The organism is Nostoc sp. UCD121 (assembly GCF_014222285.1).
Lineage (GTDB): Bacteria > Cyanobacteriota > Cyanobacteriia > Cyanobacteriales > Nostocaceae > Nostoc.
In genome coordinates, this window is record NZ_JACKZS010000018.1 from 1 (window position 1) to 57,671 (window position 57,671).

Consider the following 57,671-nt stretch of genomic DNA (forward strand, 5'->3'; position numbering starts at 1 on the left):
CTGCTCCCCTGCTCCCCTGCTCCCCTGTTCCTCTGTCCCCTCGACTGGAAAACACAACTTGACGCGGCCTCTGCGGATTTCGTACTCCTTCGCGCCATCGTTTTTCCCACCAGTAGGCACGTGTTAGATCGTATTCACCGTTGGGCATTTTCTGAAAATACTTGACGGTGAGGGGGTAAGCAGAGGCTAAAGCGGCAAAAATCGATTCTTGGGATAAATCAATCGCTGGTGGTTCTGGATAATGATGTGGAAAACGGCTTCTGATTTCTTTGGTTAGGCGTTGCAGAATTTGTCTTTCACTGGGAAAGGGTTGTTCTGCCCAACGAAACACTTTCAGATAGGTAGTTCGTTGCACCGACCAAACAAATACCGAAAGTTCTACAGGCAAGTTTTCGGAAAGACCCGCCCTACCAGGTGTCTTAGCACTGGGTATTTTGAGGCGAAAGCCTTCCGAAGTAAGCACTTTTTCTCCATTTCCAGGTTCAAAATCTGTTTGTAGCCAGCTACGCACAGTTTCTATATCTGGAGTTGGAACTTCTAAATAAAGGATTTCTCTCATCGTTTCCTGACATCTCCGATCAATCTACTCACTAAGACAGATTTTATGAAGGCACAAAGTAAAGTACACTCCGCGCAACTAGTTTCGTAAAGATTTAGTAAAGAAATTTTAAGAATTTGTTGAATTTATTGTTCATTTTGTATTTCTGTAAACCCACGCCATGAATTATCCCATTCCAGACAGTCCCCAAGAAATTGTTGCCCTGCGACAACAGCCAATTGATGAAGAACTCGTTGCAGCTGCGATCGCTGGAGTCATTAAAATTGTCCGCGCTCAGGGTCAATCCTTGGAAGAATTAACCGCTCAGTTGCTAGCAGATGATCCAATGCTGGATCAGCAACAACGTCGCTGGTTGAGCCAATTAGTTGCCCAATCCTGGGAAAAGTTCTCCTAAAACCTTGCATAATATAAAGAAAATTTTTGATCCAGCATTAGATATTTAGGTTTGCAACTAAATATTGAGAATATTGGCGTTGACTTTGCCCGCCGTAGGCATCGCATTTTCGGTATAGGAGTAACAATAATTGTCAGTATGGAATTGGCAATTGACTTGCTATTTTGGCATTGATGGCGCAGAAGCCACTAAATTAACCATATCAGCGTTTTACGTTGCTAATGAATTTTACAACGTTCTGAAAGCGAAAGACCTCTGCTTTACAGCCTAGGTCTCTTTTTGGGTTCATCCTTATGCTTTTGATCGCCGCCTCGACACCTTAGCGGAATAAATCTTTTTGGCACATAACTTAGTTAGCGATCGCTAACTAAGTAAGTGGAAATAAATACAACTATATTACAAAAGCTAAATATATTTGAAACCCTTAGCAAGGAAGAATGAAAAAGGAAAAACGACGACCTTAAATAGTTAACTTTATTGGTGCAGCCTATCTACTCATTGTTCTGAAAATGACTATTTATGAACATTCTTTATTTAACACGACACTCATTAGTACAAAGATATACTTGGAGTATTACGATATCTCCTACCAGTGATTTTTCTCTCTTCAAAACTATTTATTAGAGAACAAAGTCTAACAAACGCTTAGTAAATATCCGCATTGTGAACCTTATATAGAGAGAGCTAGCGGTTTTTATCTCATGTAATTACTGGGAGATAGACCGTATTTCATTAAACTTAATATTCAATAAATATTCTTTAACAACTATCGCAAAAATCATTTTTCTTGAAATCATCTATAAAGGTATAATCACAAAATAAAATTGGAAATAAAATATGACAAAAGCACAGGATCAAACTCTAGATGCACGTAACCGCATCGTTGAATCAGCTAATCGCTTAGGAGTTCAACTCAATGAGCAAGAATTGGAACGTTGGATGAATTCCATCACCGAGGCCACAGGCGACAGCGATATTGTCGTAGACAAAGACACAGGTGCTTTTGGGCACAAAGTCACTATGTTGGATTTTGATCCGCAAGAGTTGGCACGGTTTCGCGCCATTGGCAAAATCGTCGAATTTGAGGACATTCCTGGTGTTGTAGAAACCGCGTTGGCGATCTCTGGTTCTGCGGCTCAATCTAAGATTCAGACTTATCCTGGTGACTGTGACTACTTCGAGCGGGTGAATATCATTGCGCCTACCCGTAGCGAAGCCTCCGAGATTCTTGGCAAACTGGTTCGGGACAAGGCACTTAACACCATGTCCGGCCCCAATTATCAGTTAATTGATGTGAACTTTGGTGCCTATCCCCAACAAGTGGTTCGGGGAGAAAACACCAGACGTGCTGGTTCGCCAATTAACTGGCAACCCGATGAGGTGATTGCCGGTCAGATTGAGGTAAGCGACCTAGAGGGCAATCCTCTGGTGCTGACCTGGGATGCCGTAGCCCAAGACCCTAACTGGTCTTGGTGTAAGCTGGAATGGGTTGTTGCTGACACAATACGTAGTCAATTGTCCAACGCCAGCAACGTGGTAGATGTTACCTGGGAAGCACCAGATGGAACTATCACAGCACTAGACGGCTATCTGGACGGCTATTTTCAAGAAGTTTACCTGGACGCTGAATCTGCTCCCATCTTTTCCAAACTGGTGAAGCAAGCCTCCGCCGATGTTATGGATGATTATGTGGCGGTATTGGAAAAGGAAGTTAAAAAATATGTCAAACAAGGTAAGCACCTCAACTACGGCAAAGCAGCCAAGCGGATGTACAACATCTTTCGGCTAAACGGGCGTTACGAGGAAGCAGCGTTTCTACGTGAGTTGTTTGATGAACCTACAGCACTGCTTTACCAAGTCCACGCATTAATGGGAACTGTGCAACAAGCCAGGGACAATAGTGCTGTGTTTGATCTCGATAGTGTTCTCAATCAGGCAGATGAACTAATTGTGGCAGCCGTTAAGGTTTTGGAGGGGGAAGAGGAGTTAGAAATCGTGCGTCATTTGCTGCGCTTATATCGTAGTTTGTGCCGCCAAGAATCTGGCACTCCCCTTGGTTCCGAAGTAGAAGTAGCCCAGGCGGAAGTGATGAAAATAGTCAACAATTTCTTCTATGAGAAGATGACGGCGTTACCCACCATTAAGGCTTATATCGAAGGTACTCAGGTATAGGGCAAGATCCTCGGTTTCTCAAAGCAGTAAGGGATTTCCGATAACAATGAATCAGGCTTCGTCGTTATCGGAAATCTGTTACAAAATCTTATAAATGCGATCGCATAGCTATCTTACTTAGGTGATTTCCGACAAAGAAAATACCTGTGTTGGCGAGTTTCGACTTACCTCGGCTCCGCTCGGCACAAGTCGCTCAACTCTCGATCTATCAGTTGGTTGAGCGAAGTCGAAATTAACGGCATCGGTATATTTATTCTTGTAAATCACCTTAACGCTGTAGATTCGCTTGCAAAAGATTACAGAATAACTTCCCTTGCTGAATGGCATCATCCAAAGCAATGTGAGCCAATGGAAGATTTTCTAACCATGCAGCAGGTAGATTATCCTTGCCAGATTCGTTGTAGCTTTGTTTCAAGAATGCCATCGCATAGGATCGGATATCCAATGCCGAGAATTTAAAGGGGCTATCGCCCACAAAGTTTATCAAGTACCAGTAGACAAACATAAAGTCATAGGCTGCTGGATAGCCAACAAAGATCGGTTTACCTGGTAAAGCCACAAGCCAGGCGTGGTAAGACTCCATGACCTTTAGAGGGGGCTGGGGGTCGGCTCGACTAGCTGCCCAGGCATCTGGCTGTTCTGCCCACCATTTCATAGTTTTGGGGTGTCCTTGGGCCCCTGGCAAAGTTTCTAAATTAGCTGTAAAAGTTGCAACTAATTGTTTGTCTGCGGTATACGCAGCTGAGGCAAGACTAAGCATAGAGTGAGGCCCAGGGATAGGGCCATCCGCTTCTATATCAGTGCTGACGTAGATTTCGATTGTCACCTTTTATCCTGCCTGTCTTTTATCAGTATGTTTCATGCTAATACCAGTGTGAATGTCTTAAAAAATCTCACAGATGCGATCGCCCCTAAGTCCAGCAATTCTGATGAAAAAATCAGCGTAACTCTTACTCTGCTTACCTTTGCATTAAAAAAATTACATCCTCTCCAACACCTGAATTCCCAACAAAGATAATCCCAACTTCAAAGTTCTAGCAGTCAAATCACACAGAACCAACCGAGATGTTCGCTGCGGTTCCTCCGCTTGTAGTATGGGACAGCGATCGTAGAATTGGTTAAACTTCTGACTCAGTTCAAACAAATACTCACATAAACGATTAGGCAGCAAGTCTTGCTCTACACTACTAATAACTTCATCTAGTTGAAGTAAATATTTTGCCAGTGCTAATTCTGTTTCATGCTGCAACAAAACAGCATTATTTCCCAACTCTTTAAAGTTAATATCACCCTTGCGGCTAATCCCATGAATCCGCGCATAAACATACAGCATATAGGGCGCAGTATTACCTTTAAGATCCAGCATTTTGTCGTAGCTGAAGATGTAGTTACTGGTGCGATTTTGGCTTAAGTCTGCATACTTAACTGCACTAATTCCAACTACCCTAGCAACTTCACTAATAAATTCTTCAGTTTCTTGACGTTCTTCTTTTTGTAATCTAGTTTTTAGGTCAGCATGGGCATGAGAAACAGCTTCATCTAATAAATCCCGTAACCGCACAGTATCCCCAGAACGAGTTTTGAATTTCTTCCCATCTTCTCCTAATACCAACCCAAAGGGAACATGGACTAATTCCACATCATCGGGAATCCAGCCGGCTTTGCGTGCTACTTGGAAGAATTGGGCAAAGTGGTTTCCTTGTCCAGAATCAGTTACATAAATTATCCGCTTTGCTTCATCCTGCTGAATCCGGTAGCGGAGGGATGCTAAATCAGTTGTGGCGTAGTTATAACCACCATCTGATTTCTGCACAATCAAGGGTAAAGGTTCACCTTCTCTATTTGTAAATCCATCTAGAAAAACGCATTTTGCGCCCTGATTTTCTACCAGTAATCCAGATTTTTCTAAATCTTTTACAACTTCTGGTAGTAAAGGGTTGTAGAAAGATTCGCCCCGTTCAGTTAACTTGATATCCAGTAATTTATAAATGACTTGAAACTCTCGCCGTGATTGTTCGCACAACAATTTCCAAGCATGAAGTGTATCTTCTGCGCCTGCTTGTAATCTGACAACTTCTTGGCGTGCTGTTTCTTGAAAAGCTGTATCTGTATCAAAGCGTTGTTTAGCTTTGCGGTAAAAAGAAACTAAATCACCAATATCTAAAGCATTAGCGGTGGTAAGCGCATCTGGGTAAACTTCCCGCAGATAGGCGATTAACATTCCAAACTGCGTACCCCAATCACCGACATGATTTAACCGCAGCACATCGTGTCCTTGAAATTCTAAAATCCGGGCGATGGAATCACCAATAATGGTAGAACGCAGGTGTCCGACGTGCATTTCTTTGGCAATATTCGGACTGGAAAAATCCACAATTTCCCGCTTCGGCGTTTTTGCTGATGGAACTCCAAGTCTGGGATCAGCTTGAATCGCGTTTAGTTGTGCTTCCAGGTATGGCGTTTTCAGTTTCAGATTGATAAATCCTGGCCCAGCAATTTCCGGTGATTCGCAGATTTCGGATACATCTAGTTTCTCAACGATCGCACCTGCGATCGCTCTTGGTTGCTTTCCTAACTTCTTACTTAGGGATAAAGCCACATTTGCCTGATAATCACCAAATTTAGGATTGCTAGCAGAAACCAAAATTGGATCTACTCCCGCGAAGTCAGCGCCAAAAGCTGCGACTAAAGCCTGTTCAAGCTGAACTTTTAGTTTTTCTTGTGTAGCGTTCATATATAAATTTTATCTGTGACAGATGGAATGTAGCTCTGGAAAAGCTTGATTATTAACTTTAGCATTTCATTTTGAGCCACTCGATTCATAAGAAATATTTTTGTCCATCTACTTACCAATGCCAAAACCCATGACAAAATGACGGACAGAATTGCGACATAATTGTGTTTACTTTGCTTTCTCAATAAGGCACTCTATCTGTAATATAAATTTCACCTATACAGATAAGCGTTAGCACGAAAGTACGCGAAGTTATCAAACGACTAGAAGCTGATGGTTGGTATCTTGCTAGAACTAAAGGTAGTCATCGACAGTTCAAACATCCAGATAAACCTAGTACGGTAAAAGTGTCTGGTAAACCAAATGTGGATGTGCCAATTGGTACTCTTAAAAATATCTGGAGACAAGCTCAATTGGAGGAATACTAATGCGTTATACAGTTGTGATTGAAAAGGGAGAAACTAGCTATGGCGCTTATATCCCTGATTTACCAGGTTGTGTAGCTGTGGGTGAAACTTTAGAAGAAGTCAAGCAGATGATTGCAGAAGCTATTGAATTTCATATAGAAGGAATGCTAGAAGATGGTTTACCTATTCCTAAACTTACAAGTATTGCTCATGAGGTTGAAGTTGCAAACTACAGCAAAACATAATTATAGAAAACCACTAAATTAGCTCTAAACAATCCTTCTAGAATATTTTAAACTCTGTGATCATGCGATCGCACCGCACTTTTAAATTACATAATAAATTCACTGTGTAACTGCAAGCCACACAGTGAATGAATTATAGGGAAGATGAAAGAATCGAGTTGTATTGAAGCCTTGCTCCTCCCGCCCAAGCAAGGCACAACTGACGGAAATCATCGCCCCGCACCTCAAAATTGGGGTATTGGTCGAAACTCGCGCAAGCTGGAGATAGTAACACCACAGGCGCTTCATACTCCTTGGCTAATTCTGCCGCTCTGGGAATTGCCCTTTCCATAGTTTCGACAATGTGGTAAGAATAATACCCCACTTCTTGAAGGCGTTGGGCAAATGCGGGTGCAGCAGAGCCAATCAATAACACAGCAGCAGCTTTGGTTTGGATTTGTGCTAGCCAGCCAGTATCATCACCTGCTTTGGCTTCTCCACCAGCAATTAAAATCGCTGGACTTTTGACTGATGCTAAACCAACTTCGGCAGCATCGTAGTTGGTAGCTTTGCTATCGTTGATGAAATCAATACCTTCCCAAGTGCAGATATGCTCCAAACGATGAGGAACGCCGGGGAATTCCTGAATCGCACGTGCGATCGCATCACGATTAATTCCTGCTAATCGTGCCGTTGCTACTGCCATCAATAGATTTTGCTGATTATGTTCTCCCACCATCCGCAAAGTTGATACTTTCACAATCGGTTCTGGTGCAGAGGTTGCAGTCAATTTTTCCACAACCCAGCCGTCCTCGATGTAAAAGCCTTTTTCACTAATCAGGAAATCTTTTCCTCTCACACTTGTCCAATAAGCATTAGGCCAAGCACTTAAACCTTGTTGGCTCAAGTAGGCATCATCGCCATTGAACACTTGCAACTCTGACTGACGCAACAGCTTTGCTTTGATGTTGTAATAGTTCTCTAAAGTCTTATGGCGACTCAGATGATCCGGTGTGAAAGTCGTCCAAACACCGATACGGGGTGCAAGAGAACTGGAAGATTCTATTTGATAGCTGCTAACTTCCGCAATCACCCAATCAATATGATTTTGGATTTTAGGTCGCACCTTTGGTGCGCTTCCAGCGCAATTTGGATTTTGGATTGGAGTTACCTCACCTCTTTCCCTATCCCTCTGTCCCCTATCCCCTGTCCCCTGTCCCCTCTGAGATAGGGCAACTTCACAAGCGGCGTGGCCAATGTTACCGCAGGCGGGCGCGTCTAATTCTGCTGCTTGAAAAATGGCAGCAATTAAAGCTGTGGTAGTAGTTTTACCGTTAGTACCTGTAATTCCTACCCAAGGTAGCAATCGCAAATTTCGCCAAGCGAGTTCCATTTCCCCAATGGTTTCAATACCTAATTGGCGTGCCTTGATTAATACGGGAATATCCCAAGGCACGCCAGGACTAACAACTATTAATTGGGGTAAATTATCACCATTTAATTCTAGGGATTGGCCTAGTTTAACGGTTATTTGCTCGGCAGCGAGTTCTTGTTGTTGTTGTAGGAGGGTTTTGGAGGTGTTGCCATCACTCAGCTCTACCTCCCAACCTTCCCGTTTCAACAATCTCGCCGCAGCAACACCGGACTTTCCCAATCCAATTACATGAGCTTTGGACATAGATTGCAGCAGAGTGTCCCTGGTTAAGCACTCCCTATACTAGCGTCTATTGGCAAAAATTACACAACTTTTTGTTGACCTACGCTACAGATTTTTGACGATCGCACCAAAGTCAGCTAAAACACGAGCATGATTCCGAACCAATCCCAGTAAGTGTAATCGATTACGCTTAATTTCTGGATCGGAGTCCATAACTAAAACGCTATCTGGCCCATCAAAGAAGTTACTAACTGTTGGAGCAATTTTTGCTAATGCTGCTACTAACAGTTGATAATTTCGTGTCTGCTGTGCTGTTTGAGTTTGTGGTACTGATTCGATTAAAGCATTATACAAAGCTTCCTCAGAGGGCTTTTGGAATAATTCTGGACGAACTACGGTTGTTGGTTCTAACTGTTTTGTATCCAAATCACCTTGGGCGGCTAATCGTGTGGAACGGTTAACAGTTTCGTAGATGTTATCTAGAATACTGTCGTTACGGATTTTTTGTAAGTACAAGGCGCGATCGCGGACATCCAATAAATCCTTTAACGTCCGTTCTGTGTACTCTGGGTCATTTTCTCCCAAAACTGCATTTACCAAGTCGTAATCAATCTGTTTTTCTTCTTGTAATAAGGTGCGGATGCGTTGTAAGAAAAACTCTTGTAATGCTGTGGTTAATAATGCCCGATCTTTTTGATATTTCGCAGCAAAATCTGTTGATATTTGCGCCAATAAATCATCTAAATTTATCGGCAAATTGTAAAACCAAGTAATTTTAACTACAGCATTTGCAGCCCGACGCAAAGCGAAGGGATCGGAGGAACCAGAAGGAATTAAACCTAAACCAAAGATACTTACCAAGGTATCTAATCTATCTGCCAAACCGACAATTTTACCTGTGAGTGTTTCGGGTAAAATGTCACCGGCTCCTGTTGGCAAATAATGTTGAAAAATTGCCTTTGCTACTTCGGCATCTTCACCACTTGCTAAAGCATACTTTTCTCCCATAATGCCTTGCAATTCGGGAAATTCATACACCATTTGAGTTACCAAATCTGCTTTACACAATAAAGCAGCACGTTGGATTTTTTGGCTTTGATTTTCAGCTAATTTTAATTGACTGCTAATTTGTTCAGCAATTTTAACTACTCTATCTATCTTGGTACGCACCGAACCCAATTCTTCTTGGAAGGTGACTTTTTCTAACTGGGGTAAAAAGCTTTCTAAAGGTTTAGTTAAATCAGCTTCGTAGAAAAATCTGCCATCAGCTAATCTGGCACGAATTACCCTTTCATTGCCGACGGCAACAATATCTGATTTTTTGGGATCGCCGTTAGAAATGGTGATGAAATTGGGCAATAATTCTTGCTCAGAACTACCTGGTTTGAATACAGGAAAATAACGTTGATGAGTTACCATAACTTCCGTAATTACTTCAGTTGGTAATTCCAAAAATTCTGGTTCAAATTTACCAACAACTGTAGAAGGATATTCTACGAGATTGGTTACTTCTGCTAACAAATCGGGGTAAATGACTGTATACCCGCTTAAACTTTCTGCTACTGCCTTTACTTGCTCTTTAATCAGATTTTCCCGTTCTTCGGGGTCAACGGTGACATAAGCAGATTTGAGGGCGGTAACATAATCAGTCGCTTGGGCGATTGTCACAGGTTCAGGATGTAAAACGCGATGACCTTGGGAAATGCGATCGCTCTGAATCGTTTTAGAACCATTCACCAATTCCAACGGTAGCACCGTCTCATCTAACAAAGCTACCAGCCAGCGAATTGGTCGAGAAAATCTCCCATCCCCATCTCCCCAACGCATTAACCGCTTACCTTCTAAACCCCAAATCCACTCTTGAACAAGTTCTGTCAAAATTTCCGCCACAGGACGGCCAGGAATTCTTTTTTGTACAAAAACAAATTCCCCTTTGTCAGTGGGGCGAAGGAAGAGTGCATCTAGTTCCACACCTTGCTTTTTAGCAAAGCCTAATGCTGCTGCTGTTGGCTGACCATCTTTAAAGGCAGCTTGGGCGGGAGGCCCTTTAATTTCTTCTTCTCGGTCTGCTTGCTGGGATGGTAGACCTTTAATCAATACCGCTAAACGCCGGGGAGTACCGTACACTTGGACACTTTCACCCTGAAGGCTGTTTGCTTCCAAACTTTGGGGAATGCGTTCTCGCCACTGTATTAAGGCATCACTGAGAAAGCTTGCAGGTAATTCTTCTGTACCAACTTCTAATAGAAACGCAGGCATAGGTCACTGTTTTCAACTTTGCGTAGCTCAACTTTATCAGTTATTCTCAGGAGATCGCTCGTGATTTTTAAGTAATAACCCTTGCTACATACATCAAAATAGATAAATTTGAGCTTGGGTTTGTTAAATAGACTTAATATCTTCTCGAAAACTTTAAAAAATAAGTGTTTGTCTTCATCTAGATGTTATATTTTCTTCAGTCTCCCATGTAGTATTTACTTATATTTATTTCTATCGTAAAGTTAGTATTGTTTGATGTACTGATATTTGCATCATGCAAATAAATCTTGGAGATATAACAGTGAGAAACATTTTTGCCAAAATCGCTGCTACTACAGCAACTAGTGCTGTACTTAGTGTTGCGATCGCTGCTGGTGCTAACAACCCTGCTCAAGCTATTGATTTCAACTTTAACTGGCTAGGAGATGCTGGTTATTCCGCAGTCGGTTCATTCAGCTACGACGAGACTACAGCACCGACAATTATTTCAGAAAGTGGTAGTGGAGCCACCAACTTTTTACAATCCTTGAATGTCTCTTTCTTAGACCCATCTAATAATCCTCTGGGAACTTATAACACCGTTACTTCTGGGGTATCACAATCTGATTTCTTCAGTTTCAATTTTGATAGTGCCACTCAGAAATTGTTTGGCCCTCTGAATATAGGAGGAGGAACAGGTGTCATTGGAGAATACTTCTTTACTGGAACCGTTGGCGACTCTTTGCGATTACGTCAAGATGTCGATCAACAAGGTACATCAATAACACTAGATGAAAATTCTGGTTCTATTCAGGTATCCAAAGTTCCTGAACCTGCTTCTCTGCTGGGTTTCCTGGCATTTGGGGCCTTGGGTTTAGGCTCAACTCTGAAGAAAAAGCAAGCCTCTTTCTAGAAAGTAAGGCTTTCTAGTTAGAGGTTGCCAAGTTTAGTTTAATGAATCTCTATTTTAGCTCCAATAGTTCAGTGAACTGGTGAGTTTATCATCCAGCCTTATCGGTTAGCGATCGCTCGAATACTTATTTTCATAAGTATTCGAGCGATTATAATCAGAAATATTTTCGCTAAAATCGCCCTGAGCATAGCAATCAATGCAACTTTCTAGTATTGCATCAGTGTAGCCCGCCACAAGTATCGCTAGTGTTGCTAACAACCCAAATAAAGCTGTTGATGTCAATTGCAATACTTGGAGTTTTTTCCAGTTACAGCTTTAAATACGAAGCTACCAAACACACTAATGTTAAAAAGTTACTGCCTTTGAGCCACTAAAAAAACTGGACGCTCACCCAATTAATGCAATATTCTTTACTTGGTTAAAAGTACTTCATGTGCCAGTTTACAAGGCGGAATGCAGGTTATATGCATGATATTAAATCTCATGCTACAATCCCCTCAGTGTAAATTTAACAACTCTATTCACTTTTAAATCAGTAAGCAATTAACGTTTATTAGTTAACATACGTAAATTTTAAATATAGGATTGGGAAACTTTATCCAACCAGAAAAACTGATAATTGTTCGCTAATAACTGTTAAAATCCACCTAGAAAATTTTTCAGCAGTGCTTATCGCAATTGTGATTTAAAAAAATCATAATCTCATCACAAACTAAATTAAATAATAAAAGTTGCAGCCTCTATTGAAGTTAGCAATAAATCCGATTATCTCCGGCTGTATTTACCCAATTTATAAATAGCTCATGCACATTCTGATATATTCCTACAACTATCATCCAGAGCCGATTGGCATTGCTCCCCTAATGACTGAATTGGCAGAAGGACTAGTAAAACGAGGTCATGAAGTGCGGGTGATTACCGGAATGCCCAACTATCCTGAGCGCGAAATTTACGATGGATATCGGGGTCAATGGTACGTTACTGAACAGAAAAATGGTGTCAAAATTCAGCGAAGCTACATCAGAATTAAGTCTAAACCTAACCTTTTAGATCGTTTGTTGCTGGAGTTAAGCTTTATTTTCACAAGTTTGCCTCAAGCCTTTAGAGGTGAACGTCCAGATGTGATAATTTTAACAGTACCGCCTTTGCTAGGTATCTTACCAGCAACAATATTTGGTTGGCTATACAACTGCCCAATAGTTCTAAATGTGCAAGATATATTACCAGAAGCTGCTGTGCGTATCGGGCTTCTGAAAAACAAGTGGATGATCCGAACTCTTGCAGCTTTAGAGAAATTTGCCTATCGGACTGCACACACTATTAGTGTTATCGCCGATGGATTTCGTGAGAATTTAGTGAATAAGGGAGTACCTGTTAGTAAAATCGTTTGTATTCCTAATTGGGTGAATGTAAATTTCATCCATCCTTTACCGCAACAGAACAACTCTTGGATATCTAGTCATCAACTGGATGGGAAATTTATAGTTCTTTATTCGGGCAACATTGCTCTAACCCAAGGTTTAGAAACAGTAATAGAAGCAGCAGTTTGCTTACGTCATATTAGAGAAATTGTCTTTGTCATCGTCGGCGAATCAACAGCATTGCAAAGGTTGCAAGAATATTGTCTATTACATGGAGCAGATAATGTTTTGCTGCTACCATTGCAGCCGAGAGAAAAATTACCTGAAATGCTAGCAGCAGCTGATGTCGGGCTGATTGTGCAAAAGCACAATGTAATTTCGTTTAATATGCCTTCAAAAATACCACTACTCTTGGCAAGTGGTCGCCCGATTGTGGGTTCAGTTCCTGCAACTGGAACTGCTGCTAGAGCGATAAAACTCAGTGGTGGTGGGGTAATTGTTGAGCCAGAATCGCCCGATGCAATGGCCGCTGCGGTGCATGATTTATATGCTAATCCTACTCTCTGTACGAAGCTAGGTAACGCGGGAAGACAGTTTGCCGAAGAAAATTATTCGTTGGAGCAAGCACTTGATCGGTATGAGTGGCTCCTTTATCATATTCTTGCTAACCGAAAATCAACTGTGGGTATCTTGCCGAAATTGGATTCTAAAGAATCAGTTGTAGATGCTTGAAGGGCATTGAGTATGACTCGCTCACATATATAGAACCCTGATTAGGATAAATTAAATCACCCGAATGGGTGAGTTAAGAATCATCCGATTGGATGACCTAAGTGTAGGAAGATAAGACCGCTCAAAAATAGGACTCTAGAGAACACTGTATTGATTGCACTTTGTTCTTGGTGAGGATAACTCAATGAAACTTGCAACCTTGATGAATAGAATAGCCCACCGTTGTCATACTCCTACTCAGAAGCAAGCTACGCGCAGCGTATCACAGACAAGCCTATCGTAGGGAAGGCATCACTCCATACATTGCACTGTACATTTTTCTTCCCTAAGATCAGTATTCAATACGACTCAAGAGGGATAAACTCATCTTTAAACTTATACAAACCTAGTTTCCTGTGTGGTTATAATGCAAGCAAGCGCTTGCAAACTCTTATGGAAAACTTTACCAAGCCGCTTGTCTGATTTTATACAAATCTAACAAATCGTTAATCGCTGCGCGAACAGCTAGGTGGTTATGTACTTGGAAAAAAGTCAAGATAAGGGTGCAGTATCTTCAGATATAGATTTAAAAGTATCTGTAGATATTTCCACGGGTGTGTTGTTTCACGGTATTCTGCGTTTTTAGCGATATCCTTACCACACAAGATTACAGTATGAATACTACATCAAAACTTGTTTAAGTTTATTTGTACACGGTATCACGCAGTTTGCCATTGCAGGAGACAGAAGATTGTATTGATTCCCTTGCAACAACATAAACCGTGTTTTCTCTATGACGGAAAGTGATGGTTTTATACTGACCAAAAAAGTTTTATAAATTACACTTTAAAAAAATGATGGGAGTTAGGCAATGTACAAAATAACCATAATGTGATGAAGCATATTTGTTTGTTTTAGGTACTAGACATCGTGAGCGATCGCCCAAATACCCAAATACATATTTGTTATCAACATCAAAAACAAAGGGCTAGAAATCTATTGAAATAATGCTTTTTTAGTCAAGAGTAGATTGCCCAAGTCTAAATCCACAAGACGAGAAACCGAAGATGTCCCATTCTGAGTTCCCTGATTCTCCGCTTCCAGTTGAAATAGAACAACCTGTTGTTACTGATTCTAGTCAAGAGCCACAACCACTGCCAGAGCGATCGCCTAAACCACCACAAAAGCGTCGTTGGCCTCTAATTTTGGGAATTATCCTTTTAATTGGAGGCATTGGTTTTGGTTGGCGCTGGTGGCAAACTAGTAGTGCTAGTAATCCACCAGCAGGTGGGGCAGCTGCTGGTCAACCGATGGCAATTCCAGTCAAGCTAGCGACTGTGCAACCTGAAACTGTGCAAGAAAGTTCGGAGTTTATTGGCTCCTTAGAGGCTCCACGTTCGGTAATTATCAAGCCACAGGTTGAAGGACGAATTACCAATATTTTCATCCAAGAAGGCAACCGTGTTCAGCAGGGGCAAGTTATTATTAGCCTAGAAAGTGATAGTGTCCAAGCGCAATTATCACAAGCAAAAGCTGCACTAGCACAAGCTCAAGCACGTCTTGCTGAACTTGTTGCAGGTACGCGACAAGAAGAAGTTGCCCAAGCTAGAGCGCAGTTAGCCCAAGCCCAAGCTCGCTTTAGAGATGCTCAATCGGGATCGCAACCAGAAGAAATAGCTCAGGCTGAGGCTCAAATTCAGTCAGCTAAATCTGATGTGGAACTAGCACAGTCACGAGCCAAGCGATATGCACAATTGAGAAAAGAGGGTGCAGTTTCCCAAGATACCTTAGAAGGATATGTCAAAGAACAGCAAAGTGCTGAAGCTGCCCTTGTCGTAGCTCAGAAACGCCTAGACCAAGTTCGCAAAAGCAGAAATTCTAGTATCAATGAGCTAGCTGGTGCCTTGGAACAACAGAGACAAAACTTAAGGCAACTAGAAAATGGTTCCCGTCCAGAAGAAATTGCCCAAGCGCGATCGCAAGTAACGCAAGCAGCTGCCCAAGTCCAAGCTGCCCAAGTCCAACTGAAATACACAAAAGTTCTGGCACCTTTTACTGGCATTGTTGGTGATATTCCCACAAAGGTGGGAGATTTTGTGGAAAGAGCAGACCAACTCACTACACTTACTAGAAACGACTCTTTAGAACTGAATATTTCCGTTCCCCTAGAAGAAGCTAAAAAATTGCGCTTAGGATTACCAGTACAAATGCTAAACGCTCAAGGCGAACCCGCAGCAAGGGGTAAGATAAGCTTCATTTCTCCAGATGCTAGTTCAGATTCGCAGACAATTTTGGTGAAAGCCAACTTTGGTAATTCTAGAAGTCAACTGGTAAATCGCCAGTCAGTGCAAACCAAAGTGATCTGGAACCAACGTCCAGGAATTTTAATTCCAGTTACAGCAGTATCTCGCCTAGGTGGGGAGACTTTTGTATTTGTAGCTGAAGCGCCAACAGAAAAGAAAGCTGAAGCACCAGCAGAAAAAAAAGCTGAAGCACCAGCAGAAAAGAACGCTGGAGCGCCCTCTTTAGTTGCTCAACAAAAACCTGTGAAATTGGGAGCTATTGAGGGGAATAATTATCAAGTTATCGAAGGACTAAAAGCTGGAGACAAAATTGTTGTTTCCGGTATTCTCAACCTAACTAATGGCGCTCCCATCACTCCCGCACCGCAAGAAGTGGGTAGTCGGAAGCCTTAGCTGAAGGGAAGAGGCAGGGGGCAGGGGAGACAAGGGGACAAGGGGACAAGGTGATTTGAGTGAGAACCTTTCAACAAGTCTTTCGCAATTCCCAATTCCCAATGCCCAATGCCCAATGCCCAATTCCCAATGCCCAATGCCCAATTTCCAATTTTTAAACTATGTTTGTTGACTTCTTTATTAAGCGACCAATCTTTGCGTCGGTATGTGCGATCATCATCCTTTTAATAGGGTTAATTAGTATTCCCTCACTACCGATCGCTAGGTTCCCAGAAATTAGTCCCACGCAAATCAGTGTAACTTCCAACTATAGCGGAGCTAGTGCAGAAGTCGTAGAAAGCGGAGTGACAAATATCTTAGAAAGGCAAATCAACGGGATTGAGGGATTAAGATATCTGACTTCCAGCAGCAGTAACGATGGTACTAGTACCATTACAGCCACCTTTGATTCATCACGGGATAAAGATATTGCGGCTGTGGATGTGCAAAATCGTGTTTCTGTTGCCCAACCACAACTACCAGATTCTGTGCAGCGCACGGGAGTGCGAGTATCTAAAGAATCTAGCAACATTCTCTTAGCAATTGGTTTATTCGCTGAAAATAAAGAGTACGACAATATATTCTTAAGCAACTATGCCGACCTTTACATAGCAGATGCTTTAAAAAGAGTCAAAGGCGTGAGCAACGTTCAAATTTTTGGTGAACGCCGCTATGCAATGCGTTTGTGGTTAGATCCTAGTCGCCTTGCCAGTCGGGGACTAACGACTCAGGATGTAGCGAATGCTTTATCCGAACAAAACTTGCAAGTTGGTGCAGGAAGAATTGGGCAAGAACCGGCTCCTGAAGGACAAAGATATCAACTTGACGTGCGTGCTGCTAGCCGATTAGCAGAACCATCAGAATTTGAAGAAATTGTCCTCAAAACTGAAGAGGATGGCACATTAGTCAAGCTCAAAGATGTCGGTAAAGCCGAACTGGGTGCAGAAAATTACAACACATTTTTGCGGTTCCGGGGCAATGATGCTGTAGGTTTAGGGATTTATCAGGTTCCTGGCAGTAATGCCTTGGATGTAGCGAAAGGAGTCAAAGATGAAATGGCGCGATTGGCTCCGAGTTTTCCACCAGGCATGAAATATCAGGTAGCTTTTGACACAACATCGTTTGTAGAAGAGTCGATGTCAGAAGTCATCAAGACTCTGATTGAAGCGGTAGTGCTGGTTGTGATTGTAATTTTTGTGTTCTTGCAGGATTGGCGAACCACTTTAATTCCAGCACTGACTATTCCTCTAGCACTAATTGGAACGTTTGCCTTTGTCAAAATTTTTAACTTTTCTATCAATAGTTTGACTTTATTTGGTCTGACTTTAGCATCGGGGATGGTGGTAGACGATGCGATCGTTGTGGTGGAGCAAATTAGCCGTTTTATTCAGGATAAAGGCGTAAGTCCTCGTCGAGCCGCAAGTGAATCAATGAGGGAACTGTTTGGCGCGGTTATTGCCACTTCACTAGTATTGATGGCGGTGTTTGTGCCAGTGGCGTTTTTTCCGGGAACTACAGGCGCACTTTATCGGCAATTTGCGCTGACGATCGCCTTTTCTATTGCGATTTCGACATTTCTAGCTTTGACTCTAACACCTTCTTTGTGTGGGGTGCTGCTACGTCAAGAACAACAAGTACCAAGGTGGATTGGCTGGTTTTTTGACCTGATTAATCGGTTCCTGGAATGGGTAAGGTCAAGTTATGAGCGATCGCTTACCTGGATGGTACGATTCAAAAGCATCGTCATTGGACTGTTTATCGTTTCTTTGGGAATGACTGCTTGGCTGTACACCACAGTACCGACAGCCTTTCTACCCGATGAAGACGAAGGCTATTTCATCACCATCATCCAAGGGCCTCAAGGTGTTTCGCTGCAATATACCAGCGATGTCATGGCACAAGTAGAAAAAGAAATTCTGCCACTTCCAGAAGTGCTAGGTACTTTCGCCGTGGGAGGATTTGGTTTTAGTGGCAGCACCGCCAATAGCGGCATTATATTTACCACTTTAAAACCTTGGGATGAGCGTTCAAGACCCGATCAATCAGTACAGGCGATTATTGGTAAATTGCAAGGGAAGTTATTGTCAATCCCAGAAGCCAGGGTTTTTCCTGTGAACCCGCCACCAATTCAGGGTTTAGGTAACTTTGGCGGCTTCGTCTTTCAACTGCAAGACCGCAGAGGTAACAGTGGTTTAGAAAATCTAGTCCAGTCAATGGGTAAGTTGCTCGGTCAAGCTAATCAAACACCAGGATTACAAGCTGTATTTAGCACCTTTGCCGCAGATACACCACAATTGCTTGTGGAAGTAGACCGCAATAAAGCCAAATCATTGCAAGTTTCTATAGATGATGTCTTCAGTACTTTACAAACTGCTTTGGGATCGCAATATGTAAATGATTTCAATCTCCAGCAGCGTAATTATCGGGTGTATATCCAGGCAGATCAACAGTTTCGTTCCAATCCAAAAGATATTGGTAAACTATATGTTCGTTCTCAAAGGAATCAAATGATTCCTTTAAGTAACTTAGTCACAGTTACTTCGACGGTGGGAGCGCAAACTATCAATCACTATAATCTGTTCCGCTCAATTGAAATTAATGGTTCCGCCGCTCCTGGCTCTAGTTCAGGAGACGCAATTAAAGCAATGGAAAAAGTTGCTAAAGAAGTTTTACCAGCCGGCTATGGTTACGAATGGTCAGGAACGGCATTAGAAGAAATAGATTCTGGTGGTTTAGCACCGCTAATCTTTGGATTAGGAATAATCTTTGTATTCTTAGTACTAGCTGCTCAATATGAGAACTATGTTGACCCCTTTATCATTCTGTTATCAGTTCCTTTAGCTATCTTTGGAGCGCTTATAGCTCAATCAATGCGGGGTTTTTCGAATGATGTTTACTGCCAAATTGGTCTAGTAATGTTGATCGGTTTAGCTAGTAAAAACGCAATTTTGATTGTGGAATTTGCTAACCAATTACGAGAACAAGGGCTTTCGATTACCAAAGCAGTAATTGAGGCTTCGCAAGAGCGGTTACGTCCAATTTTGATGACTGCTTTTTCTACACTATTGGGGATTTTTCCGTTAGCTGTTGCCACAGGTGCCGGTGCGGGTAGTCGTCAATCTTTAGGAACAGCAGTTTTTGGAGGGATGTTAATTGCGACTTTCTTGAGTTTGTTTGTAGTACCGATTTTGTATATCGTCATAAAGACGACAACAGAGCGCTTTATCAAAACAAATCAACATCAAGAACTGCAAACAGATGCAGTTTCATTGGATGGTAAAAGTGCTGTATATTCAGCAAAGGGCGAGAATTAATTCGTAATTCCTAATTTGTAATTAATTTTTCCCTGTTCCCTGTCTCCTATAAACATCGTAGTATGAGGAGATGGGGAAGACTAATTTTAAGGGGGAATGCATGAAAATCGCTATTGGCAGTGATGAACGCACCAACCTAACTGATCGCATACTGGAAGAACTTAAGCAGCGCGGGCATGAAGTTATAGTCTTTGGTTCCTTAGCTGAGAATGATTTAGAAGTTGATTGGCCCCTCAGCTGTAGTAAAGTTGCTTTGGCAGTAGCAACCCAAAAAGCAGATGAGGGGATTGTCTTTTGTTGGACTGGTACTGGTGCATCTATTGCCGCCAACAAAGTTTTAGGGATACGTGCGGCATTATGCCATGATGCTGAAACTGCACGTGGGGCACGTATTTGGAATCATGCGAATGTCCTAGTATTAAGTTTACGTGCCACTACAGAAGCGATCGCAAAAGAAATATTAGATGCCTGGTTTAGCACGCCCTTTTCTGAAGATGAGTGGAACATCTTGCAAATGGAGCGGATTAGACAGTTAGAGAAAAGTGCTTTATTTCAGCAATCTTAGACCACTGAGGGTCACTAGTACTGTAGAACCTTCATGCCCAATCACGCCAATAGGTAAGTTAATACTTCCTAAAAAGTTGCCCACCAAAAGCAACATAATAAAACTCAACGCTACAAACATATTCTGTTTGACTATGGATTGCGATCGCCTTCCCAAATGCATCGCCACGGCAATTTTTTCTAACTTGTCTGCCATCAGTACTATATCTGCGGTTTCCAATGCCACATCGCTACCAGATATTCCCATCGCTATACCCACAGATGCTTGGGCTAAAGCTGGTGCATCATTAATTCCATCGCCCACCATTGCCACAGTTTGATACTTTTGCTGTAAAAGGCGGATAACATCTAGCTTATCTTCTGGTAGAAGGTGAGCATATACCTGATCGATTCCTACAGCTTTGGCGACACTTTGAGCAGTTTCTTCATTATCTCCAGTTAACATGACAATTTGCTCAATTCCCAGTTGCTTCAAGCGAGAAATGGTTGCGCCTGCTTGCGATCTTACTTCATCTGCGATCGCAATTACACCCATTACTTCTGCTATATTTCCCTGTGCTACCCAAACCACAGTTTTACCTTCTTGCTCCAAAGATTGAGCCATTTCTCGCAATTCTTCAGGTAAATTTGTGACATACTTTTGCACAAAAACAGCATTGCCTACAATTATCTGTTGTTCTTGAGCAATTCCCACAATTCCCTGTCCAGGTATGGCTTGCACTTGGATTGCACCAACCAAATCCAAATCACTAGCCGCTTGCACAATTGCCTTACCGATGGGATGTTCTGAATAGGATTCCACACTAGCGGCGGCTTTTAATACATCTTGTTGGGTGTATTTATTTATTGCAATTACTTGGAATACCTGCACTTGTCCTGTTGTCAGAGTACCAGTTTTATCAAATGCGATCGCACGGACTTTGCCAATCTTCTCCAACTGCGCCCCATTCTTAAACAAAATCCCCTGTCTTGCACCATTAGCTATTCCTGAAAGCAGGGTGGGCATAATTGCAGCCATCAACGCACAGGGAGAAGCCACCACAAGGAAAGTTAAGGCGCGATAAATTGTTGTTTCCCAATCCCAACCCCAAAGAAATGGCGGTAAAGTTGCCAGTAATATCCCGGCTACTACAATGACTTTGGCATATCCTTTTTCAAAGCGATCGATAAACTCTTGCGAAGGTGGTGCTTCTGTTTGCGCTTGTTCTACCAAGCGAATCACGCGCTGAATTAAACTGCTTTGGGCTGGTTTGTGTACCTTAATCTGCAATGCACCATAGCCGTTAAGTGTGCCGGCAAAAACTTCTGCGCCCACCGTCTTCTCTACAGGTAAAGACTCACCTGTAATTGCAGCTTGATTCAGGGTGCTGTAACCAGATAAAATTATCCCATCAGTAGGAATTAGCTCTCCGGGTTTTACAACAATCTCATCACCTACTTTTAACTGACTAATAGGAATTTCCTCTTCCCTTCCCTGAAGCAAAACTCTTGCTGTATCTGGTGTCAGGCTCATCAAACTTCTGATACTGCGCTCAGTTCTCTGCATCGCATAGCCTTCTAATGCGCCACTGATAGCAAAGATCAGAATCAAAATTGCCCCATCAATAATTAGATGATATTCTCTTCGCCATAAGCCGAGACTTGCAGCACCAATGGCGGCGACAATCATCAGCAAATCTACATCAAGTTCTTTTTCTTTGAAAAGGGTAGTCAATCCTTCCCGCGCACTTTCGTAACCACCAATTACATAAGCGGCAGGTAGTAACAGGAACGCCAATCCCAACCAACCGAGATGCAAGGCGAACCATCCGAAAAATAATAGCAACCCACACAAAAGTGCTGCTAAGGTATCTGCGTGTTCTCTGGTGAATTGGTTAAAACGTTGGGGGTAGAGCATGAAAGGTAAATTTATAGTGACTCTCTTACGCTAAACCTTGACATTAATGTTAATGTCAATGTTTATAATGATTTTGAAACGCAAAGGGGAGGCAGCGCGTTGCGGGGGTTCCCCCCGTTGTAGCGACTGCCGTCGCGCTGAGGGAAGCGCAGAAGTACGCAGAGTTAAATCTTTATCTGTGTTCTTGAAGCATTTTTCAAAAGCGGGATGTGGGTAAATCGGACGATTTAACTGTTAGCTTTAAAATTGCACTAGTAGGAAAAAATCTATGTTAAAGCGAATATATATTGATAACTTTCGCGGGTTGGTAAATTTCGAGATGAATTTTGACTCGATTAACCTGTTTCTTGGTGGTAATGGAACAGGTAAATCAACTGTTTTTGAAGCCTTACGGAAAATTCAAACCTTTGTAAGTGGTCGTAAAAACCTAGAAGAAATTTTTGAATATACTGACTGTACTCGCTGGCAGACTTTACAAATTCAGCGTTTTGAGTTAGAAATTACTGGTAATAATGGTCATTACAGATATGAATTGGCTATTAGACATAATCAAAATAAAAATCATATTGAATATGAACGTCTCTGGTTTAATAACCAAATATTGCTAAAATTAGAGGAAAATGTATTTCAATTTTTTCGAGAAGATACTTCTGAATTAGGAAACATTCCCTTCCCTTCCTCTATTTCAGACTTTATTTCTCTAGTATCGTTGTTTTCTGTCAATACTAATAGTACGAAGCTAGCTTGGTTTGCAAAAAGAATGCAGCGATTCATTATTGTACAAATTATTCCTAGTCTTATGGCTAATGGCAGCGAAAAGGAAGAAATAAGTCTAGATTTTAGAATGGAAAATTTTGTTTCTTGGTATCGGTATATTTCAGAAGATCAAGGTAAAATTTCTGAACTTATGAAAATTCTACAAGATGTTTTAGAGGGTTTTGTAAGTTTTAAATTTGAACAGTTTAGTGAAAGATATCGAACTTTAAAATTGCGATTTACAACAGGTGAAGATAAAAAAAATATTATTGATTATCGTTTTAGCGAATTATCTGATGGACAAAAAGTGCTAATTGCTCTTTATACCCTTGTTTATTGTACTCAGTCTGAAGATTACACGCTATGTATTGATGAACCAGAGAATTTTTTAGCCCTGCCAGAAATTCAGCCTTGGCTGGTTCAGCTTTATGACTTTTGTAGTGAGCAAAAAATCCAGGCTTTGCTAATTTCTCATCATCCTGAATTAATTAATTATCTTTTAGCATCGCCCATAGGTTATTGGTTTGAGCGTCAGAGTAATGCTCCTGTGCGAGTGAAAAAAATTAGTAATGAAGTTGCTGAAAATACTGGATTACCCATTTCAGAACTGATTGCGCGGGGTTGGCTTTATGAATCGGCGTAGAGTACAGATTGTAATTCTGTGTGAGGATAAGCAACAAGAAGTTTTTGCTCGGCATTTTCTGAAAAAACGAGGTTTTATTTTAGATAGAAATCTCAGAATTGAAATTTGCCCAAAAGGTGCAGGAGAGCAGTTTGTCAGAAAACGTTATCCCGCAGAGGTGAAAGCATACAGCACTTCTGGCAGCTATGAGGTACATCATCCTTAAAGCTAAAAGCTATGGTAGAAGAGGGGCAAGAAGAAAAACTGTATTGCATAATAGCGGGAAGCGCTGTATCGGAGCAAAAACTATATTTCAGGAATGCTTGTGGTTTTGATTGATGCAGATAAGAAAACGGTAGAGGAAAGGCTGAAGAAATTAGATGATGCACTGATAGAAGATTTACAGCAGATTCGCCAGGCTAAAGAAGCGATCGCAATATTTATCCCTAAAAGAAATATTGAAACTTGGATACATTATTTACAAGGTGAAACTGTTGATGAAGAAACAGAATATTCAAAATTTAACAATGAGTCAGTTTGCAAGCCGTATGTAGAAAACTTGGTAAATCAGTGCTATCACGGTTTAGATGAAAATGCACCGCCATCTCTTCAGGCGGCTTGTGAAGAGTTACAAAGAATTTTGCCGTTGTTGGAGTAAATCATGAACGCTGGTTGCTTAACTATTAAAGAACTCACAGATGCAGTTGGCGGTGGTTTAACTCCGCGAATGGTGCGTCATTACCATCAATTGGGACTGTTACCGCAACCAGTGCGATCGCGCAGCAATTACCGTCTCTACACCAAAAAAGATGTTCTCCGCTTACAACGGATTGTTGCACTCAAGCAGCAAGGGTTTCAGCTAAACCATATCCGCAATATTTTGGAGGTGGAACCAGAAGCCGACACAACTGTTAACCTGATGGGACAACTCCAGCAGCAATATCGGGCGGTGATGCAACAAATTTCTCAATTGCGACAAACTGCATCAGCATTAGAAGGATTATTGGGGCGCGATCGCCATTGTCAAATTATCCAGGCGGAAGTTCTGGCACAACTCAAGTTACTTGATGTCGAAACCCAAGCTGGATTGGGGGGATTGGAAAATCTCTGGAGTGGTTTGGATGCAGAAATTCATACCCACTCGGAAGCTTTTTCAGAATCGCTACAACGCTTACTACCAGATTTATCTCAGCGTTCGGAAATTGAACAACACTTAATTTCTCAGTTGGTTTTGGCTTGTGGCGATGTCAGTTTAGTATCCTTTGTAAAATTAAGCCGAGATGCGATCGCAGCTAGTCGAAAAGCCTTATCTTCAAGCTGTCAAATTGTTGTCGATACCCAAACCGTTGCTGCTGCTTTAGATCAAACCCGATTACTTCACTTGGGATGCAGCACTGAAACCTTAATTGATAATCCCCACATTACCACCGCCACAGAAGCAGAAGCAGCTTTTTGGCAACATCGAGAATGGCGATCAAAATTGCTGCAAGTAAATCCAGGTTGCGTGCTGGTAGTTGGTTATGCTCCCTCAGTCCTTGTAGAAGTTTGTGACGCGATTAGCAATCAAAAAATTCAGCCAGCATTAGTAATTGGAATGCCCATTGGCTTTAGTCATGCTCCCGCAGCCAAACGGCAACTGATGCAACAAGGGATACCTTTTATTACAGTTGCAGGAACTTTGGGAGGTGGCGCTTTAGCTGCAACGGCTTTAAATGCTTTGGTGGAGTCACTAATTGATAAGCCCGATTGTCATTGTTATCTCAAAAATATAGTAGATTCCTCTGAATGCTGAACAATAAGTACTCAATTAACACAATAAAATACTCAGTATTCAGCATGACTGAAAATAATATTGTTAAATAATATTGAATTTGCTACACTTTACCAGTTTTAGTAATTCAATAATTCATAATTGTGGCCATAAGCTACCAACTTGGTATAAGTTGCAATATAAATTAGAACATTTTATAGTAAACAGACTCTGGCAATTAGAGTATAAATTATCATGCTATACAATCTCAGTCCAAGTATAAATCAATATAAGTGCGCTGAAGGAACTTAGAACTAAAGAGAACTCAGATGTATAATTAGCGCGTCTCCTCCATAATCTTTAACAAGATTGTGGGTTAAGACTGGTAGGCTTTCTATTTTTTACTTTAATTAAGGGGCTTATGTGGCAACAAGAAAAAAAAGATACTTCGATAATCAGGCTGATACTATGGGTTGCTTTAGCTACAACTCCTATGGCAGCAGGTTTGCTGGTATCAGAACCTATACTGGCGCAATCTAAAACTGAGTCTCCTTCTTTTACACTGCCGCAAACAGTGCAGAATGGAACGACAATTCGGATTGATGGTTCAAATAGTTTGGGTGCAATCAACCAAAGTCTGAAAGATAATTTTGAAAAACAGTTTTCGGGTACTAAGGTTGAAGTTGCCGCTAATGGCACTGATACAGCACTGAAAGATTTGTTAGATGGCAAAATTGACATCGTAGCAATGGGGCGTGGTTTGACACCAGAAGAAAAAGCTCAGGGACTAGAGCAAGTCCGCTTGCGCCGTGAGAAGATTGCGATCGTAGTCAGCGCAGATAATCCTTTCAAAGGAAGCTTGACTAGTAGGCAATTTGCTCGGATTTTCCGGGGACAAATTACAAATTGGTCACAATTAGGAGCGCCTCCAGGGAAAATTCGGTTAATCGACCACCCGAACACAAGTGAGACTCGCAATACTTTTCGCACTTATCCAGCCTTCAAGACTGCTGAATTTGCTACAGGGTCTAGTGCTACCCAACTAACTGAGGATAATACCGCAGAAATCATTAAACAACTGGGTAAAGATGGCATCAGCTATGTGTTAGCTAATCAGGTGTCGAAGCTGCAAAATGTGCGAGTTCTGCAATTACATCAAGCCTTGCCAGATGATGCAAAATATCCCTTCTCGCAACCTTTAGTTTACGTTTACAAAAAAAATCCCAGCTTAAGCGTAGTAGATTTTCTTGGCTTTACCCTTGCACCCGCAGGACAGCAGGCTATAGAACAAGCAAGAACGGCTGAAGCAACTGCGATCGCAACCAACGTATCACAACCTATTGTCACGCCTTCTCCCAGTGCCCAGACAACACCTGCTGCGACAGCTTCCCCTAGTGCTACTGCTTCTGCATTTGCCGAACAGCCTTTTGTCGCTCCTGCCACTACTACACAAAAAAGCCCAATTGTAAACAAAGAAGTACCGTTTTGGGTACTGTTACCTTTGTTTCTTGTTAGTGTAATTGCAGCGTTGGCCTGGTGGACTCTCGGAAAAAAACCATCATCCGATGAGAAAACAGACAACTTACCAGAATCAAATCCTCATCCACCCGATCCAGAAGATGGAGAAACAGCAGTACTTAATGCCAGCACAGCTGCCTCCATTAACGGAGCTACGCTTGAAGAACAGCCAGTTTCACAATTCCAAGAGCAAGAAACCCCCGATCGCACTCCTTTCAATATCTATGCTCAAACCCAATCTGAACTGGCTGAAAATGGTACTCACGGAACATCCAATTTAGTCCAAGAGGCAACTAATGGCACTTCTAACCTCTATGAAGGCACAACCTCTACTCTAACTAATGGAGCGGGAGCCGCAGCTTTAACTGGTGGTGCGGCTTTAGCAACGGGCATCGGGACAGCTACCTGGTCTGCCTTTAACAACAAAGAAACAGAAACAAACGCCATTGATGAGACGATCGAGCTAAATAATTATACTGAGACAAATCCACCCGATTCTGATGAGGTTGCATGGGATATAGAAGCCCCAGCAGCTGTAGTAAATACTCCATATCCTCACTTGGGAAATCTTCCCGAAGAAATATCTTCAGATGTAGAACTGCCTTCATCTGAGGTAACAGCCCCACTGTCCGAATTCCCAGATGTGCCAGAAGTAACATCTAGTTTGGAATATTGGGACACAGAAATTTCTGAAGATGAGATAGATGAGGAACTTCAAGCAGAATTGAACTGGCTACAGAGTATCACCTCAACTGAAGATACAGATGAATTCCCCTTATCAGACTCTGACGAAGTGGAACCTTCACCGTTACCACCATCTCCACTGCTCAATTTGCCAGAATTGCCAGATGTAGATGTATTCAATGTGGTAGCAGATGCAGCCGAACCTCCTATCGAGGTGGTAGACGAAGAATCTCAAACAGAGCCAACTGTTAGCGAAGGTGCTGCTGAGAATAATTCCATAGATTTTGCAGACGTTGCGGCTTTAGCAGCAGGCGCAGGGATTGGAGCCTGGGCGATAAATCTGGGATCGGATACCCCAGGAGAAACTGATACTACGGTTGACAATGTGCCAATTGCAGCCGAAACAGCTATTGGTTTGGTAGATGCAGATGAAGAAAGCAGTATTGTGCTAACACCATATACTTCGACATCAGCTAATGTCTCTTGGAAAATTTCTGAAACCAAGAAAGCAGAACTGTGGCAACAAGGCGGCTCTCAATTGGTAGTGCGACTGTATGATGTGACTGGCATTGACTTGAGTTATCAAACTCCCCAGCTTTTACAGCAGTATGAATGTACAGAGACAGCACACGATCGCTTAGTAGAGGTTCCCGCCAGCGATCGCGACTACATAGCTGAAATTGGTTATATCGCTTATGGCGAGTACTGGTTATTGATCGCCCGTTCCGCAATTCTTCGTGTCTTCAGTCCTGTGAATCCAGATCCGATTGTTGAGGATGTGGCGATTGCGGATGAAACAGATATTCACTTGGGAGATGTTGAAGAAGAGAGTAGTATTGTGCTTACACCACATACTTCCACATCGGCTCATGTCTCTTGGGAAGTCTCCGAAACCAAGAAAGTAGCACTGCGTCAACAGGGCGGCTCTCAATTTATAGTGCGGATTTATGATGTGACTGGGATTGACTTGAGCCATCAAAGTCCTCAGCTTGTCAAGCAGTATGAATCTGAAGAGACAGTAAACGACGGGCTGGCGGATGTTCCCGCCAGCGATCGCGATTATATAGCTGAAATTGGTTATCTCGCTGATGGCGAACGCTGGTTATTCATCGCCCGTTCAGCAGTTGTTCATTTCTCCAGTCCTGTGCATCCAGATCCCGTCGTTGAGAATGTGGCGATTGCGGATAAAACAGATATTCACTTAGTAAATGTTGAAGAAGAGAGCAGTCTTGTCCTTACACCTCGCACTTCCCAATGGGCTGATGTCTCTTGGGAGATATCCGAAACCAAGAAAGCAGAACTGCAACAACAAGGCGGCTCTAAATTGGTAGTGCGGTTGTATGATGCAACTGGGATTGACTTGAGTTATCAACATCCTCAGTTTGTCCAGCAGTATGAATGTGACGAGACTGCAAACGATCGTTTTGTGGAAATTCCCATCAGCGATCGCGATTACATAGCTGAAATTGGCTATGTCGCTGATGGCGATTGCTGGTTATTTATTGCCCGTTCTGCGATCGCTCGTGTTTTCAGTCCTGTTCCTACAGATTCCACCGTTGAAAATGGAACGTTACCAAGCGAAACAGCTATTACCTTGGTAGACGTAGAAGAAAATCGTGTTTTCAGTCCTGTTTCTACAGATTCCACCGTTGAAAATGGAGCCTTACCAAGCGAAACAGCTATTAACTTGGTAGACGTAGAAGAAAAAAGCAGTGAACAAGAAAGCAACATACTGCTCACACCCCGTACTCCCAAATGGGCTTATGTCTCTTGGCACATTTCCCAGACTCAGAACAAAGCGCTGCAACAACAGGGCGGTTCTCAATTGGTAGTGCGGCTTTACGATGTAACTGGGATTGACTTGAGTTATCAAAGTCCCCAGCTTATACAGCAGTATGAATGTGAAGAAGTAGCCCGCGATCGCTTCGTGGCGATTCCCGTCAGCGATCGCGACTATATGGTTGAAATTGGTTATATAGCTGATAGCAATCGTTGGTTACTCATCGCCCGTTCACCTAATGTTCGCGTTTTCAGTCGTTCCCACGAAAATTTTTGGTTTGTAGCAGATGCTGAGTTAATTATTCACGGAGCAACCCAACCAAATACAAGCGTAAACATTGCTGGACATCCCATCAAAATCAAACCCGATGGTACTTTCCACCTGCGTCTTCCCTTTTCAGATGGTTTAATGGACTATCTCATAACAGTAGCGGCTGATGGAGAATCCACCAAAACCATCCATAAAAAGTTCTCTCAGGAAACTTCAGAGAACTAGTAATTTCCTGAATTACTCCCTTTTAACCCTATTCTCCCTTTTTAGGGAGAAATAGGGAGAGGGTTAATTTGCTAAAAGCTTTGAATGATGTAGTCCATCCCTCTGGCTTTTGCTTGCGGAAAACACCAAAATGATTAAGCAAACTGGGGTTTGAATAAGTCAAAGGTTATTTTTAGAAAACATTTCAGTATTTTGAGAAAGCAATTTTAGGTATTTGGATAAAGTAATCAGCAAATATACATTAGGGCGATAAATGATTACTTGTTTATCTTGGGGATTAATTAACCAACCAAGGAGTAAATAGCGTTATTTTCTCATAACTATAATAGGTTAGAGCCGGCCCAATACTGTTCGGTTAAGGGAAGAGACGCGATGAATCACCGTCAAGACAAAAGACTGCTTATTGTAGAGACGGCGATTTATCGCGTCTTTGTATCGCATTTTTACAATCTAGAATTTCCATCAAAAAACATTAACCGAACCATATTGAGAGCCATCCGCACATAATAGCCAGTGGCTTAGTTACCTTTATTACTTTCTTTCATCCCTTGACTTAAATAAATTACTGACTAAATATTGGTAATGTCTTAGACAGACTACTACGTATCCAGGTTCTGAGTGCAGGAGTCACTGAAAACTCATTTCTTTAGTTTATCTAAAGTCGCATCTAAGTTCTCAAATTACCTTTCTAAGATAGAAGCAGCAACCATAAGTTGCCAAACACAACTAAAACCCAATTAACAGCTAGTGGCTGCGGAGAACATAAAAATGGCTAAAACGCCAGAATCCTTAGAATCGTCTGTCAATGAAATTACAGATAGAGCTTTAGATCGTGATTGTACAACCTTATCCCGTCATGTTCTCCAGCAACTTCAGAGTTTTTCGCCAGACGCACAAGATTTAAGTGCGCTGATGAATCGCATCGCCTTGGCAGGTAAACTGGTTGCTCGCCGCATGAGTCGCGCTGGTTTAATGGAAGGCGTTCTCGGTTTTACCGGGGAAGTTAATGTCCAAGGAGAATCCGTCAAAAAGATGGATGTCTACGCCAATGATGTGTTTATCTCAGTGTTTAAGCAAAGCGGCTTAGTCTGTCGCCTCGCTTCTGAGGAAATGGAAAATCCCTACTATATCCCCGAAAATTGCCCCATTGGTCGCTATACCCTTTTGTATGACCCAATTGATGGCTCATCCAACACTGATAATAATCTCAGCTTGGGTTCCATTTTCGCCATTCGCCAACAAGAAGGAACTGATAGCGATGGTAAGGCAACCGATCTCCTCACCAACGGCCGGAAGCAACTTGCTGCCGGATACATCCTGTATGGGCCATGCACGATGCTGGTTTATACTATAGGTACTGGCGTTCATTCCTTTGTTCTCGATCCCAGCTTAGGAGAATTTATTCTCACAGAAGAGAATATTCGGATTCCTAACCACGGTTCCGTTTACAGCGTGAATGAGGGTAACTTCTGGCAGTGGGAAGAATCAATTCGAGAATATATCCGCTACGTTCATCGCACAGAAGGCTACAGCGCTCGTTATAGCGGTGCAATGGTAAGCGATATCCACAGAATTTTGGTTCAAGGCGGTGTGTTCCTCTACCCAGGTACAATTCAAAACCCAGAAGGGAAATTGCGCTTGCTTTATGAAACCGCTCCTCTCGCCTTTTTGATTGAGCAAGCAGGCGGACGTGCTACTACAGGATTGGTCAATATCTTGGATGTAGTGCCAAAAAAACTGCATCAGCGCACACCTTTAATTATTGGCAGCAAAGAAGATGTTGCAAAGGTGGAGTCTTTTATTCAAAACGGACACTAGAAGATAATTCGTAATTCGTAATGACGCTCGCGGACTCGCTACCGCTACGCTAACGTAATTCGTAGTTAGTGTTACGTAAGGGTTTTAGAGGTTGTATAAGGGTGTTTATTTACGCCGTGCTGTACTCTCATCTGCCATTAATTAAACGTTAATCATGGTGATTTAGGATTGGGGATGCAAAATAGCGCTTTTTGAAGATCAGAAGATCAATTAAGGATTATCTCAGCTGGCCGATGCGATAAGTGATTGGCAACGCCACAATTCAAAAGTAAGTGTCAATGCGTTTTGCCAACTTCACTTAGAAACATCACTATACAGGAGTGAAATAAACTAGCTATGTCTACCAATCATCTACTAGAAATTCAGCAATACGGTCAAAGTATCTGGATGGATAATTTGACCCGTGACATTATTCAATCAGGTGAACTCAAAGACATGGTTGAAAATCAAGGTATATCTGGGATTACTTCTAACCCAGCTATCTTTGAAAAAGCGATCGCAGGCAATGCCATTTATGATGCCGATATAGAAGCCGGAGTTCGTGCTAACTTACCGATAGACAAAATTTACGAATCCCTCGTTTTTGCAGATATCCGTAAAGCTTGTGATATTTTACGCCCTGTTTATGAAGCCTCGAATAGACTAGATGGTTATGTGAGTATCGAAGTACCGCCAACCATCGCCCATGATACTGAAGCGACAATAAACGAAGCTCGGCGATACTTCCAAGAAATTGGTCGGGAAAATCTGATGATTAAAATCCCCGGTACAGAACCTGGTTTGCCAGCAGTGGAGCAGGTAATAGCCGAGGGGATGAATGTCAATATTACGCTGTTGTTTTCAGTAGAAAGCTACATAAATACAGCTTGGGCATATATTCGTGGCTTAGAAAAACGCCTGGCTGAAGGTAAAGACATCAGTAGAATTGCTTCAGTCGCTAGCTTCTTCCTCAGCCGGATCGATAGCAACATTGATGCCAAAATAGATGCTAAGTTGAAAAAAGGCGTTGATGATATTTCGGTGGAAGCAAGGCTAAAAGCTGTGAAAGGAAAAGTAGCGATCGCAAACGCCAAGCTAGCTTACCAAGAATACAAGAAAATCATTAGAAGTGAGCGTTGGCAAGAATTGGCAGCAAAAGGGGCCACAGTACAACGGCTACTTTGGGCTAGTACTAGCACCAAAGACCCCAACTACAACGACGTGATGTATATCGAAGAGTTGGTAGGCCCTGATACCGTTAATACCGTCCCACCAGCGACCATTAAAGCTTGTGCCGATCATTGTAACGTGAGCGATCGCTTAGAAACAGACGTAAATAATGCTTACACGCTGATCGAAAACCTCAAAGATCCCGACATCAACATCGATCTCGATACCGTAATGGATGAACTGTTAGTTGAAGGTATTGACAAGTTCATCCAGCCCTTCCAGTCCTTGATGAACTCTTTAGAAGACAAGATCAAGGTATTGTCACCAGTGTAGGGACTGGGTATTGGGGAGTGGAGAAAAAGAAGGAGGGGAGCAGGGAGCAGGGGGATAAAGAAAACAACCCAATTCCCAATTCCCAATTCCCAATTCTCAATTCTCAATTCCCCATTCCCCATACCTAATCCAAAACCCAAAATCCAAAATCCAAAATTCCTATGGTTAGTCTGCTAGAAAATCCCTTGCGCGTTGGTCTGCAACAACAAGGGATGCCTGAACCCCAGATTATAGTTATCTTTGGCGCTTCTGGTGATCTCACCTGGCGCAAACTAGTGCCAGCACTTTACAAATTGCGGCGAGAACGGCGCATTCCGCCAGAAACTACTATTGTTGGCGTAGCACGTCGAGAATGGAGCCATGAATACTTCCGCGAACAAATGCAGAAGGGCATGGAAGAGGCACATCCTGATGTCGATTTAGGGGAACTCTGGCAAGACTTCTCTCAAGGTCTGTTCTACAGTCCTGGAGATATAGACAACCCTGAAAGCTACCAGAAACTAAAAACCTTACTGAGTGAATTAGACGAAAAACGGGGCACGCGAGGTAATCGCATGTTCTACCTCTCCGTTGCCCCTTCATTCTTTCCCGAAGCAATTAAGCAGCTAGGAAGCGGCGGGATGCTAGAAGATCCCTACAAACATCGTCTAGTAGTTGAAAAACCCTTTGGTCGGGACTTGGCCTCTGCCCAAAGTCTTAACCAAGTGGTACAGAAATATTGCAAAGAAAACCAAGTATACCGCATTGATCACTACTTAGGTAAAGAAACAGTCCAGAATTTGCTGGTGTTTCGCTTTGCCAATGCGATTTTTGAACCCTTGTGGAATCGTCAATTTGTTGACCACGTGCAAATTACCGTAGCAGAAACCGTGGGCGTGGAAGACCGGGCTGGCTACTATGAAAGCGCTGGCGCACTGCGGGATATGTTGCAAAATCACCTCATGCAACTTTACTGCTTAACGGCGATGGAAGCACCCAATGCAATGGATGCCGATAGCATCCGCACAGAAAAAGTGAAGGTACTCCAAGCTACTCGTTTAGCTGATGTTCACAATCTGTCGCGGTCAGCAGTCCGTGGGCAATACAGTGCTGGCTGGATGAAAGGTCAAGCAGTGCCAGGATATCGGACAGAACCAGGCGTTGACCCCAACTCCACCACACCCACTTATGTAGCAATGAAGTTTTTGGTGGATAACTGGCGCTGGAAAGGTGTTCCTTTCTACTTGCGGACTGGAAAGCGGATGCCGAAAAAAGTGAGTGAGATTGCAATTCACTTCCGCGAAGTTCCATCTCGGATGTTCCAATCTGCCGCCCAACAGACAAACGCCAATATTTTGACGATGCGGATTCAGCCAAATGAAGGTATTTCCCTGCGTTTTGATGTCAAAATGCCAGGAGCAGAATTCCGCACCCGTTCCGTTGATATGGACTTTAGTTATGGTTCCTTTGGCATCCAAGCAACATCCGATGCCTACGATCGCTTATTCCTTGATTGTATGATGGGCGATCAAACATTGTTCACACGCGCCGATGAAGTAGAAGCAGCTTGGCAGGTAGTAACACCAGCCCTTTCCGTTTGGGATGCACCCGCCGATCCTAATACTATTCCCCAGTACGAAGCCGGCACTTGGGAGCCAGAACAAGCAGAACTCTTAATTAACCAGGATGGCCGTCGCTGGCGCAGACTCTAAATATTAGTCATTAGTCATTAGTCACTAGTCACTAGTAAAAACAAATGACAAATGACGAATGACGAATGACAAATGACAAATGACAAATGACAAAATCCAAAACTTCCTATGGCTCTCCAAACTTCTACAATTTTTTCCCTCCAGGCACCGAAAGATATTTCGCTTAACGAAATAGATGCAGAACTGAATCAAATTTGGCAAAGCTATGGCATAACTGGCGAGGACGGTGGACTTCCCAGTGCTACTAGAGCAACAACCTTTACTTTAGTAGTCTACGAACCAGAAGAAACTCAGTATTTGTTGGCTGCTTTAGGATTTTACAACGGCCCAATTGATGGGATTTTAGGACCGCAAATGGCAGCAGCATTACGGGAAGTGCAAAAGAAACATAAACTGCCAGAAACTGGAACAGCAACACAAGAAACTCTGACTGTATTACGAGAAGAATTCGCTAAAGGTCAGCGAGGTGGGACTGGAGGAGAACATGCTATTGCTGGGTTAAATAGCGGTAGCCCCAGAATTGCTGATGAAATCGCTCTCCGCAACCCCTGCCGGATCATTGCCCTATTTCCTATTACTGGCGAAGATGAAGGAGTCAAGGCTCAAGTTTCTGCCTATTGCCCCATCCAAAAGCAATCGTCAAGCACACTTATCTGCTGCGAATACATTACTCTGAGTGGAACTGCTGCTGCCTTAGAACGTATCGGTGGTATGATTCCAGCATTGTTGATTGGCGGTTTGCCGAAGTTTCTCTGGTGGAAGGCGACACCAGACCCTAACAACGGTCTATTCAAGCGCCTAGCAGCAATCTGCAATAATGTCATTGTTGATTCTTGCAACTTTAACGAGCCAGAAAGTGATTTACTCCGCCTAGAAGAGTTGGTAGAAGCTGGTGTACCTTTAGCGGATTTGAACTGGCGTCGCCTCGCATCATGGCAAGAATTGACAGCTGAAGCCTACGATTCGCCTAAGCGTCGCGCTGCCCTCAGAGAAATTGACCGCGTGACGATTGATTACGAAAAAGGCAATCCCGCCCAAGCGTTGCTGTTCTTGGGTTGGTTGGCAAGTCGATTGGAATGGCAACCAGTTTCTTATCAAAAGGAAAGCGGTGATTATGATATCACTCGCATCAATTTTATTTCTCAAGATCAGCGACAAGTAGAAGCCGAGTTAGCAGGAGTTCCCGTTGCAGATGTGGGCGATATTATTGGTGACTTGATTGCCTTGCGCCTCAGTTCCACAAATCCCCAGGCAGACTGTGGTACAGTTATCTGCTCGGAAACTGGTGGTTGTATGCGGATGGAAACACATGGTGGTGCCCAATCTGCCGGTCTGTTTCAACAAGTAACTTCACTTTCAGAACAAAAAGCCGAAGCATTACTGAGTCAGCAGGTGCAACGCTGGGGTCGTGAGTCCCTTTTTGAAGAAAGTCTGGGAGTGACAGCGAATATTTTCAAATTGGCGAATTAACTTAGACTTAACTCCCTACCCTGCTTCCCGACGCGGGAAACAGGGTAGTTTCACATATAAAAACTAAAACTGGGTTTCAAAGCCTCTTTTTGTTTTGAGGCTACGGTGTACACACAAATTATTCGATTCCCAAAAGTCCTCAAAAACCTATACCCTGTTCAAATACTTGTCAGCTTTTTGGGAAAAAAGGGAAAGAAAAAACCTTTAATATTTTCGCCGAACCTACTTCCGAGTTGAAAATGCTTTACCCCAAGCAGTATTGCACCTTGCCCTATAGGACAAGGTGCAACAAGCTGTTGTGCCTTTAATTTGCACTAAATGATTGTGGGGTGGGCAACATGAGCGTTCTGATAGTGAAATTTAAAGTTAATTTAGAGGGTTCTAAACCTTTTGATACCAATCAGAGGGCTTTTAAAACACCCTCTAATTGGTCAGAGCCTGATTACACTATTACCTATTGCTAGCTATGTTGGCAGGTTTTTCATTAATTTAACTATCTAATTTGACTATATGACAAAAGTAATGGTTTTTACAAAAAATAGAAATTAAAGGGAACCTAATACTTTAGTAAGTGTCTCATTAATTAACAGTAATAAAAATAATTCTACTGGGGTTAAAAATTAATGTTTACTTTTAATCGGTTGCAATCTAGAACAGCTGCACTCATGGCTTTGACCGTCACAGTAGGCACTGTAGCTCCTTTGATTACAGCTTCTCCATCTTTAGCTCAAACTACTTTTTCTGATGTTTCATCTAATTATTGGGCGGCACAATTTATTCAACAATTGTCACAACGTGGTGTAATTGCCGGATTTCCTGATGGTAGTTTCCGTCCTGAAGAAGCAGTGACACGCGCTCAATTTGCCGCTATGGTCAACAAAGCTTTTCAAAAATCACAGCAACGATCACCAATAAACTTTGCTGACGTGCCCAGCAATTATTGGGCATCAAGCGCCATTCAGCAAGCTTATACCATTGGTTTCTTATCTGGATATCCCGGTAATCGCTTTGAACCTAACCAAGCTATTCCTCGCCAACAGGTTTTAGTTTCCCTCGCTAACGGTCTGGAATATAGTCCCAGTGGCAATACCGAAAGCACTCTGCAATACTTCAACGATGCCTCTAACATCGCTAGCTATGCCCGTAGCCCGATCGCAGCTGCAACTGAAAAGCAAATAGTTGTGAACTATCCTAATGTGAAGTTCCTGAATCCAACTGCAACCGCTACTCGCGCCCAAGTAGCAGCTTTTATCTACCAAGCACTGGTTAGTTCTAACCAAGCTTCAGCAATTAACTCGCCTTATGTTGTGGCTGTCGGGTCTACTAACCCAACGCCTGTATCAGTCACAATTCCCCAAGGGACTGCTATCCCTGTGAAGTATGACAAGGCAGAAAAAATTCTGGTTACAAAGGATGAAACAGCGCCTTTGACATTGACAGTATCCCAAAACGTAGTAACACAAGACGGATCTGTAGTGATTCCGGCTGGTAGTCAAGTTATTGGTCAACTCAAGCCTGCTACAGGCGGTTCTCAATTCGTTGCCCAGAAACTGGTTTTGACCAGTGGACAGGAGTATCAGCTTAACGCTAGCTCTGAAGTGATCACCAAAACTGAAACCGTCAAGAAGGGTACTAGTGTTGGTTCAATTATCAAAAATACTGTATTGGGTGCAGGTGCGGCAACTGCGGTATCTGCTGTAACTGGCGATCGCGCGATCGCCACAGAAGAAGTTTTGGGTGGCGCTGGTATCGGTGCATTGGTTGGTCTGTTCTTCGGTAAGAATAGCGTTGACTTAATCGCCATTGACCCAGATACCGATTTACAAATGACCATCAATCAAAACTTGTTGGTTTCACTCAGATAGTCATTGGTCATTGGTTTTTACAAAGGACGAATGACAAAGGACAAAGGACAAATCCTAAACTTCTGGCAACCAAATAATAAACGTAGTCCCCGGTGCATTGGGTGAAGTTAGCTTAGAGTTGATTGCAGGGCTGAAAACCTCGATTTCACCCTGCATTTGCTCTATTAATTGTTTGGCGATCGCTAACCCCAAACCTGTGCCAGGGATTTCTGTTTGCGCTTGTACACCCCGATAATGCCGTTCTCCAAGATGTTCTAAATCTTGGGGTGGAATGCCAGGCCCGTTGTCACTAATTACAATTCCCTGAAAATTAGCTTTTTCTTGCCCCGCCTGAATCAAAATTTTGCCACCAGTGGGAGTATATTTCAAAGCATTATCGATGATGTTAGTTAAAACTTCTCGTAATGCTTTGATGTTGGCACGTACCAGGGGTGAATTCTGTTTAATTTCAGTTATTAGTTTTAGCTTTCGCTCTTGGGCAATCGCTTTGGCTGATATTAATAATGGTTCTAATATATCTGCTAACGAGCAGTCAACTGCCTTATCTCCCGTTCCTGGCAATAGTAGCGGTGGTTTAGCGGATTTTTGGATAGTTGCTTCTACAAATACTTCTTCGGGCAGATGTAGTGGTGCTAAATCTGTTTCTGTCAAGTCAATTACTTGATCGAATTGTTGTAGCAATTCTTGGAGGCGATCGCTTTCTCGCACAATACTATTTGCCACATCCCGGTTACTATCTCCTGGGCGCAGCCGCTTCAATAGCAGTTTACCAAAAGTCCGTAATGCCGTTAATGGGTTACGAAACTGATGCAACAGATTATCCAGCAAATCTCGCTGTTTTTCTTGGAGAATTTGTTGCTCACGCAACTGCTCCTCAAACCATGCCCGGCGTTGATCTAAAATACAAGCGATCGCTAATGTCTGGGCTATCTGTTGAATCTGACTTTCCTCATGTCCATTCCATGCGCGGTCTTGCCTACCCGTCACCAATAACCCCATCATCACACCCTCATAAACCAGAGGTAAAACAATTTGGTTGCCACTAAAGAGGTATTCCTCTTTTAAATGGGGTTGAGATGCCTCAGAGTGCTGTGATGAGGTTGGAAATTCCGATTCTGCTGTCAATAACCTTCTGCGATCGTTGGGTAATATAAACACATTTCCAACTTGAAGTTGCTTGTGTACTACTGTCGCCTCAGCAGTCTCTTCCTCTGGCGGTAATAATGCTGTTTCTGGGTAAATTACCACAGGAATCAGTTTGGCCTCACCAGAAGGAGTCTCTACCAATTCTTGTGTCAGGTACACAATACTTAAAGTTGCTCCCAGCCCTTGGGTTAGTAGCGCTATTTGCTCTCGACACAGAGCAATAAAATCGGAACTGGCAGACATTAACATTTTTTAGCTCTTGCTCAAGATTACAGATTTTGAGGCATGATAATAAGAGAGGATACTTAATTTTTACCTCACCCATTCAATAAAAGCTTAACTAAAATCTTTTTAGTGATGGTTTGTACCAAGGAATTATTTTCTTAGGTAATTTCGTTTTATCTATTTTCAAAGATGTTAATTTTCTTGCATGAAAAGGTTAAAAACTATTGATATTTTGAACTAGAACTTATATAATGACGACGGATTTTGTAGCTAACACTACAATCTATAGCTTGAAAGAGGAGGACAATAGGTTGGCAAGGAGACGCAAAAGGAAAAGTCGCCGTCGTCAAGAAGGACGGCGTATTTTGGAACACGTGCCTCAATATAGCATCGAAAGTGGCGAAGAAAAACCTGTGACAGCAGCGAGAAGATTCATTCAAGCTGAAGGGATTTTGCCACCTGCGTTGCTACTCGTAAAGCGAAATGAACACACAACAGATCGTTATTTCTGGGCAGAAAAGGGACTGTTTGGTGCTCAATACGTAGAGGAAAACCATTTCTTGTTTCCAAGCTTGAGGGTATTAGAACCTTCGCCTGGTCAAGAACCTCTTGCTTTAGCTAGCCGGTGAACCATAGTTGGTCATCTTACACATTGAGTGTGGCTCCTGACTATTCATTAACTGGCAAAATAGCTAAGTTTATGCAAAATTTAATTTTTTTTTAGTTTGGAGCTGATTTGCCAGTAAGGCTAGTCCAGGTAGTTGGAAAATAAACTAGTCTCAAAGCACGCTAGATTGCATGGGTTGATACTAGTGTCATGATATAGAAGGGAGTGGGTATAGAGCCAAGCGCCTCCAAAAGCGCTAGTGAAGTTGCGCTCTTATACCGTGAATTGTTAACCAAGCTCTGTCAACGAATTTAAGTTAATTAATTTAAATTTCTCCCCACGATATAAATCGTGGGGAAAATGACAAAGCAGAAGTCTTGATTTCCTCCTTTTTACTTTTCATTGCTTAAAGATTAGATCAGGTCAGAAGTCTGCATATCATAAAAAAATCAACAATTATTCACCAGCCTTGAGCTGTAGAGTTCTCTGTAACTCACTGAGTTCATCTCGATGGGCAACTACAGTGATCTTACTTGAGGAGGTTTGTTCGCTCTGAGTTGTTTCTACTTTGAGTGACACCTTCTCAAGTCTTCCAGATTTTTTCCAATAAAACAGACCACTTAAAGGCGACAGCAGTACCATAGCCAAAACAATGGGACTGAGGTTAGGAAAAAGCAGGTATACGACTAGTGAGAGACAAACAATCCCAGTCGCTGCCAGCAGAGTTAAAAATATAGCTAAAAACCAACTGGGGCGAACATTCCCTTCAAAAGTCACTTTGTTTTGTTCTCGGTCTACCTCTGCCACTTGGTAAGATCGGGAGCGGAAATACTCTTTTAATTGAGACATTACAGCAGCTTCATCTTGCTCAGATACCAGTTGCACTGTTTGTATGCGGTCTTTAGTCGAGGCACGAATAAAGAAAAACAGCCCAACCGATAACAACAAGGTTAGCAGGAACGTAGATGGCAGAATAGCAGTATCCATAACTGATTGTTATTGTTTGACTGGAGGAGACTTATTCATTATCAATTATTTGTTACTTTGTCCTCCTATTGATGTAGTTAAGCCATTGCAAAGCTAAATCCTGCGCTTGAACTTGCCATTCTGGAGAAACTTGGTACATCCGCCTGGGTCGTCCTCGTCCTTCCAGTTTCTTCCAATATCCAGTGATTGCCTTTTCGTCTTCCAGAAATTTGATTGCACTATAAAGCACAGTATCCGAAAGCCTATAGGTTGGATATTCAGTTTCTAATTGCTCAATCAACTCGGTTCCGTAGGATTCACCTTGTAATAAAACAGACAGTATGTAACAAACTGCTACTTCCTGACAAAGGTAAGTTGGCGGAGGATTTTCAAAGAATTGATATATATCCTCAAGTTTCATGGTTAGTGAATGGCTAAAAAAATGCCTTATGGTAAGGTCTACAATCCTTGTAGTCAGTATACAGTGCTACTGCCAAGTGAGTAATATATATAATGCTACTTAGACTAGATTTACAAAGCGTAAATACCAAACGATTATCCACGCTTGTGAAGTCGTGGTAAGAGTTGCGAGTTTTAGGGAAACAAAGAAATGTACCCTAATCCAAGCTTGATATGGTGTGGTGAGGAGCTAACAGAGAGTAGCAAATTCACTTAGTACAGAAGGTACTTAGTATGATCAGATTAGGGCAAATGCCAAGCCCCAGCTTTTAGGCGTGAGGTTTCTGACTGTCTTGGTGTTAAGTAATGCCAAGGTAGTTAGAAATGCTTAAGCAATAAAATGCCATCGAAGAAATTTTACAGGTAAAATGCAATTTTGTCTTTAAAACTTAATAAACACTTTGTTTTACAGTGATTTTCCCAATGCAAATCATAAGAATTTAAGCTATGGGATATGTGTGTTTTAAAGCTGCTACGGTGGTGGACACACTTAAGTAGTACGCATTACTGATTTGCTGGATAAGAGAATCTCTTGTCGCATTTGGTAAATGTGATAGTAAATTTATCAAAGAAGACGCAAAGACTAGAGCATCGATTCAGTGATCAAAAACCTAATTTCCAGCCTCCTTGACTAAAAGATCAGAGGTTAGGGAGACATGATTAGTTACTGATAGACTTACGCAAAACTGGTTGCTGTAGGGACAATTTATGAATTGCCCTACTTGAAAATCCTTCTTTTCGGCCATTATTTACGTAAGTCCTGACTGAATTGGTGTTCTCGGAGAAAGAGAGACGTAGAGTGCAATACCTCTCAACACAGTTCTCCGTGTTCTCCGAACTTTTGAGCTAAGGCTTCCTTAGATTAAACTTTTGTCTTTGTGTCTTTGTGTCCTTTGAAAGTGCCCGGCACATTGGCAATCTTCTATATATGTCACAGACTCCTGATGCTCCATCATCTTCTCTGCGGGCTATTGCCCAAACCTTTCGCCTTACAGGTTGGATTAGCTTCTGGATTCAGCTAGTACTAGGTGTTGTTTCTAGCATAATTGTGTTGCTGTTCGCCATCTTTAATCAAAGAACTGGTAGTCCTAGTAATAATCCTGGGACTGGTTTTGGCGTATTTTTAGCAATTTGTGGATTGGTTGTTTTAGGTGGAGGTATTTATTTAGCTTATCGTTACACCAGAATTGGCAAGCAATTGGAATCCTCCAATCCCAGCAACCGCCCTCGCAAAAGTGAGACTGTGCAAGTATTACGCTTAGGGCTGTGGGTGAATTTAGGGGGAACACTGGTGACTCTTTTAGGCGCGCAAGCGATCGTTGGTACACTGGTAGCAAGATCCATATCTCCTCAAGCTATAACTACACAGTTTTTTGACCCTACCCGTATTATTAGCGGTCTAGATATGCTTGTTGTACAGGCAAACACCAACACTGTATCAGCGCATTTTGCAGGGCTTATAGCCTCATTGTGGCTACTCAATCGTATTAATAGACCCTAGTTATAAGTTCTGTTAGCGGTAGCGGGGCGGGCGTTTCGCCTATGCTGAGTTTTCAAGAGTCAAAAGAAAATTATCATACTTTTCCGAAACGGGCAAAACTGCGTGTGAAGACAACTACATAATCCTTGAAAACATCCTGATAGTACAGCATTGCGTAAATGAACTATCCATTTCAAATCAATGAAACGCTTGCAGTATAGGAATTACCAATTACCTTAGCGAGTCGGGAGAGCGGTACACTACGCATAGCAATATCACCGTAGGGGTACGGGTGTCATTAAGAATTCCGCCAAGCTGTACTAACAAGTGATGCCAAAACTAAAACAGGGATGATGTTGTATACCTTTTTTATAAGTTTGAACACTATGAAAAATCAACCAGCCCATAAATTTAATCAAGACGTATGGAGATTTGGCGTACAGGTTTTCTTTAGTAGCATTGTATTGGGGCTGTGCATTTTCAAGCTTGGTTCGCCAGGGGACGATAAGAATGTTGCTCTTTACTGGGGTGGTTTATCAAGTGTGCTTGCATACTGGTTGCCTTCACCTGGACAAACTAGAGACGATAAGGAAGCACAGAGTATCACTCAAAGGACGTTTGCAGCTGCTGATAACAATAATGGTAATGGTCAAAGTCTTGCTCAGGTTACTGAAACAAGAGTGTCTCAGGATACGAGTTCATGATTGGTTAAATGCAATATATGGTTTCTTAGTCCTGGCAGTGATGCTAGGGAAAAATCTTGATTCAGAGATTAAGACTGAATTTTTGCAATAAACTTTGTTTTTCCAGTCACAGCAAACCAAAATTACTATATGCTAAATGCTTAATGTGTTAACTGTATTGACAGGAAGATTTTAGGCTAGAAACTGAGAAAAATCTGTGCTGGATATTAAGCAAATACGGGAAAATCCGCAATTAGTTCAAGAACGATTGAATAGTCGTAGTGGTAAATACGACATTGAACCGATTTTACAGTTCGATCGGCAACAACGGGAACTAGAGGGGACACGCAGTCAACTCCAAGCTCGGAGCAACGAAATCGGTAAAATTGTCGGGCAGAAGATTAAATCTGGGATTAATCCTCAAGACCCAGAAATTCAGGCTTTGCGCGATGAAGGTAACTCTGTCAAAGCGACGTTGAGCCAACTGGAACCCCAGGAAAAAGACCTCAAAGCTCAAATTGCTCAACTTGTGTTGGCACTTCCCAACTTACCAAGCGACTCTACACCCCTTGGGAAGAATGAGGAAGATAACGTAGAAGTGCGGCGTTGGGGTGATGAGTATATTCCCCAAAATCCGAATATTCTCCCTCACTGGGAAATTGGTGAAAAGCTGGGTATTCTCAATGTTGAACGAGCGGTAAAAGTTGCCCAAAGTCGCTTTGTGACATTGATGGGCGCTGGTGCGGCATTGGAAAGGGCATTAATTCAATTTATGCTGACTCTCCATACTCAAGCTGGGTATGTCGAAGTCAGTCCGCCTCTATTAGTTAATACCGAGTCTTTGACAGCGACCGGTCAGTTACCCAAGTTTGCTGAAGAAAGCTTTAAATGCGCGGATGATGATTTATGGCTGATTCCGACGGCGGAAGTTCCAGTTACAAATCTCTACCGGGGTGAAATTCTTGCTGCTGAAGATTTGCCTATTTACCACTGCGCTTTTACTCCCTGTTTTCGCCGAGAAGCTGGTAGCTATGGGCGCGATATGCGGGGGTTAATTCGCCTGCATCAGTTCAACAAGGTAGAAATGGTGAAATTTGTTGAACCTAGTACGTCTTTTGATGAACTGGAGAAATTGGTGGGGAATGCAGAAGCGATTTTACAGGCGTTGCGGTTGCCTTATCGAGTAGTAAATTTAAGTACTGGGGATTTGGGATTTGCCTCTACCAAAACTTATGATTTAGAGGTTTGGTTGCCCTCTTCTGGCAAATACCGCGAAATTTCTAGCTGTTCTAATACTATTGATTTCCAGGCGCGACGGGCTGATATTCGCTTCAAGGAGGCGGGTAAGAAAGGTACTCAGTTCGTACATACCCTCAATGGTTCGGGTTTGGCTGTGGGGCGGACTATGGCAGCAATTTTGGAAAATTATCAGCAGCCTGATGGGACGGTGAGGATACCAGAAGCGCTGCAACCTTATTTGGGACGTGAAGTATTGTGATTTGTCATTGGTCATTGGTCATTTGTCATTTGTCATTTGTCTTTTACCAATGAGCTATGCCCCATGCCCCATTCCCAATGCCCAATTAGAATAGAGATAACTATAGCTTAATATTTTCACTAATTTACTCTATGTCAGTTTTAGCAGCGATCGCAGTCTTGGCTGTTTTGATCTTGGTACACGAGTTGGGACATTTTGTTGCAGCACGTTCTCAAGGCATTCTCGTTAACCGTTTTTCTTTGGGTTTTGGCCCAGTTCTTTTGAAGTATCAAGGTTCACAAACCGAATATGCTGTCCGCGCTTTTCCCTTGGGCGGCTTTGTGGGCTTTCCCGATGATGACCCCGATAGCGATATTCCACCCAATGACCCAAATCTGCTGCGTAACCGTCCAGTTTTAGACCGGGCAATTGTCATCAGTGCTGGAGTGATTGCAAATTTAATATTTGCCTATTTGGTGCTGGTTCTGCAATTGGGTATCGTTGGTATTCCCAAAGAATTAAACTATCAAGCTGGTGTGATTGTACAGCCTGTTAATCAAGAATCTGTTGCCTATCAAGCAGGAGTTCGGGAAGGAGATATTATTCTGGCTGTTAATGGTCAAGAACTCCCTGCTTCTGACAAATCAACTCCTTTGCTGACTAAAGAAATTCAAACTCATCCCAATCAGCAAATCGAACTGAAAATTCTGCGTGAAAACCAACAACAATCCATCAAATTAACGCCAAAACTGGGAGCCGATGGCAAAGGTGTAGTTGGTGTGGCACTTAGTCCAAATGCTACAGCAGTTTATCGCCGTCCGAATAGTCCTTTTGAAATTTTTGGTCTTGCTGCTAACAGGTTTCAACAATTATTTGTTGGGACACTGAGCGGTTTTGGTCAGTTGATTACCAACTTTCAACAAACTGCTGGACAAGTTTCTGGCCCAGTTAATATTGTCAAAATAGGTGCAAAATTAGCTGAAGATAATAGCGTAAATCTGTTGTCTTTTGCGGCAATTATCAGCATTAACTTGGCTATTATCAATATTTTGCCTTTGCCAGCTTTGGATGGCGGACAACTAGCTTTTCTGCTGATTGAAGGTTTACGCGGTAAGCCTGTTCCGGCTCGGATTCAAGAAGGTGTAATGCAAACTGGCTTGGTGTTACTTTTAGGGTTAGGAATTTTTCTGATCGTCAAAGAAACTACTCAATTAACTAGCCAATTGGAGTGGGTACAAAAATTATTCCAGTGATTACTACCCGCAAATCGTTATCTAAAAAGAAGCGATCGCTAGAAATTTTAGCTCGTCTGAAGCGTCTTTATCCAGATGCTACTTGCTCTTTGAACTACTCAACGCCAGTACAATTGTTGGTGGCAACGATTCTCTCTGCTCAGTGTACTGATGAGCGAGTGAATAAGGTGACACCAGCTTTATTTGGTAAGTTTCCTGATGCTGAGAGTTTAGCGATCGCTGACTTAGTAGAATTAGAAAGCTTGGTGCGTTCTACAGGGTTTTATCACAATAAAGCTAAAAACATTCAAGCCGCTTGTCGGATGATTGTTACTGAGTTTGACTCTGTTGTCCCCAACCAAATGGAACAGTTGTTAAAGCTTCCTGGGGTGGCGCGGAAGACAGCAAATGTAGTTCTGGCTCATGCTTATGGCATTAATGCTGGGGTGACGGTAGATACTCACGTCAAGCGCCTCAGCGGACGTTTGGGTTTAACTGAACATACAGACCCCGTTCGGATTGAGCAAGATTTAATGGGTTTATTGCCGCAACCTGATTGGGAAAATTGGTCAATTCGGCTGATTTATCACGGTCGTGCTATTTGTAAAGCCCGCTCTCCAGTTTGTGTTGCGTGTGAGCTTGCTGATTTATGCCCTGTAGCGAATAAGCCAGTGGTTATAGGGTAAGCGACACAAGTAACCCCAGAATTGATGGAGAGACTGTAGAATGGAGAACGGTGTCTTTAAATAAGTTAGAGAATAATGGCTAAAAAGAGCATGATTGAGCGCGAGAAAAAGCGCACCAGGTTGATAGAAAAGTATGCTGACAAGCGGGAAGCCCTTTTGGATGAGTTCAGAAGCGCAGCATCTCCTTTGGATAAGCTAGAAATCCACCGGAAGATTCAACAGCTACCCCGGAATAGTGCGCCCACCCGCCACCGCAATCGTTGCTGGTTGACTGGTCGTTCTAGAGGAGTTTACCGCGATTTCGGACTCTCTCGGAACGTGCTACGAGAATGGGCGCATGAAGGTCTTTTGCCTGGAGTTGTTAAGTCTAGCTGGTAGTTAAGAGTCATTAGTCATTAGTCATTAGTCATTGGTAAAGAACAAATGACAAAGGACAAATGACAAATGACAAAATATTATTGACCACAACACTTATCAATTCCCAGACTTTCTAAGAGTAGATCGCTGACGGCGTTGGCGATCGCAAACTCTCCGTAGAAGCTATTAGAAAAATCATAGGACTGCATCTCTGTGACAATGGCAATTACCAGAGAACCAAGGTCGTTTTCTCCTTCCATCCGTTGACGCACAAAAATCTGTGCGGCTCGTTGGGCAATATTTTGGTTTACTGCTTCGGGGATAAATTCTGTATCTAGCCACCGTTGTAAACGCTCTTTTAACCATTCACCTTCGAGCAGTGGGTTTTCGGGTGGTGGTAGGGTGATGGGTGGAATTGGTTGAGTCATCTTTTTTATTTTAAACGCAGAGGGACGCGGAGGGAAACGCAGAGGAACGCTGAGGATGATTGATAGGATCAAATGGCGTTTCTCTAGTGTTTTTTATATTTATTTATGCAATATGATATCGCCGCTATTGTTGAGGGCTATGCACAAGGCTATTTTCTCATGGCTGATGAGCGCGATCGCCTAAGTTGGTACGGAAGTCGCGATCGGACTTTTATTCCTTTAGATGAACGGTTTCGTTATCCTAAGTCTTTACAGCGTGTTCTGAATCAAGAACGGTTTACTGTGGCGATTAATCGGGACTTCCAAGCTGTGGTGGCTGGGTGTGCTGATAGAGAGACAACTTGGATTTCACCGGAATTGGAAAAGATTTACTGGCTACTTTACCAAAGTGGTTATGCTTTTAGTTTTGAAACTTGGCAGGGTGACGAATTAGCTGGGGGAATTTTAGGGATTGTGATTGGCGGTGCTTTTATTGGCGAGTCGATGTTTTACCGCATTCCTGAAGGCTCTAAGGTAGCGATGGTTAAATTGGTGGAAAGATTGCGTCAGAGAAAATTTGTATTTTTTGATGCCCAAATGATGAATCCTCATTTGGAGAGGTTTGGGGCTTATCGGGTTGAGGATGAAGAGTATCAAATGCTACTTCAGCAAGCGTTGCAATGTCGCTGTGCTTTGATGTAAAGACTGACAGATTTTTTAACACAGCTTTTCTCTGTTGTGTAGGGGAATTTATCATATAAAAAATAGCTATACAGAAAAAATAAAGTTATTTAAGCTAGTCATATCTAAATTCGGAAATTACCCTGAAGTTTCTTAAGCTACCTTAAACATAATAATCGGAAAACTAGCCTTGCTATGAATCTTGTAATCTCAGACGAAATTCTACAAGCAGATCAGCTTACCCCAAGTGAGTTTTGTCAAGAAATTGCGCTGTATCTTTACGGGGAATTCTGTCCCACATAAACACAGAAATGTCAGGCACAATTGAGCGATGCCTACGGCGGGCTACGCCTACGCCAAATGTACAGCGAAGCTCACAGAAAGCCCGTGCAATTTTTTTGGGTTTTACGACCAAGTTAATTGCAGGTGCTAACTCGGTCTGAATTGCGCTGTGTTCTCCTTGCGGCATCGGTTTTTGAATGATACGCCCATCAATGTATTCACTGGCAGGTTCTGTTTCTGGCAGATCCAGAAATTCACTTAAAGTCAGGGGTTTAGGAGGGGTTTGTAGCATTTAAGGTTTCCTTACGAGAGGTAAGTTGTACTACTGCTTTGCTATTTGTTCTACAAATGGATCAAGAATTATAAAGTGTTGATCGAAATTATTGGAGATAAGCGATCGCACTCACAAATCCCTTACACTCTTTCTTCAGTAACTAATGTCAGACTAACCCATTCGCCTTTGTCGTTATAGCTGCGAATCATCCTCTGGCGCAGATTTGACTGGATTAACCAACCCGCTTCCAAAAATAAGGGTTGACGTAATTGCACCTTGAGGGGAGAAGTTGCAGAAGCGCCATCAGGTAACAATAATACTTGTACCTGTTTTTCTGGATCTTGGTCAAAGAGAACGATGGAACCTTTGACAGTAGCAGTTGAGGTAATTGTGCGATTGCCAAAAGAAATACTTTGAATTAATCGCCCAGCATCATCAAGTTGTATTTTCAAAGTTGTAGAGTAAGTATCAGGCGGACGCAAATCTCGATAGATTGTTACTGCTTGTCCTCGCCATTCTCCTAACAAGTCATGTATCTGCAAAGGGGGACGTTCTACTACTAGGGTTCCAGCTAGATGTTCTCGAATGAGAGTTAGTCCATTTAGATGACCATTTTTATCAAACAGTTGTACCAGACGTAAGCGGCGATTTTCATGAACAAAAGCGAGTTCTCCACCAAATTCGGAAAATGGCCCTAGCTGAATTAAACCTTCAGAAAAGGAACCATTTTCAAAAAATAGCAGACCCCCTCCCACAGACCTAAATTCTCTGATTAGATCATCCTTTCCCGAACGGCTCAGAGTTAGGCGTACTTTCTGGTTATTGTTCAAACCTTCTAGGCAAAGACGGCTAGAAGTATCGTTCAAAAGCGTACCTTGGGGAGAAAAATTGGTAAATGAACCTTCCCATACACCGAGATTTTGCAGAAAACATTCCCATTGCGATTTCATAAAGATTTGTCCTTTGTCATTTGTCATTAGTCATTTGATTAGCCTTGTTAAGTTGATATATAGGATTAATTTCATATTCGTTTAATCCCAAACTTCAGTTGTTCTTTTAAAATTTTGAACATTTGTAAGTTAAAAGGTCGAAGTTCCGAGTTCAAATGACAAAGGACAAATGACCAATGACTATCCTTTAGCAAAACTTCGGACTGCAAATAAGCTTCCCATTAATCCTACAGATGCACCGAAACTCAAGAGAATCAAGGGTAATAGTAAAACTTGGGCTGGAGTGAGTTGCACACCATTGCTGATAACTTGAATAAACTCAGGTTGATTGGCTAGCAATTTACCAAGAAACTGTTGAATCACAGAAATGAAACTCCAAGCGATCGCACCACCAACTAAACCAAAAGCAATTCCTTGTAAAATAAACGGCAGGTAAATCCAAGCTGAGGTTGCTCCAACCAGTTGCATAATTTCAATTTCTTGCCGTCGCGCCATGACAATCAACCGAATTGTGGTTGTAGTCACTGCGATCGCTGTTAGGGTCAGAATAATTGTAATTGTTAAAGTAATCCAGTTCAGACCCCGGTGCAACTGGGCAATACGTTTAACTGCTTCATCGATATACTCCACCGTCTCAACTCCTGGTAACTTAGCCAGTTGTGTTGCTAAAGTTGGTACAACTTGAGAATTACGTGCTTTCACCTTCATCTCGTCAACTAAAGGATTCTCACCAAGCTGCTGCGTAGCACCCTCAATATCAGAAATTCTCATTTCCTTAACTAACTTAGTCCAAGCTTGCTTTTTGGTAATGGTTTGCATCGCTGCAACCTCTGGCATTTTTGCGATCAGTGGCTCAATATTTTCGGCTCGTGCATCCGGTTCAAGATAAACTGACACTTCTAGCTGACTACCGAACTGATAGAGTAGTTTTTCGACTTGCCAAGAGGTTTGCAAACTCAAACCAAATAAAAACAGTAACACTGTCACAGTACTTACAGCTGCCCAATTCATCCAACCTCCCCGCAGCAAACCGAGGAAAGTTTCTTTAAGCAGATAGTCTAGTTTCGTAAAAGATTTAAACACACATCACCCCAGTCAATAATTCGTAATTCATAGTTCCCAATTCCCCATTCCCAATTCCCAATTCCCCACCCCCTATTCCCCAACTTGATAGAATGAAAATAGTAAGAATTTTCACCACTAGCCATTGAGACTCATGCCTTCTGAAATTGCTGTAGAGAAAAAAAAGTTAAAAAATCCACCTTTGGAGCTTCATTATTTAGGCGATCGCGTGCTGCGTCAAGCTGCAAAGCGGGTTTCTAAAGTCGATGACGAACTTCGCCGGATGGTGCGGGAAATGCTGCAAACTATGTACAGCAAAGATGGCATTGGTTTGGCTGCCCCTCAAGTGGGAATTCACAAACAACTAATCGTCATCGACCTGGAACCTGAGAACGCAGCTAATCCGCCTTTGGTCTTGATTAACCCCACCATTAAACAAGTCAGCCGCGACATCTCTGTTGCCGAAGAAGGATGCTTAAGCATTCCTAACGTATATCTAGACGTAAAGCGTCCTGAAGTCGTGGAGATAGCCTATAAAGACGAATATGGTCGTCCTCGGACATTAAAGGCTAATGCCCTTTTAGGACGCTGCATCCAGCACGAGATGGATCACCTCAACGGTGTGGTATTTGTAGACCGTGTAGAAAACTCCTTGACTTTAGCCCAGGAGCTATCTAAGAATGGCTTCTCGTATCAAGCGGTGAAACCAATAGCATAGGGGGCTAGTAGTGTATTTAACTCCAAAAAGCGGTTTATTTCTGGGTGGTTCTTGTGTAAGTGCGATCGCAGCTGTTGGTTCGATTTTTGAACTCAGTTACGGACAACCAGATTTGGGTTTCCAAGTCACGGCGATTATCCTCGCATTGAGCATTCCACTCACCGGATTATTTTTCTTTGCCGCAGTGAAGGATGCAAGGGCTAACATGAAATAAGCATCAGGTACATAAAAAAGGTAAAAGGATGAAGGAAAAGGCAAAATTCATTCTTTTACCTTTTATTTTTACTCTGGATCTTCCACTGCCCCTAAAGCTTTCAGCGTTACTAACTACGCTGCGGTTAAACCTGTCACGCTGGTGACATTCATTCCTTTGTAGAATTTTGGCGATGTCTACGACGGGTGGTTCCTGAGCGCAACCGTAAAGCCTGTGGCATAGGTACGCTTAGGCGCAGTCTTTCGTAGAGAGGGGTTACGCCTACGCAGTGTTTTTAGGCACTCACCTGTCAATACATCCCAAACTTTAATTGTCTCATCTTGGCTACCACAAATTAGGGTTTGACCATCGGGGCTGAAGGCAACTGATTTTGCCGAACCGTTATATACAGTACAAGTAAATGGCTCACAAATAGCCTAATATCCCCAGTAGTAATTTTGTGATAAACCTGTAAAATCTGAATTTAGTCCTAATTTTACTAATATCCCAATTGTTAAATTAGTCAATGAATATGTTCAGCAGTGTTTAACAATTGGCAGAAGTCAAGCTATGCGTAATTTTCGAGATTGGGTAAAGAATAATTTATAAGAATGCAATCGCTATTAGGTAAAGTTGCCAAATTCAGGTTGAATCGGCACAAAGTTATTTTGTTTAATTTTAACTAATTTGATATCATGATTTGTGCAATAGCCAGATAAAAAGTGAATTTTTACTGTTTAACGACTAACTCGAAAATTGTAACTGTACAATAGAGCTTTTGTGCAAAAATTCAGCAAAGAGAAGCATCAGCGCCTAATTATTTTCGTCAAGACTCTCAGTTTGTTGAAGACTTTTTATCATCTCTTGCCCTTGTTTCGTTAAAAGTAGATTGGCATAGGCTTGACCAGCTTGCTGTTATCTTTGACCATTTTGCTTAACTACTACGTAGAAAATAGCAGGTAATGGATATTCACTACTGTAAATTGCTTCGATATTAACTCGGTTACGCTTACCAGCACCACATTGAGCAGGTGACACGAAGTTTTGTCTTTGGTATGGATAGAAAGTTTTACCCTCCGTGTTAATAATAGGTAAAGTCTTAACTCTACACTGTGGTACTACATCTGAGATTGGGCCTACAAAGATTCCCCCAGGTTCTCTCATGATTTTTTGGAGTCCTTCACTAGTCGTATTAACATAGTTAATATTTTTACCAAAATTTATAATTTCTAAACTTGTTCTAAACTCGTCAGTGCTTTGTAAATTACCACTACGTGTATAAAACTTAATTGGGATATCGGCGAGAGTGCCAGCCTGTCTCCAGTTGTCAATCTTACCACTGTAGATTTTACTTAATTGTTCTTTGGTCAAAGCATTGATCGCTAATTCGGGGTTAACGGCTACTGCTAAACCACTTTTAAGAACTGGAATTGCTTTAAGAGTAAACTGCTTTCTTTTAGCTTTGTATCCCTCTTCAGAGGAAACATCACGAGATGATAGAGCAAAATCCAGTCCATCTTGTCCACCATCTATTAACTTCTCAATACCTATTCCAGAACCTTGTACCAAGTCCTTTCTTATTTTTATGTCAAATTTTAGGATAAGTATTTTTAATTTCTGATTCCAGCTTTGGATGGATAAAAGCCCAAGAAGTACTACCGCCGTATTTAAATGTTCCTTCAGGTACATTACGAACTTCTGCAAACTGATTGGTAACTTCTATTGGCGTAGGTGGGATAGCTCGATCTTCAGATTTTATATCCGGTATAATAAATTTTACTATTCCAGCGCCAACAATAACTCCCATAGTCAACACTACTAAAGATTTAGGAGTTACATTTAACCTTCTTTTTTGAGAAGCTTCAATTAGGGCTGTATCTTCATCCCTAAGTCCTAAATTTTGCTGAAGACGTTTCAAATCGGCACGAGTATTTTCATTAACAGGAAATTTACCTTTAGTTACTTGGAAGAATACCTTTTGATATTCCTGTAAATTTTCTTTGTAGTCTTGATAAGGTTTTAAAACCTCAGTCTCTTTAGCGGTGGCTTCATCAGGTGTAAGTCCTAACTTTTTTTGTAGCTTAGTTAAAGCAGTATGACCAATATCAGAAATCTCACCGTCTCTTACCCAATAATCGACTTCTCGACGATATATGAGCTTGGGATCATCAATAGGTGCTTTAGCAAGGTTTATTTTATAGCCTTCTTTGATAGCATATATCTCCGGTTTCATTGCCGGAGTAGCTTCTTGTACTGCCTTAGTAGCATATTCATGTAATTCATCAACCGAAATCCAACCATCTTCATTCTTATCTGCTGCACCAGTCTTCAACCCCTCAACTATGTAGGTGGTGTAAGTTGAGGTATCTGCTCCTAGCTGTACAAAAGAAAATTGGGTTGAGGTACTAGATGTCAGAACAGCACGCCCTTCTCCACCCAATTGGTTTCTGATATCAACAAAACCATCATTTTTCGCTGACATTCCCTCAGCAAATGCGCCACTAAAGCAACAATCGAGAATTACTACTTCGCGTTTGCAACGGCTATTGCTCATAACCCTATTACAGAGTCAGCTGATACTGTTGTCGCCTTAACTAGCTCTCCTTTGTCACTTTTTTTAGTATTGCAAGCAGCAAAGTAAAGGTTGCCCTTCTCATCTTTAATTCCATGTCCAGAGAAAAATAGCAGCACGAGGTCATCTCTTTGACGATCGCTAAATAGCCTCTCGATCGCTTCCTCCATCTCATGCCGTTGAGGGTTCAGCAGCACTTTGACATCATTAAAACCGCCAATCTCTGGGTTCTCTAAAACTCGCTGTATTGCCTCGACATCTTTTGTCGCTGCTGGCAATGGAGTAAGACCAGGTTCATACTCACTGACTCCGATTAGCAGCGCTACTTTTGCCATCTCGTTATTCTTCCTTGCTAATGGAATTTATGAGTTGCTCGCGATAAACTTTTGAGCTTGTTCTATGACGGCGTTTAACTCTTCCTGACTGCTAGCTTTCACCTTCAATTTTTTGCCATTAGCCTCGACTTCCAATTCAATAGTTTTGTTGCCCAAGCGATCGCCCAAAAATCCCAACAATTTCTTAAAATTGGCTAGGCTTACCTCGGCCTGCAACACTCTTACCAAAAAGCCGCCAACAGACTTAGCTCCTTGAGGTATTTCTGTAACTGCTACAAGTTCAGCACTTTCTACATCTAATTCTTTGATTTCTCGCAGTAGATTCCGTGTTTCCTGTTCTTGTTCCTCTGCATCTAAGTCCGGATTAGAAAGAGCGAGCGTCAGTTTGATGTTAGATTCAAAACTCATTTTGTGCCCTTTTAGGTTTTTCAGCAGCTAGCTGATGGTCAATTGTATTTCTGTAGTATATCGATTGACATCGAATCTTCTATGTAAATTTCCTGAAACTTCTTCAAAATTTTTACAAAAACTCATAAAATTTAGGTAAAAATCTGGTATAAACACAGAACATCTCTCTTCAATAGCTTCAAAACTTAGAGGCAATTAATACCATTTCATCTGACAAGTTGTTTTGATACAGCAGTTTTTTTTACCAACGCTTGCGATCGCAAAGGAAGCTACTGAGTTTATCTTTGCAACTTCCTGGCGATCGCTAGATCAAACTATTACAGGACGGCGTAAATGCAGCAACGCTCTCAATTAACCAGAAAAGGGGCAAAATCCCCTTGTTAAAGGCAAACTTGCGCCACGGTTGTCAGATTAATCAAAACAAATCCAAATCGGTAACAGCCCCAAGACTGCTAGAAGATACCAGTTTGGCATATTTCGCCAACACGCCTTTAGTGTAACGTGGGGCGGGAGGTTGCCAGTTAGCACGACGACGGGCTAATTCTTCTTCGGAGATATTCAACTGCAATGAACGAGCAGGTGCATCAATCGTAATACTATCGCCTTCTTCGACAAGCGCGATCGCACCACCAACAGCTGCTTCTGGAGCAACATGACCAACTACCATCCCGTAAGTGCCGCCAGAAAAGCGTCCGTCGGTAATTAATCCCACCGCATCACCCAAACCAGCCCCGATAATTGCCGAAGTGGGAGCCAACATTTCGCGCATTCCAGGGCCACCCTTGGGCCCTTCGTAGCGGATTACCAAAATATCACCAGCTTGAATTTTACCCGCCAAAATTGCATCTAAAGAGGCTTCTTCCGACTCAAACACCCGTGCAGGGCCGGTAATTACTGGTTTTTTCACCCCGGTAATTTTAGCAACAGCCCCTTGCGTTGCCAAATTACCTCTGAGGATGGCTAAGTGTCCTTGAGCATACATTGGGTTATTCCAGGGACGAATCACATCTTGATTGGCGGATGGTTCTTCGGGGATGTCTGCTAATATCTCTGCAATGGTTTGACCGCTGATTGTGAGGCTATCACCATGCAATAAGTCATGTACGAGTAACATCTTCATTACTTGGGGAATGCCACCAGCTTTGTGCAAATCTGTAGCTACATATTTACCACTTGGTTTTAAATCACACAAAACAGGAACACGGGCGCGGATTGTTTCAAAGTCATCCAGGGTTAACTCTACATTAGCAGCGCGAGCGATCGCTAAAAAATGCAATACTGCATTGGTCGAACCACCCACCGCCATAATCACAGAGATAGCATTCTCTATAGATTTGCGGGTGATAATTTGACTGGGTAAGATTTGTTGACGAATGGCTTCGACTAATACATAAGCTGATTTTTCCGTGCTATCGGCTTTTTCGGGATCTTCGGCTGCCATTGTGGAAGAATAGGGCAAACTCATTCCCATCGCTTCAAATGCTGAAGACATGGTGTTAGCTGTGAACATTCCCCCGCAGGAACCGGCACCCGGACAAGCGCGACTTTCAACTTCTAATAATTCCTTTTCGTCAATTTTTCCAGCACTGTATTGACCAACTGCTTCAAAAGAACTGACTACGGTTAAATCGCGTCCGTTGTAGTGACCGGGTTTTATTGTGCCACCGTAAACGAATATTGCAGGGATATTCATCCGAGCGATCGCTAGCATTGCCCCTGGCATATTCTTATCACAACCGCCAATAGCTAGCACACCATCCATACTTTGCCCAGTACAGGCGGTTTCAATGGAATCGGCGATGACTTCCCGCGACACTAGGGAATATTTCATCCCTTCAGTTCCCATTGAAATCCCGTCGCTGATGGTAATCGTACCGAACACTTGCGGCATCGCCCCGGCAGTTTTAATCCCAACTTCTGCCCTTTGTGCCAGTTGATTTATCCCCATATTGCAGGGAGTGATGGTGCTGTAACCGTTGGCTATACCGACAATGGCTTTGTTGAAATCTTCATCTTTAAAACCAACTGCACGCAGCATGGCTCGATTTGGCGATCGCTGTACCCCTTGCGTGACAACTTGGCTTCTCAAATTCTCCGACATCTTTTTTCCTTCCCTGGCATGATCGCTTGTATTGCGATTGTATTACCTGATTTTCTCATGTATACGCGGCGCGATCGAACATGAGTAACCACTACTGGTCTGTCTCATTAATTCTGAGGGATAAAAGAACGAACCGCAAAGGGCGCAAAGAGCGCAAAGTAGAAGAGGTAAAGAAGAGAAATTTAAAAGTTATTCACCTATCAGAACTAATGGGACAGAACACTACTGGTCTGTCTCATTAAATTTGAGGGGTAAATACGCTTGTAGTGAGGACTTTAGTCCTCAAACATTCAATTACTACAAACCTAGCAAAATTAATGGGACAGACTACTACGCCAGTTTTAGTTTTTACCTTTAACCCAAGCTAACCCCCATTTTTAAGACTATGGCTCGCTCAAGAAGTCGTTAATAGCGTGTAATAATTGACGGAAAGTGTAAGGCTTCTTCAAAAATATATTGATACCAGCGTTAGCAGCCTCGACTATTTGGCTGTCTGTCACCATGCCGCTGATGCCCATAATCTTGACTTGTGGATTCATTTGTTGCATTATGCCAATTG

At 42.3% G+C, this 57,671-nt stretch carries 50 protein-coding genes and 3 pseudogenes (1 of these 53 running past the window's edge); 32 read left to right on the forward strand and 21 right to left on the reverse strand.

Annotated features, from left to right (window positions below):
• Positions 1–559, reverse strand: a pseudogene (locus tag GNF10_RS06210) (flavin-dependent dehydrogenase); the annotation flags it as partial.
• Positions 560–719: 160 nt separating this feature from the next.
• On the opposite strand from GNF10_RS06210, the gene GNF10_RS06215 reads away from it, so the two are divergent.
• The 3 genes from GNF10_RS06215 to GNF10_RS06225 all read left to right on the forward strand — a co-directional run bounded on the left by GNF10_RS06215 (position 720) and on the right by GNF10_RS06225 (position 3,125).
• On the forward strand, positions 720–953 hold the full coding sequence (locus GNF10_RS06215) for a hypothetical protein (RefSeq protein ID WP_114081902.1): 234 nt from the start codon (positions 720–722) through the stop codon (positions 951–953).
• Between the two features lie 130 nt (positions 954–1,083).
• Positions 1,084–1,224: a hypothetical protein gene (locus GNF10_RS06220; RefSeq protein WP_185585444.1), complete on the forward strand. Its 141-nt coding sequence runs from the start codon at positions 1,084–1,086 to the stop codon at positions 1,222–1,224.
• A gap of 566 nt (positions 1,225–1,790) precedes the next feature.
• Positions 1,791–3,125, forward strand: a complete 1,335-nt coding sequence (locus tag GNF10_RS06225; RefSeq protein WP_114081901.1) for a hypothetical protein — start codon at positions 1,791–1,793, stop codon at positions 3,123–3,125.
• Between the two features lie 268 nt (positions 3,126–3,393).
• Here the strand turns inward: GNF10_RS06225 and GNF10_RS06230 are convergent, their stop codons facing one another.
• Positions 3,394–3,951: an exonuclease gene (locus GNF10_RS06230; RefSeq protein WP_185585443.1), complete on the reverse strand. Its 558-nt coding sequence runs from the start codon at positions 3,949–3,951 to the stop codon at positions 3,394–3,396.
• A 153-nt stretch (positions 3,952–4,104) separates the two neighbouring features.
• Positions 4,105–5,859, reverse strand: coding sequence for an arginine--tRNA ligase (gene argS / locus GNF10_RS06235; protein ID WP_185585442.1), 1,755 nt, complete (start codon positions 5,857–5,859; stop codon positions 4,105–4,107).
• A 254-nt stretch (positions 5,860–6,113) separates the two neighbouring features.
• Here argS and GNF10_RS06240 point away from each other — a divergent pair, with 254 nt between their 5' ends.
• Positions 6,114–6,287 (forward strand): type II toxin-antitoxin system HicA family toxin, encoded by a 174-nt coding sequence (locus GNF10_RS06240; protein ID WP_311774114.1) that lies wholly within the window; start codon positions 6,114–6,116, stop codon positions 6,285–6,287.
• Complete coding sequence (locus tag GNF10_RS06245; RefSeq protein ID WP_185585441.1) at positions 6,287–6,511, forward strand: type II toxin-antitoxin system HicB family antitoxin; 225 nt, start codon at positions 6,287–6,289, stop codon at positions 6,509–6,511. The genes GNF10_RS06240 and GNF10_RS06245 overlap by 1 nt, the downstream gene beginning before the upstream one ends.
• 133 nt (positions 6,512–6,644) lie before the next feature.
• On the opposite strand, the gene murD is transcribed toward GNF10_RS06245, so the two are convergent.
• Both murD and glyS read right to left on the reverse strand, forming a co-directional pair.
• A complete protein-coding gene (gene murD / locus GNF10_RS06250) occupies positions 6,645–8,168 on the reverse strand; it encodes a UDP-N-acetylmuramoyl-L-alanine--D-glutamate ligase (protein ID WP_185585440.1) in 1,524 nt (507 codons plus the stop codon).
• An 84-nt stretch (positions 8,169–8,252) separates the two neighbouring features.
• Positions 8,253–10,406 carry a glycine--tRNA ligase subunit beta gene (gene glyS, locus GNF10_RS06255; protein ID WP_185585439.1) on the reverse strand — a complete coding sequence of 718 codons (2,154 nt, stop codon included), beginning with the start codon at positions 10,404–10,406 and terminating at the stop codon, positions 8,253–8,255.
• Between the two features lie 301 nt (positions 10,407–10,707).
• Here glyS and GNF10_RS06260 point away from each other — a divergent pair, with 301 nt between their 5' ends.
• Positions 10,708–11,298 carry a PEP-CTERM sorting domain-containing protein gene (locus GNF10_RS06260; protein ID WP_185584350.1) on the forward strand — a complete coding sequence of 197 codons (591 nt, stop codon included), beginning with the start codon at positions 10,708–10,710 and terminating at the stop codon, positions 11,296–11,298.
• Between the two features lie 105 nt (positions 11,299–11,403).
• Here the strand turns inward: GNF10_RS06260 and GNF10_RS06265 are convergent, their stop codons facing one another.
• A complete protein-coding gene (locus tag GNF10_RS06265; protein WP_185584352.1) occupies positions 11,404–11,580 on the reverse strand; it encodes a hypothetical protein in 177 nt (58 codons plus the stop codon).
• 521 nt (positions 11,581–12,101) lie between these two features.
• Here GNF10_RS06265 and GNF10_RS06270 point away from each other — a divergent pair.
• From GNF10_RS06270 to GNF10_RS06285, 4 genes are all read left to right on the forward strand, one after another.
• Positions 12,102–13,391, forward strand: coding sequence for a glycosyltransferase family 4 protein (locus tag GNF10_RS06270; protein ID WP_185584354.1), 1,290 nt, complete (start codon positions 12,102–12,104; stop codon positions 13,389–13,391).
• A 1,046-nt stretch (positions 13,392–14,437) separates the two neighbouring features.
• Positions 14,438–16,066, forward strand: a complete 1,629-nt coding sequence (locus tag GNF10_RS06275) for an efflux RND transporter periplasmic adaptor subunit (RefSeq protein WP_185584356.1) — start codon at positions 14,438–14,440, stop codon at positions 16,064–16,066.
• A 161-nt stretch (positions 16,067–16,227) separates the two neighbouring features.
• The gene (locus tag GNF10_RS06280) at positions 16,228–19,419 is read left to right on the forward strand and encodes an efflux RND transporter permease subunit (protein ID WP_185584358.1); all 3,192 of its coding nucleotides are present in this window, start codon (positions 16,228–16,230) and stop codon (positions 19,417–19,419) included.
• 100 nt (positions 19,420–19,519) lie between these two features.
• The gene (locus GNF10_RS06285) at positions 19,520–19,984 is read left to right on the forward strand and encodes an RpiB/LacA/LacB family sugar-phosphate isomerase (RefSeq protein ID WP_012410362.1); all 465 of its coding nucleotides are present in this window, start codon (positions 19,520–19,522) and stop codon (positions 19,982–19,984) included.
• On the opposite strand, the gene GNF10_RS06290 is transcribed toward GNF10_RS06285, so the two are convergent.
• The gene (locus tag GNF10_RS06290; protein ID WP_185584360.1) at positions 19,967–21,880 is read right to left on the reverse strand and encodes a heavy metal translocating P-type ATPase; all 1,914 of its coding nucleotides are present in this window, start codon (positions 21,878–21,880) and stop codon (positions 19,967–19,969) included. The two genes, GNF10_RS06285 and GNF10_RS06290, sit on opposite strands and share 18 nt — an antisense overlap.
• Before the next feature lie 268 nt (positions 21,881–22,148).
• On the opposite strand from GNF10_RS06290, the gene GNF10_RS06295 reads away from it, so the two are divergent.
• The 10 genes from GNF10_RS06295 (at position 22,149) to GNF10_RS06350 (ending at position 37,811) form a co-directional block, all read left to right on the forward strand.
• A complete protein-coding gene (locus GNF10_RS06295; protein ID WP_185584363.1) occupies positions 22,149–23,279 on the forward strand; it encodes an AAA family ATPase in 1,131 nt (376 codons plus the stop codon).
• Positions 23,266–23,484: a hypothetical protein gene (locus GNF10_RS06300; RefSeq protein WP_185584380.1), complete on the forward strand. Its 219-nt coding sequence runs from the start codon at positions 23,266–23,268 to the stop codon at positions 23,482–23,484. The genes GNF10_RS06295 and GNF10_RS06300 overlap by 14 nt, the downstream gene beginning before the upstream one ends.
• Before the next feature lie 99 nt (positions 23,485–23,583).
• Entirely contained in the window at positions 23,584–23,916 is a 333-nt protein-coding gene (locus tag GNF10_RS06305; protein ID WP_260446280.1) for a hypothetical protein, read from the forward strand.
• A 3-nt stretch (positions 23,917–23,919) separates the two neighbouring features.
• Entirely contained in the window at positions 23,920–25,050 is a 1,131-nt protein-coding gene (locus GNF10_RS06310) for a precorrin-8X methylmutase (protein WP_185580721.1), read from the forward strand.
• Between the two features lie 379 nt (positions 25,051–25,429).
• Positions 25,430–29,485: a DUF4912 domain-containing protein gene (locus tag GNF10_RS38380; RefSeq protein ID WP_260445871.1), complete on the forward strand. Its 4,056-nt coding sequence runs from the start codon at positions 25,430–25,432 to the stop codon at positions 29,483–29,485.
• A gap of 768 nt (positions 29,486–30,253) precedes the next feature.
• Positions 30,254–31,303: a class 1 fructose-bisphosphatase gene (fbp, locus tag GNF10_RS06330; protein ID WP_185583788.1), complete on the forward strand. Its 1,050-nt coding sequence runs from the start codon at positions 30,254–30,256 to the stop codon at positions 31,301–31,303.
• A gap of 336 nt (positions 31,304–31,639) precedes the next feature.
• Entirely contained in the window at positions 31,640–32,785 is a 1,146-nt protein-coding gene (gene tal, locus GNF10_RS06335; RefSeq protein WP_185583786.1) for a transaldolase, read from the forward strand.
• A 161-nt stretch (positions 32,786–32,946) separates the two neighbouring features.
• Entirely contained in the window at positions 32,947–34,476 is a 1,530-nt protein-coding gene (gene zwf / locus GNF10_RS06340; RefSeq protein ID WP_185583784.1) for a glucose-6-phosphate dehydrogenase, read from the forward strand.
• A 108-nt stretch (positions 34,477–34,584) separates the two neighbouring features.
• The gene (opcA, locus tag GNF10_RS06345) at positions 34,585–35,946 is read left to right on the forward strand and encodes a glucose-6-phosphate dehydrogenase assembly protein OpcA (RefSeq protein WP_185583782.1); all 1,362 of its coding nucleotides are present in this window, start codon (positions 34,585–34,587) and stop codon (positions 35,944–35,946) included.
• A gap of 623 nt (positions 35,947–36,569) precedes the next feature.
• Positions 36,570–37,811: an S-layer homology domain-containing protein gene (locus GNF10_RS06350; RefSeq protein ID WP_185583780.1), complete on the forward strand. Its 1,242-nt coding sequence runs from the start codon at positions 36,570–36,572 to the stop codon at positions 37,809–37,811.
• A gap of 54 nt (positions 37,812–37,865) precedes the next feature.
• On the opposite strand, the gene GNF10_RS06355 is transcribed toward GNF10_RS06350, so the two are convergent.
• Positions 37,866–39,206, reverse strand: a complete 1,341-nt coding sequence (locus GNF10_RS06355; protein WP_185583778.1) for a GAF domain-containing sensor histidine kinase — start codon at positions 39,204–39,206, stop codon at positions 37,866–37,868.
• A gap of 287 nt (positions 39,207–39,493) precedes the next feature.
• Here GNF10_RS06355 and GNF10_RS06360 point away from each other — a divergent pair, with 287 nt between their 5' ends.
• Complete coding sequence (locus GNF10_RS06360; RefSeq protein WP_041566316.1) at positions 39,494–39,811, forward strand: DUF3155 domain-containing protein; 318 nt, start codon at positions 39,494–39,496, stop codon at positions 39,809–39,811.
• Between the two features lie 434 nt (positions 39,812–40,245).
• Here the strand turns inward: GNF10_RS06360 and GNF10_RS06365 are convergent, their stop codons facing one another.
• On the reverse strand, positions 40,246–40,776 hold the full coding sequence (locus GNF10_RS06365; RefSeq protein ID WP_185583776.1) for a cofactor assembly of complex C subunit B: 531 nt from the start codon (positions 40,774–40,776) through the stop codon (positions 40,246–40,248).
• A gap of 52 nt (positions 40,777–40,828) precedes the next feature.
• Positions 40,829–41,176, reverse strand: a complete 348-nt coding sequence (locus GNF10_RS06370) for a PadR family transcriptional regulator (protein WP_185583774.1) — start codon at positions 41,174–41,176, stop codon at positions 40,829–40,831.
• A 966-nt stretch (positions 41,177–42,142) separates the two neighbouring features.
• Here GNF10_RS06370 and GNF10_RS06375 point away from each other — a divergent pair.
• From GNF10_RS06375 to rpsN, 6 genes are all read left to right on the forward strand, one after another.
• Positions 42,143–42,715 carry a DUF3611 family protein gene (locus GNF10_RS06375; RefSeq protein ID WP_012410378.1) on the forward strand — a complete coding sequence of 191 codons (573 nt, stop codon included), beginning with the start codon at positions 42,143–42,145 and terminating at the stop codon, positions 42,713–42,715.
• A 365-nt stretch (positions 42,716–43,080) separates the two neighbouring features.
• Positions 43,081–43,398: a hypothetical protein gene (locus GNF10_RS06380; RefSeq protein WP_260445870.1), complete on the forward strand. Its 318-nt coding sequence runs from the start codon at positions 43,081–43,083 to the stop codon at positions 43,396–43,398.
• 196 nt (positions 43,399–43,594) lie between these two features.
• Entirely contained in the window at positions 43,595–44,875 is a 1,281-nt protein-coding gene (gene serS, locus GNF10_RS06385) for a serine--tRNA ligase (RefSeq protein WP_185583772.1), read from the forward strand.
• 131 nt (positions 44,876–45,006) lie between these two features.
• Positions 45,007–46,107 carry an RIP metalloprotease RseP gene (rseP, locus tag GNF10_RS06390; protein WP_185583770.1) on the forward strand — a complete coding sequence of 367 codons (1,101 nt, stop codon included), beginning with the start codon at positions 45,007–45,009 and terminating at the stop codon, positions 46,105–46,107.
• Positions 46,083–46,772, forward strand: coding sequence for an endonuclease III (nth, locus tag GNF10_RS06395; RefSeq protein ID WP_185583768.1), 690 nt, complete (start codon positions 46,083–46,085; stop codon positions 46,770–46,772). Before rseP ends, nth begins: the two co-directional genes overlap by 25 nt.
• Positions 46,773–46,847: 75 nt before the next feature.
• On the forward strand, positions 46,848–47,150 hold the full coding sequence (gene rpsN / locus GNF10_RS06400; RefSeq protein ID WP_114081875.1) for a 30S ribosomal protein S14: 303 nt from the start codon (positions 46,848–46,850) through the stop codon (positions 47,148–47,150).
• 77 nt (positions 47,151–47,227) lie between these two features.
• On the opposite strand, the gene GNF10_RS06405 is transcribed toward rpsN, so the two are convergent.
• A complete protein-coding gene (locus tag GNF10_RS06405; RefSeq protein WP_114081874.1) occupies positions 47,228–47,557 on the reverse strand; it encodes a hypothetical protein in 330 nt (109 codons plus the stop codon).
• Between the two features lie 105 nt (positions 47,558–47,662).
• Here GNF10_RS06405 and aat point away from each other — a divergent pair, with 105 nt between their 5' ends.
• Positions 47,663–48,238 (forward strand): leucyl/phenylalanyl-tRNA--protein transferase, encoded by a 576-nt coding sequence (gene aat, locus GNF10_RS06410; RefSeq protein ID WP_185583766.1) that lies wholly within the window; start codon positions 47,663–47,665, stop codon positions 48,236–48,238.
• A 253-nt stretch (positions 48,239–48,491) separates the two neighbouring features.
• Here aat and GNF10_RS06415 read toward each other — a convergent pair.
• The 3 genes and pseudogenes from GNF10_RS06415 to GNF10_RS06425 all read right to left on the reverse strand — a co-directional run.
• Positions 48,492–48,791: pseudogene (locus GNF10_RS06415) on the reverse strand (Uma2 family endonuclease); the annotation flags it as partial.
• 122 nt (positions 48,792–48,913) lie between these two features.
• The gene (locus GNF10_RS06420) at positions 48,914–49,723 is read right to left on the reverse strand and encodes a DUF3598 family protein (RefSeq protein WP_185583764.1); all 810 of its coding nucleotides are present in this window, start codon (positions 49,721–49,723) and stop codon (positions 48,914–48,916) included.
• 180 nt (positions 49,724–49,903) lie between these two features.
• Positions 49,904–50,806: an ABC transporter permease gene (locus GNF10_RS06425; RefSeq protein ID WP_185583761.1), complete on the reverse strand. Its 903-nt coding sequence runs from the start codon at positions 50,804–50,806 to the stop codon at positions 49,904–49,906.
• Positions 50,807–50,939: 133 nt separating this feature from the next.
• On the opposite strand from GNF10_RS06425, the gene def reads away from it, so the two are divergent.
• A complete protein-coding gene (gene def / locus GNF10_RS06430) occupies positions 50,940–51,503 on the forward strand; it encodes a peptide deformylase (protein WP_114081866.1) in 564 nt (187 codons plus the stop codon).
• Positions 51,504–51,513: 10 nt separating this feature from the next.
• Positions 51,514–51,717: a hypothetical protein gene (locus GNF10_RS06435; protein ID WP_094330501.1), complete on the forward strand. Its 204-nt coding sequence runs from the start codon at positions 51,514–51,516 to the stop codon at positions 51,715–51,717.
• 176 nt (positions 51,718–51,893) lie between these two features.
• Here the strand turns inward: GNF10_RS06435 and GNF10_RS39470 are convergent, their stop codons facing one another.
• The gene (locus GNF10_RS39470) at positions 51,894–52,130 is read right to left on the reverse strand and encodes a hypothetical protein (RefSeq protein ID WP_311775409.1); all 237 of its coding nucleotides are present in this window, start codon (positions 52,128–52,130) and stop codon (positions 51,894–51,896) included.
• 31 nt (positions 52,131–52,161) lie between these two features.
• Between GNF10_RS39470 and GNF10_RS39255 the strand changes: the two are divergent.
• A pseudogene (locus GNF10_RS39255) lies at positions 52,162–52,305 on the forward strand (Uma2 family endonuclease); the annotation flags it as partial.
• Between the two features lie 306 nt (positions 52,306–52,611).
• Here the strand turns inward: GNF10_RS39255 and GNF10_RS06445 are convergent.
• From GNF10_RS06445 to GNF10_RS06455, 4 genes are all read right to left on the reverse strand, one after another.
• Positions 52,612–53,265 (reverse strand): PstS family phosphate ABC transporter substrate-binding protein, encoded by a 654-nt coding sequence (locus tag GNF10_RS06445; protein ID WP_185583758.1) that lies wholly within the window; start codon positions 53,263–53,265, stop codon positions 52,612–52,614.
• A 19-nt stretch (positions 53,266–53,284) separates the two neighbouring features.
• Complete coding sequence (locus tag GNF10_RS06450) at positions 53,285–54,178, reverse strand: hypothetical protein (RefSeq protein WP_260445823.1); 894 nt, start codon at positions 54,176–54,178, stop codon at positions 53,285–53,287.
• 68 nt (positions 54,179–54,246) lie between these two features.
• The gene (locus GNF10_RS38385; RefSeq protein WP_260445822.1) at positions 54,247–54,603 is read right to left on the reverse strand and encodes a caspase family protein; all 357 of its coding nucleotides are present in this window, start codon (positions 54,601–54,603) and stop codon (positions 54,247–54,249) included.
• 27 nt (positions 54,604–54,630) lie between these two features.
• Positions 54,631–55,011, reverse strand: coding sequence for a hypothetical protein (locus GNF10_RS06455; RefSeq protein ID WP_185583756.1), 381 nt, complete (start codon positions 55,009–55,011; stop codon positions 54,631–54,633).
• Between the two features lie 223 nt (positions 55,012–55,234).
• Between GNF10_RS06455 and GNF10_RS38390 the strand changes: the two genes are divergently transcribed.
• On the forward strand, positions 55,235–55,366 hold the full coding sequence (locus GNF10_RS38390; RefSeq protein WP_260445821.1) for a hypothetical protein: 132 nt from the start codon (positions 55,235–55,237) through the stop codon (positions 55,364–55,366).
• A 60-nt stretch (positions 55,367–55,426) separates the two neighbouring features.
• Here the strand turns inward: GNF10_RS38390 and ilvD are convergent, their stop codons facing one another.
• Entirely contained in the window at positions 55,427–57,112 is a 1,686-nt protein-coding gene (gene ilvD / locus GNF10_RS06460) for a dihydroxy-acid dehydratase (protein ID WP_185583754.1), read from the reverse strand.
• Between the two features lie 383 nt (positions 57,113–57,495).
• Positions 57,496–57,671, reverse strand: the end of a protein-coding gene (locus tag GNF10_RS06465; protein WP_185583752.1) for a GAF domain-containing protein. The gene runs 2,461 nt beyond the window's last position; the window shows 176 of its 2,637 coding nt (coding positions 2,462–2,637); the start codon falls outside the window, past its right edge — the gene reads right to left on this strand; its stop codon occupies positions 57,496–57,498.

Bases quoted from the DNA above. Each gene is read 5' to 3' on its own strand.
- GNF10_RS06225 (WP_114081901.1), top strand. From the start codon at position 1,791: ATGACAAAAGCACAGGATCAAACTCTAGATGCACGTAACCGCATCGTT.
- GNF10_RS38380 (WP_260445871.1), top strand. From the start codon at position 25,430: ATGTGGCAACAAGAAAAAAAAGATACTTCGATAATCAGGCTGATACTA.
- def (WP_114081866.1), top strand. From the start codon at position 50,940: ATGCCTTCTGAAATTGCTGTAGAGAAAAAAAAGTTAAAAAATCCACCT.
- aat (WP_185583766.1), top strand. From the start codon at position 47,663: ATGCAATATGATATCGCCGCTATTGTTGAGGGCTATGCACAAGGCTAT.
- GNF10_RS06290 (WP_185584360.1), bottom strand. From the start codon at position 21,880: ATGCTCTACCCCCAACGTTTTAACCAATTCACCAGAGAACACGCAGAT.
- GNF10_RS06285 (WP_012410362.1), top strand. From the start codon at position 19,520: ATGAAAATCGCTATTGGCAGTGATGAACGCACCAACCTAACTGATCGC.
- GNF10_RS06455 (WP_185583756.1), bottom strand. From the start codon at position 55,011: ATGAGTTTTGAATCTAACATCAAACTGACGCTCGCTCTTTCTAATCCG.
- GNF10_RS06450 (WP_260445823.1), bottom strand. From the start codon at position 54,178: ATGTCAGCGAAAAATGATGGTTTTGTTGATATCAGAAACCAATTGGGT.
- GNF10_RS38385 (WP_260445822.1), bottom strand. From the start codon at position 54,603: ATGGCAAAAGTAGCGCTGCTAATCGGAGTCAGTGAGTATGAACCTGGT.
- GNF10_RS06350 (WP_185583780.1), top strand. From the start codon at position 36,570: ATGTTTACTTTTAATCGGTTGCAATCTAGAACAGCTGCACTCATGGCT.
- GNF10_RS06380 (WP_260445870.1), top strand. From the start codon at position 43,081: ATGAAAAATCAACCAGCCCATAAATTTAATCAAGACGTATGGAGATTT.
- GNF10_RS06405 (WP_114081874.1), bottom strand. From the start codon at position 47,557: ATGACTCAACCAATTCCACCCATCACCCTACCACCACCCGAAAACCCA.
- GNF10_RS06375 (WP_012410378.1), top strand. From the start codon at position 42,143: ATGTCACAGACTCCTGATGCTCCATCATCTTCTCTGCGGGCTATTGCC.
- GNF10_RS06270 (WP_185584354.1), top strand. From the start codon at position 12,102: ATGCACATTCTGATATATTCCTACAACTATCATCCAGAGCCGATTGGC.
- GNF10_RS06310 (WP_185580721.1), top strand. From the start codon at position 23,920: ATGAACGCTGGTTGCTTAACTATTAAAGAACTCACAGATGCAGTTGGC.
- opcA (WP_185583782.1), top strand. From the start codon at position 34,585: ATGGCTCTCCAAACTTCTACAATTTTTTCCCTCCAGGCACCGAAAGAT.
- GNF10_RS06420 (WP_185583764.1), bottom strand. From the start codon at position 49,723: ATGAAATCGCAATGGGAATGTTTTCTGCAAAATCTCGGTGTATGGGAA.
- zwf (WP_185583784.1), top strand. From the start codon at position 32,947: ATGGTTAGTCTGCTAGAAAATCCCTTGCGCGTTGGTCTGCAACAACAA.
- GNF10_RS06295 (WP_185584363.1), top strand. From the start codon at position 22,149: ATGTTAAAGCGAATATATATTGATAACTTTCGCGGGTTGGTAAATTTC.
- GNF10_RS06355 (WP_185583778.1), bottom strand. From the start codon at position 39,206: ATGTTAATGTCTGCCAGTTCCGATTTTATTGCTCTGTGTCGAGAGCAA.
- GNF10_RS06300 (WP_185584380.1), top strand. From the start codon at position 23,266: ATGAATCGGCGTAGAGTACAGATTGTAATTCTGTGTGAGGATAAGCAA.
- rpsN (WP_114081875.1), top strand. From the start codon at position 46,848: ATGGCTAAAAAGAGCATGATTGAGCGCGAGAAAAAGCGCACCAGGTTG.
- GNF10_RS06280 (WP_185584358.1), top strand. From the start codon at position 16,228: ATGTTTGTTGACTTCTTTATTAAGCGACCAATCTTTGCGTCGGTATGT.
- GNF10_RS06215 (WP_114081902.1), top strand. From the start codon at position 720: ATGAATTATCCCATTCCAGACAGTCCCCAAGAAATTGTTGCCCTGCGA.
- GNF10_RS06245 (WP_185585441.1), top strand. From the start codon at position 6,287: ATGCGTTATACAGTTGTGATTGAAAAGGGAGAAACTAGCTATGGCGCT.
- argS (WP_185585442.1), bottom strand. From the start codon at position 5,859: ATGAACGCTACACAAGAAAAACTAAAAGTTCAGCTTGAACAGGCTTTA.
- GNF10_RS06370 (WP_185583774.1), bottom strand. From the start codon at position 41,176: ATGAAACTTGAGGATATATATCAATTCTTTGAAAATCCTCCGCCAACT.
- tal (WP_185583786.1), top strand. From the start codon at position 31,640: ATGTCTACCAATCATCTACTAGAAATTCAGCAATACGGTCAAAGTATC.
- rseP (WP_185583770.1), top strand. From the start codon at position 45,007: ATGTCAGTTTTAGCAGCGATCGCAGTCTTGGCTGTTTTGATCTTGGTA.
- GNF10_RS06365 (WP_185583776.1), bottom strand. From the start codon at position 40,776: ATGGATACTGCTATTCTGCCATCTACGTTCCTGCTAACCTTGTTGTTA.
- murD (WP_185585440.1), bottom strand. From the start codon at position 8,168: ATGTCCAAAGCTCATGTAATTGGATTGGGAAAGTCCGGTGTTGCTGCG.
- fbp (WP_185583788.1), top strand. From the start codon at position 30,254: ATGGCTAAAACGCCAGAATCCTTAGAATCGTCTGTCAATGAAATTACA.
- GNF10_RS06275 (WP_185584356.1), top strand. From the start codon at position 14,438: ATGTCCCATTCTGAGTTCCCTGATTCTCCGCTTCCAGTTGAAATAGAA.
- glyS (WP_185585439.1), bottom strand. From the start codon at position 10,406: ATGCCTGCGTTTCTATTAGAAGTTGGTACAGAAGAATTACCTGCAAGC.
- ilvD (WP_185583754.1), bottom strand. From the start codon at position 57,112: ATGTCGGAGAATTTGAGAAGCCAAGTTGTCACGCAAGGGGTACAGCGA.